The sequence below is a fragment of the Amycolatopsis sp. NPDC043885 genome, from assembly GCF_056435685.1.
Genome location: NZ_JBWKEA010000004.1, coordinates 137,186 through 194,856, shown reverse-complemented (window position 1 = coordinate 194,856; position 57,671 = coordinate 137,186). Strand labels below are relative to the sequence as shown.

Sequence of the window (57,671 nt, the reverse complement as noted above, 5' to 3'; positions counted from 1 at the left end):
TGGGCGACACCGGGCCGGGCGCCGATGCCTTCGTTGACGGCGATCGTCGCCCAGGTCGGCGGCCTGACCGGGCTCGTCGTCGCGTTCTGGCGATCGACGCGCATCCCGTGCTGACCTTCGCGGCCGACCAGGTCGACGGTGACCCGGACGAGTGGTCGGTCCACGGCTCCCTCGGAGCGCGAGGTGCGACTTGCCCCCTGACGGTGACCGCGACCGGACCGGCGGACAACGGCGACGGCACCTGGCGAGTGGTCGCCGTCGCCGTCTTCGACCGGCGGGCGATCGGTCTCCGCGCGCCGAGGTTCCTGATCGGCAGGGAGATCACGATCGCGCTCGACGTCGTGCTCGCCCCGCCGGGATGATCAGGCCCAGGCGGAAAGTTCCTTGGCGAGCGCGGACGGCCCGCCGGCGGTGCGCAACGTCGGCGCGCCGGGCCAGCAGTCCTGGTGGTCGCCGGTGCGGAGGGTTTCGGCGAACCTGGCGACCAGCCGCGGCTGCGACGCCACCGTCCGGCCACCGAGGTAGGCGACGACGACGTGGTGATCGTCGTCCGAATGCGTCGCCACGGCGGCCGACCAGCCGTGTTCCTCGTGCCACATCAGGTCGACGTCGCGCTCGGGAAAGCCGGGAAGACGCCAATTCAGCCTCATCCTGGCGGTGACCGGACCGGCGAGGTCGACCGTGCACGCGTCCCTCCGTATCCCCAGTGCCGCGGCCACGTCCTCCAGGTAGGCGTTCAGCCTGGTCTTGAGCTCCAGACCTGCTTCCGTGGGCGCGGGGGTCGAGGTGGTCACGGTCCCTCATCTTCCTGTCACTTTGAGTTGGCGTGACGGGAATTACCCACCGCGGAGCGGCTTCACACCCTCATTTCGTCACACCACAGTTTCGGTTCGCTCAAGCCGTGGCTTCGATGACGCGGGTCAGTGCCTTGTGCAGCGCCTCCAGCTCGGAGACCTCCATACCGAGCTTCTCCACCACGCGATACGGGATCTTTTCCGCCTCCGCGCGCAACGCGCGACCGGATTCCGTCAGCTCGACCGTCAGCAGCCGCTCGTCCTCGGAGCTGCGCCTGCGCGTGACGTACCCGATCGTCTCCAGGCGCTTGAGCAGCGGTGACAGCGTCGCGGGCTCGGCACGCAGAGCGACACTCAGGTCCTTGACGGCCTGCGGGCCTCGCTCCCACAGCGCCAGCATGACCAGGTACTGCGGATGGGTGAGCCCATGGGGTTCCAGCAGCGGACGGTAGATGGCGATGACGCTGCGCGAAGCGACCGACAGCGCGAAACACACCTGACGCTCCAGCGCGAGCGGATCCTCGCCCAGATCGATCGACTTCATCTCCGGCCCCTCCGAGTTCATGCCGCCGATCCTAGCCGCGACGCTAACGTTTAGCGTGCTAATCATTAGTGTACTGTGGCAGCATCGACGGAAGGAGTCGCCCGATGCCCCGCAAGCGCCCGGACGTGTTCCGCTGGCTGTGGTACTCACTCGGCGGCAGGCTGCCCGAGCGCTACCAAGCCTGGATCCTCCACGACGCGACCACGGGAAGCTGGCGCTGGCGGCACGTCGCCCGCAGCACGGTGATGATCGCCCCGCTCTGCGCCGTATGGCTGCTCCTGCCCGGCCCGCTCACGCTGCGGCTGGCGATCGTGCTGATGGCCGCGCTCGTCGCGTACTTCTACTCGATGGCCTACATGGAGGAGAGCATCGAACACCGGCTGGCCAAGAACGGCTTCCCGCCCGGTATCGGGCGCCGGACGCGCGCGGAGGCCGTCGCGGTCGCGGAAGCCGAGGTGACCGAGCGATACCTCGCGCGGTACCGGAACCAGGCCTGATCTCCTGATACCTTCGGCGGGCACCGCCCCGGCACCGGCCCAGTGTTGCGAAAGATGCTTTCGCGACACACGCGCACAGCCGGCACCCCAGGAAGCCGCCCGCGACCAGGACGGACGAGCCGCCGCGGCTAGAGTGCGCGGTGATGAGACGCAAGCTCCGCCCGCCGCTCCCGCCCCGTCACGGGCTCGATCCCGCGAGGCTCAAGATGCCCGCCAAGGGCCCCTGGACGACGTTGCGGGAGCACCTCGTCGAGCGGCTCCCCCGGGTCGCGCCCGAGCGGATCGAGGAGATGCTCCGGGAGGAGCGCATCGTCGGGCTCGACGGGCCGCTGGGCGTCGATTCCCCGTTCGTGCCGGACTCGTTCATCTGGTTCCATCGCGACCTGCCCGACGAGGTCGAGGTGCCGTTCGAGGTCTCCGTCGTGCACCGCGACGAGCATTTCCTGATCGCCGACAAGCCGCATTTCCTCGCGACGATCCCGCGCGGGCGGCACATCCTGCAGACCGCGCTGGTCCGCCTGCGCCGTGAATTCGGCCTTCCCCAGCTCAGCCCCGCCCACCGGCTCGACCGGGTCACCGCGGGGCTCATCCTGTTCGTGATCACTCCCGAAGTCCGCGGCAAGTACCAGACGATGTTCCGGGATCGCCTGGTGCACAAGGAATACGAGGCGATCGCCCCCTACGACCCTGATGTCGTGCTGCCGCGCGAGATCAGCAGCCGCATCGTCAAGGAACGCGGAGTCATCGCCGCGCAGGAGGTCGACGGGCCGCCCAACGCGGAAACGCGCGTCGAGCTCATCGAGCACCGCGACGGCCTCGGCCGGTATCGCCTGATCCCCGCGACCGGCCGTACCCACCAGCTCAGGCTGCACATGAGCGGTCTCGGGTTGCCGATCCTCGGCGACGACTTCTACCCGGAGCTGACCGAAACCCCGCTCGACGACTTCACCGAACCCTTGCAACTGCTGGCAAAGGTCCTCGAGTTCACCGATCCGGTCTCCGGGGAACGCCGCCGGTTCGAGAGCAGGCAGACGCTCCAGGCGTGGACGGACCTCGACGCGTGGCGCCGCGGGCCCTTGCCGTGAAGGCCTCCTTACCTACCCTGAAGGTAGTGAAGGAGGCCTTCACGGACTTCGGCTCACGGAAGGCTTACTTCCGCCAGAACTTGATCCCGCTCCAGGTCACCTTGACCGGTCCGGCGCCACTCGCCGTCCGATAGGCGCCGAACTTGTCGTAGTAGCTCCCGCCGCTACTGCTCACGGTCTGCTTCAGCGAACCGTTGATGTACACCTTGTGCGTGCTCCCGACCTGATGCACGGTGTTGACCCGCACGGACGTCCCGACGGTCGCCCCGCTCCCCAGCGTGTCCCCGCCATGGACGGCGTAGAGCCGCCCGCCGCGTTCGACCGCGAGCATGAAGTACGGCCCGGCGGTCGGCGCGTCGCGGAAGGTCTGCTTCAGGCTGATCCGGGTGCCCGCCATGCTGGTGATCCGGAACGATCCCTCGAACTGCCGGGTCCCGCCGGTGTAGGTCGCGTAGCGCCGTTCCGCCCGCTGATCCCCGCTTCCGGTGGAGCAGGTCAGTTCGAAGTTCAGCCCGTCGACGGTGCCGCAGCCGCGTTCCTGGACGTTGAACGACGGGTTCTCCGACGTCCACGGCCCGGTGCCGACCTGGGCGTTCGCCGGCATCGCCGACGCGATCAGGCCGAGCACGGCCGCCGCGGCCACCCCGGCGGTCCGAAGTCGTCTCCGCATCCTGCCTCCTGCACACTCAGGGCGGCGGTGATGGTCCAGACCAGGACCAGGCTGCGACTGTACGAGTGCGAGCCGTCATCGGACAAGACGTTGACGCCCCGGCGTCCCGCTGATTGGGTAACGACGGTGATCCTCTCCTTGACGGTCCTCGAAGGACTGGCGGCCGGGACGATCGACCTGGCCTTCCGGCGCTGGTCGAAACAGAACGTCCACCCTGGCGACGTGATGCGCCTGGAGGCCGGGGTGATCGAGGTCGTCTCGGTCGAGATCGCCGACCCCGCCGCCATCACCGACGCCGACGCCCGCCGGTCCGGCGCGGAGTCGGCGAACGCGGTGCGGGGCACGCTGCGCGGCCCCGCGGACGCCCCGGTGTACCGCATCGGCCTGCGCCACCTCGGCCCCGATCCCCGGCGCGCGCTCAGCGAGGACGCCGGACTGTCCGAAAAGGACTTCGAGGAGATCCGCCAACGACTGTCCAAGATGGACAGGCGACGCCCGTGGACGCACGAGACCTTGCGCCTCATTCACGACAATCCCGGACGCCGCGCCCAGGAGCTCGCCGATCTCCTCGGCCGCGAGAAGGATCCGTTGAAGGTCGACATCCGCAAGCTCAAGAACCTCGGCCTCACGCTCAGCCTCGAAGTCGGCTACCGGATCTCCCCGCGCGGCGCGGCGTACCTGCGTTTTACCGAGGATCCCGGTAAAACGCGCTGAGTTCCGGCGCGAGCCGTTCCGGCGGGACACTGTGGAACTCGCCGTCCAGCCCGACCTGCCGCGCCCCCGGCACCACCTTCGCGGCGACGAGAGCGGCGGCCTTCAGCCAGTCCGTACTGCCGTTGCTGTTCACCACCAGGACGGGTGTCGCGATCGACGCCAGCTCATCAGGCACATTCGAGTCCTTCATCACGAAGGCGTCGTAAACGAGCGTGGGCGCGAACGACCGCAGTTCGGGCCACATCGGCGTCTCCTTGGCCTCGGCGACAGCCTCCTCCGGGGAGCCGACCGCGGACATCATGAACAGGGCGACGGCGTCGTCCCACCGGTCCGCCGCGACCAGCTCGCGCATCTCGTCGGCATATCCCTCGGGGACTTCTTCCGTTTCGCCCCGATAGGGCGGCTCGAAAACCGACAACCGCGCAATCGGCACACCGGCCGCGGCGGCGAGGAGGGCAAGCGCGCCACCGGAGGAGATGCCGTGGACGATCACCGGCTCGCCGAGCGCGGCGACGACCGCGGCCAGGTCTTCGATCTCGCGCTCGACCGCGTACGGCGCGGTGTCCCCACTGCCGCCCCGGCCCCGGCGGTCGTAGGTCACCACGGAGAACTCGGAGGCCAGCTCCGCGACCAGCGGTTCGTCGCCGTGCCGGTCGTTGCCCGCGCCCGCGACGACGACCACGACGGGCCCCGCACCACGGCGTTCGAACACGATCGGCGTCCCATCGGCGGACTTCGCTGTGTGGATCATGTGAGCCATCGTGCCACTCGAACATCCGTTCGACAAATGGCCGGAACCGGGGTAGGTTCGGTTGCCATGACCCCCGCGCTTCAAGCCTCGCTGTTCGACGAGTGCGCCGCGCTCGGGCTGGGCTCGCTCGGCGGGCTCCGGCGCACCGAGCTGACCCGTGGCGCCTGGATCGACGTGCTCCCGGGCTGGCTCTCCGGCGCGGACGAGCTGTTCACCCGGCTCGCCGAAGACGTGCCATGGCACGCCGAAAGGCGGCAGATGTACGACCGCGTCGTCGCCGTCCCCCGGCTGTTGAGCTATTACCGCGAGGGCATGCCGCTCCCCCACCCGATCCTCACGGAGGCGAGGGAGACACTCTCCGCGCACTACGCGGAAGAGCTCGGCGAGCCGTTCGTGACGTCGGGCCTGTGCTTCTACCGGGACGGGCGCGACAGCGTCGCCTGGCACGGCGACGACACCGGCCGGTCCCGCACCGAGGACACCATGGTGGCGATCGTCTCGGTCGGCGCCGCCCGCCAGCTGGCCCTGCGGCCGCGTGGCGGGGGCGAGACCGTGCGGCACGCCCTCGGCCACGGCGACCTGATCGTCATGGGCGGCAGCTGCCAGCGGACCTGGGAACACGCCGTCCCCAAGACCGCCAAACCGGTCGGGCCGAGGATCAGCATCCAGTTCCGCCCGAGAGGAGTCGCCTGAGGTCAGTCCAGCAGCACGGGCAACGCGTCGACGCCGTAGACGATCGAGACCTTCCGGAAGCCCACCTGGTCCGGTTCGATCGCCAGCCGCATCTCCGGGAACCGGCGCACCAGCGCGGGGTACGCGGTGCGCAGTTCCATCCTGGCCAGTTCGGCACCGATGCACCGGTGAATGCCCCAGCCGAAGGCGAGGTGCGACGTCGGCTCGCGGGTCGCGTCGAACTTCTCCATTTCCTGGCCGAGTTCGCCGTCTCGGTTCGCGACGCTGAGCGAGACCAGCACGATGTCGCCCTTCGCGATCCGGACGCCGGCGACCTCCATGTCCTCCTTGGCGAACCGCGGGAAGGCCATCTGCACGACGGTCAGGTACCGCAGCAGCTCCTCGACGAACCTGTGGACGGCCTCATCGTCGCCGCGGACGGTTTCGAACAGCGAGCGGTCCTTGAGCAGCACGAGCGCGCCGAGCGCGATCATGCTCGCCGTGGTCTCCAGCCCGCCGGTGAGCACACCGTCGGCGAGGCCCGCGAGTTCGCGGTCGTCGATCTCGTCGCCGTGCTCCTTGATGAGCATGCCGAGCAGGCCGTCGCCCGGGTTCTCGCGCTGTTTTTTGACGATCTCGTCCAGATAGGACAGTGACTCGGTCATCGCTCCGAGTGACGCGCCCGCGCCACCGAAGAGGTCGAACCGGGCGGTGCTCAGCCGCTGGAAATCGTCGCGGTCCTCGTACGGGACGCCCAGCAGTTCGCAGATCGTCAGCGACGGGATCGGCAGCGCGAAGGCCTCCCACAGGTCGACGGGACCGTCGGCCTTCGCCATCGCGTCGAGCTGATCGGCGACGATCTCGTCGATCCGCGGCGCCAGGCGCGATAGCCGCCGCATGGTGAACTCCGGCGTGAGCAGGCGCCGAAGCCGGGTGTGCACCGGCGGATCGGCGAACCCGAGCCCGCCGGGGTTCTGGTCCTCGGTCACGCCCGCGTTCCCGACCAGGTTCGTGAAGTCGTTGCTGAACTCGCCCACCTTGCCGAGTACGGCCTTGGCCTCGTCGTAGCCGGTGACCAGCCAGCCGTTCATCCCGAACGGCAGGTCGAGCTTGCTGATCGGCTCCGTCGCGCGGATCCGGCCCAGCTCGGCCACCGGGTCGAGACCGTCGCGCTTGAGCGGCAGCAGCGCGTTGTCCGGGATGATCGACATCTTGGACAGGTCGAAACCGTTCTTCTGCTGACGCGCGAGATAGCGACGGCCGAGCCAAGCCAGCACGCGCGAGCGAATGCTCCCCATACCCTGCACCCTACTCCAGCCGCTGACCACCTGACCTGGCACAACAGGCCGCCTTCGCCCGGCAGGACGCCCGACGTCCTCACCCCGCCGTCCCACTCGATTAGTCACGTCCAGAAAGTCGGTTTTCCCGCCCGTGAGGTTCCCGGCGACCGGGAGACGTCCGTCACCGTCGGTCACGACGGACCGCGGGTAACGCCTGACATCGGGCGCGCGTCGTGAGATTGTCGGACCTTACTGGGAGGATTCGGACATGTCAGCCGCGCTCATCGGACGCGACCATCCCGCGGGGGTGCTCCGCGCGGAGATTTCCCGTGCCGCCGAAAGCCACGGCGGGCTGGTGCTGGTCACCGGCGAGGCCGGGATCGGCAAGACCACGCTCGTCACCGGCGCCGCCGAAGAGGCGAAGCGCCTCGGCGCCCTGGTGCTCAACGGGTCCTGCTGGGACTCGGCGAGCGCACCGGGCTATTGGCCGTGGACGCAGGTGGTCCGCGGGTTGCGGCGCGCGGTCGGGCAGGGCCGCTGGGCCGCGATGGCCGACAGCGAATTGGACGTCCTGCTCGGTGAGGCGCGCGGCGACGGCGCGGCCGACGGGTTCCGGCTGTACGACGCGGTGACGAGCGTGCTGGTGGCCGCCTCCCAGGACCAGCCGATCGTGGTGGTGCTCGACGATCTGCACTGGGCCGACGCCGCGTCGCTGCGGTTGCTCGAGTTCGCCGCGCAGCACACCTGGTTCGAGCGGCTGCTGCTGATCGGCACGTACCGGGACGTCGAGGTCGAGGCGACCGATCACCCGCTTCGCTCGCTCATGATGCCGCTCCTCACGAAGGCCACTTCGGTCACTCTCACCGGCCTCGAACCGGACGAGGTCGGCACGCTCATGACCAGGACGGCGGGCGCGGCACCCGACGACGCGCTGGTCGCCGAGGTCCATCGCCGCACCGGCGGCAACCCGTTCTTCGTCGAGCAGACGGCGCGCCTCTGGCACAGCGGAGGTTCCGCCGAGACCATCGCGCCCGGCGTGGCCGACGCCCTGCAGCGACGGCTTTCCCTGCTCCCCCAGCCGGTCCTCGATCTGCTGACCACCGCGTCGGTACTCGGCAGGGAGTTCCACCGCCGGCTGCTCGCGGGCGTGGCGTCGGCACCCGTGCCCCAGGTGGACCGGCTGCTCGACCAGGCCGTCGCGGCACGGCTGGTGGTGGTGCAAGGGCAAGGACGGTTCGCCTTCGCCCACGACCTGGTCCGCGAAACGTTGTACGCGAGCCTGTCCGAGTCGGACCGCCGGAAACAGCACGCAGCGGTCGTCGCGGCGGTCCGGGAAACGCCGGCGTCACGGGACAGCCTCTTCGCCGCGGACCTGGCCCGCCACGCGCTGCTCGCCGGCCGGGAAGTCGATCCGGAGGAGGCGATCGACCTGTTGCTGGCCGCCGCGGTCGACGCCACCGGCCGTATGGCGATCGAAGAGACGACCACCCACTACCGGCGGGCGATGGAGATCGCCGAGGACCGGCGACGGAAGGCGGTCATCGCCCTCGAACTGGGCGCGCATCTGACCCGTCACCACGAGACGGACGAGGGCAGGCAGGTCCTCGACGAGGTCTCGGTGCTCATCCGTGAACTCGACGACGACGATCTCCTCGCCCGGCTGGCGCTGACCCTGGTCCGTGCCGACCACAAGAGCCTCCGGATCGACGAGACGGTCGAGGTGCTCACCGAAGCGCACGCGCGGCTTTGCGGCCGCGAGCCCGGCCAGGAGCTCACGGCCGAGGAGATGACGCAGGAACTCTCCGCGCGCATCATGATGACCGCCCGCGACGACCACGACGATTCCGCGCTGTTGTTCGGTTTGTGGGCCCGGCACGACTCGATCTGGGGGCCGGGCAGCGCCGCGGAACGGGAACGGCTCACCGACGAACTGGTCGCCGTCGGCCGCCGCACGGCGAATCCGGAATTGGAGCACTACGCGGCGTCCTTCAAGTGGGTGGCGCAGCTCGAACAGGGCGATCCCCGGTATTTCGGGCAGTATCAGGAGTTTCTCGCCCTGGCGGCCACCGGCAGGGCCCCGAGCTCGCAGCTGGCTTCCCGGATCGACCAGAGCATCATCGCCACGCTTCAGGGCCGGTTCGCCGAAGCCGAGGCGTATATCGAGCAGGTGATCTCGTGCCACGAGGGGGACGAGCATCCCCATTTCGCCGATCTGAACCAGCTGCAGCTGTGGGTCCGGTGGTGCTTGGAGGGACGGTTCGACGAGCTCACCGGGCTCCACCGCGAGATCTCGCGCAGCGGGTACTCCTACGGCCGGATGCTGGAGGCGATCTCCGCGGCCCAGCGCGAGGACGCCAGGGAGGCCGTGCGGCTCACCGATCTCGCGGCCGACGCGAAGCCGTATCCCCGCGACCTGGAAGCCTTGTGGTTGCGCTGCCAGGCGCAGACGGCGGCGGTCTCGCGCGATCCCGAACGCTGTGAAGCGGCCCGCGCACTGCTCGTGCCCTACAGCGGGGAGTGGCTGGTTTCCCTGTACGGCTGCGAGATCTCCGGCCCCGTCGACCTCTGGCTCGGCAGGCTCGACCTGGCGCAGGAACGCTGGAACGACGCGGTGAACCGGCTGCGCGGTGCCGTGCTCTCCGCGGATCGGCTCCGGGCCGCGGTCTGGGCGACCGAAGCCAAGTCCTGGCTGGCGAAGGCACTGCTCGGCCGCAACCTCGAAGGCGACGCGGCGGCCGCGGCGGCCCTCCTGTCCGAGGTGACCGAAGAAGCCAGCGCGTTCGGCATGCGGCCGGTCGTGGCCAGGATGACGAGAGCACGTGAGGAGACGCGGGCTCCGGCCACGCCGAGGGCGGAGTTCCGTCGCGACGACGTCGTGTGGACCTTGCACTTCGACGGTGTCACCGCCCACCTCCCGGACTCGAAAGGCTTGCGGGACCTGCATTTCCTGCTCGGCAGGCCGGGTTCGGAGGTCGCCGCCGTCCGGCTGCTCGATCCCGAGGGTGGCGAGGTGGTCGTCGCCGCGAAGAGCTTCGGCGGAGACGCCGTCCTCGACGACGAGGCGAAGGCCCGGTACCGCGCGAGGCTCGACGAGCTGGACGAACTGATCGACACCGCGACCGGGATGGGCCAGGACGCACGCGCCGCGGCGCTGGACCGTGAACGGGACGCGCTGCTCGCCGAACTGCGGTCCGCGGCCGGGCTCGGCGGCCGCACCCGGCGGCTCGGGGACGAGGCGGAACGCGCCCGCAAGACGGTGACCGCGCGGATCCGGGACACCCTGCGCAAACTCGACGAGCAGCATCCGGCACTGGCGGCGCACCTGCGCGCGGCCGTCACCACCGGTTCCTCGTGCCGCTACGCGCCCGAAGACAAGGTTCCCTGGCGGCTGTGAGCGGCCAGGGACTCGTGAGTGGCCAGGACGGTTAGAGCCAAAGGTGTCTTAGGCACCTACGTGGATTCCGGCGGTGGTTGATCCCTGGCCCGGTCCGTGAGGGGCCTCCTTGAGGGACTCTGGGTTCCTCAAGGAGGCCTTCAAGGACTTACCTGCTACCAGCCTCCCCAGAGTCGCGGCTCCATCCGGCGCCGAGACAACGCAGGCCTCAGCCGGTGCGCCCAATGTGGCATCGGAGACGCTCAGTGTCCCCAGTGCCACATTGGGCGCACTCGTCCACCGGCCACACTGGGGGTGAACAAAGACGGTTCCTCAAGGAGGCCTTCACGGACTCGAAAATCGCCACGTCCGCCCTACGAGGACATGAAGGCCCCTTCACGTACTTGAGCGCGCAAGAACACCGGTACCGAGCCGGTCAAGCCTCGTGAGTGGCTAGGACGGTTAGAACCGTCCTAGCCACTCACGAGGCTGGGGCTCACTTGCGGTTGTAGAGCCGCATCGTCAAGGTGCCGAAGATCGCGAGGATGACCGCTCCGGCGATCAGCACCCAGGTGATCTCGCCGCCGTCCCAGTTGCCGTCCATCATCGAGCGGACCGCCGCGACCACGTGGGTCACCGGGTTGACGTCGACGAAGGCCTGCAGCCAGCCCGGCATCGTCTCCGGGTTGACGTAGATGTTGCTGAGGAAGGTCAGCGGGAACAGCACCATCATGCTGACCCCCATCACCGACTTCTCGCTGCGCAGCAGCAGGCCGAACATCGTCCAGATCCACGAGAACGCGAACGAGAACGCCAGCAGCAGGAGGATCGCGGCGGCCACGCCACCGAATCCGCCGGCGGGGCGGAAGCCCATGATCAGCCCGACGCCGAGGATCACCAGCGACGCGATGAGGTACCGCAGCATGTCGCCGAGCAGATAGCCGACCATCGCCGACGGCCGCCAGATGGGCAGCGTGCGGAACCGGTCGAAGACGCCCTTCTCGATGTCGGTGTTGACCGAAATTCCGGTGTACATGGTGATCATCAGGATGCTGCTCGCCATGATGCCCGGCAGCACGAACTGCAGGTACTGCGTCGGCGAGCCGGACAGCGCGCCGCCGAACAGGTAGGTGAACATCAGCGTCATCATGATCGGGAACGCCGTGACGTCGAACAGCTGCTCGGGCACGTGCTTGATCTTCAGCATCGCGCGCCACCCGAAGGTGACCGAAGTCGACAGCGCGCTGGGGCGCTGAGGACGGTTCTTCGCGATCAGGACGGCGGCGAGATCCTCCGCCTTCGGTGCCGCGAGAACGGGTTCGTTGTCTTTGACTGCCGTGGTGCTCAAGCTGCACTCTCCTCAGGCGTGGCGGTGCGGTCGGTCAGGGCCAGGAAGACCTCGTCGAGGCTCGGCTGGCCGAGGGAGAAGGTGTCGACGACGATGCCGGCGCGCGCGAGCTCGGACAGTGCGCGCGCGGCGTGCTCGGCGGCACCCTGTTCGGTGCTTTCGCCCGTGAGCCGCGCGGTGAGCGCGACCGGGTCCGGCTCCAACAGCACCTGTGCCTCCAGGTTGCGGACGAGCAGCGCTTCGGCCTCGGCACGCTGGTCGGCCTCCCGAAGCCGGACGTGGATCGCGCCCGCGCCGACCGACGCCTTCAGCTGCCCCTTGGTGCCTTCGGCGATCACCTTGCCGTGGTCGATGACCGCGATCCGCGAGGCCAGCTGGTCGGCCTCGTCGAGGTACTGCGTGGTCAGCAGGACAGTGGTGCCGTGCCGCACGATCGCGCGCACGATGTCCCAGACCTGGTTGCGGCTGCGGGGATCGAGCCCGGTCGTCGGCTCGTCGAGGAAGAGCACGTCCGGGGTGTTGAGGATGCTCGCGGCGATGTCGATCCGCCGCCGCATCCCGCCGGAGTAGTTCTTCACCTGCCTGCCCGCGGCCTCGGTCAGGCCGAACGCCGCCAGCAGCTCCTCCGCCCGTGCGCGGGCGGCCGGTTTGCGGTGCCCGGTCAGCCTGCCGATCAGCACCAGGTTCTCGGTGCCGGTCAGGTCTTCGTCGACCGAGGCGTACTGCCCGGTCAGGCTCACCATGGACCGGACCGCGTCGGCCTCGCGGACGACGTCCTTGCCGAAGACGCGCGCTTCTCCACCGTTGGGGCGGAGCAGGGTCGCGAGCATCTTCACGGCGGTGGTCTTGCCGGCGCCGTTCGGCCCGAGGACGCCGTACACGGTGCCGGCGGGGACCTTCAGGTCGATCCCGTCGACCGCCCGGTTCTCCCCGAACACCTTGACCAGCCCCGAGGCTTCGATGGCCAGTTCACTCATTTTCGTTTCCTTTCAGAAGCATTCAGCAGACGTAGGGGCGAGCGGCGCGCGCTTCGCGCAGGGCGAGACCCCACCAGGCGAGCTCGTCGAGCAGGGTGGTCACGGCCTGTCCCTGCCCGTCGCTGTCGAAGGGGGTGCCGTCGCGGGCGAAGGTGCCGTCGAGGAGGTTGAAGGCCACGGTGTCGCGCATGGTCACCGTGTGCAGTTCGGTGAAGATCGTGCGCAACTGCTCCACGGCGTAGAGCCCTTGCGAGCGGTAGCCGTAGGAGACGAAACCGACCGGCTTCGCGCGCCACTCGTCGTAGGCGCAGTCGATCGCCTGCTTCAGCGACGCCGGGAAACTGCGGTTGTACTCGGGGGTGACGACGACGAACGCCTCGGCCTCGTCGACCAGCCTCGCGAACCGCTTCATGTCCGACGTCGGATGCTCCGGCAGCCCCGTGGGCAGGTCGAAGTCGACCAGGTCGAGCACTTCGGTGACGAGGTCTTCCCGGTTTTCCGCCCGGCCGGTGAACCACTTGCCGACGGCGTCCCCCACCCGCCCCTCGCGGGTGCTTCCGATGATCACCGCGACCCGCAGTGGACTGGTGTCCATGACCGACCTCCTCTCGCTTCACCTCTTGGGCGCGAGAAAGCCGCCGGACTTTCGCTAGATCGGATCTAGCGGGCGCCCGGCGGCTTCGGTCGGTGATCTCGCTAGGCGTCCAGCGCGATCGCGATCGCGCCCAGCAGGGACGCGTCCTGGTCGAATTTCGCCGAGACCAGTTCCGGCGAGAACGGCACGGCTTGCGCGAGCCGCTCGCGCAGCGCGGGCAGCAGGATGTCGGCCGAGCGCACCAGTCCCCCACCGACGGCGACGCGCTGTGGGTCGAGCGCGATGGCGAGGTTCGCGACGTGCATCGACAGTTCGTCGAGCGCAGCGCAGACCAGTTCCTTGGCCTGTGCGTTCTCCCTGGCGAGGCCGAACAGTTCACCCGCGGTCACCGGGCGGCCGAGCAGCACACTCGCCCGGCCGCCCAGCCCACGCCCACCGACGGCTTCCTCCAGTGGCGCCGCTCCACTGGCGAACCCGTCGGTGTCCTGCGGCGAGAGGAGGTTGTACCCGATCTCTCCCGCAGCGCCGTTGGCGCCGGCCAGCAGCCGGCCACCGACCAGGACCGCCGCGGCGATCCCGGTCCCCAGCGAGAGGAACACCGCCGGATCGGTGTCCGCCAGCGCCCCCCATCGCCATTCCGCGAGCGCCGCCGCCTTGGCGTCGGTGCCCACTTGGATCGGCACGTCCTCGAACTCGGCGGCGACGAGGTCGCGCAGCCGCAGTTCCTCCCAGCCCGGCACGTTGGGCGCGAGCAGGATGCGGTCCTCCAGCACGATGCCAGGGCTGACCACACCGATCGCGACGAGCCGGTCCGCGGCGCCTTCGTCGGCGAGCAGTTTCCGCGCGGCGGCGAGCGCGCGGCTCACCACCTGTTCGGCGCCCGCCTGCGCGTCGGTGTCCAGCCTCCGGGTGACCAGGAGGCTCCCGGACCGGTCGGCCAGCCCGATCGCGACCTTCGTGCCGCCGAAGTCGATCCCCAGGATCAGGTCTTCCCCCGTCACTTTCCGTTCCCCTCTGCCGCCCCCGCGAACGCTTCCTGAATTCCCTTGGGCCCGAACGGCCACACGCGCTCCGCCTTGGCATAGGCCAGGAACGCCGCCACGCCGAGCGCGATCCACCCCACCGAAAGCCCGATCGAAAGCCAGGTGGCGGAGAAGTAGATGTAGATCCAGCCGAGCAGCGCGATGACCGTCGGGATCGGGTAGAGCCCTTGCCGGTACGGCCGCTCCAGCTCCGGCCGCCGTCGCCGCAGCACGACGATCGCCGCGACCTGCGCGAGCGACTGGATGAGCACCAGCACCGTCACCGCCGCGTTGATCACCGCGGTCAGCGTGAAGAGCGAGCCGATCGCGGCGATGACGCCCATCGTCAGCACGCCGGCGGTCGGCAGGTTCAGCTTCGGGTGCAGCCTGGCGAACACCGGCAGGAACACCTTGTCGCGCGCCGCTTCGAACGGGACCCGCGAACCCCCGAGCAGGCCGGCGAACACCGAACCGATCGCGGCGATCACGATGAACACGGTGATGACCTTGGCCGCGCCCGTGCCCCACGCCTGTTCCAGCACGGTGGAGGCGACCGAAGTGGCGTTCTTCAGTTCCTCCAGCGGGATCGAGCCGAGCACCCCGAGCTGCAGCAGGAAGTAGAGGCTCATGATGCCGAGGATCGAGAGGATGATCGACCGTGGCAGCGTCCGGCCTGGGTCACGAACCTCGCCGCCGAGGTAGGCGCTGGTGTTGTAGCCGAGGTAGTCGTAGATGGCGATGATCAGGCCGGCGCCGAGCCCGGCCCAGAACGCGCCGCCGTCGAACGAGAACGCGCCAGGTGTGAAGGCGAACGCTTGCGCGCCGTCGAAATGGGTGAAGGCCGCGACGATCACCGAAAGGGAGGCGAACAGCATGATCCCGAACAGGACGGTGGTCAGCTTCCCGATCTCGCCGATCTTGCGGAACAACGCCAGCACGATCAGGACGATGACGCCGAGGCCGATGACCTTGCCGAGCGCCGTCGTCCCGCCGTCGTCGGCGACCCCGGGGACCAGGTACCCGAGGTACTGGACGAGCCCGATGATGCCGGTGGACATGATCAGCGGGATGAACAGCACCGCGCTCCAGGCGAACAGGAACGGCATGAGCCTGCCGGTACGGGAGCCGAACGCCTCGCGCAGATAGACGTAGGTGCCGCCGGCGCCGGGGAGGGCGGCGCCGAGTTCGGCCCAGATCAGGCCGTCGGCCAACGCGATGACCGCGCCGATGAGCCAGCCGAACATGGCCTGCGGGCCGCCGAGCGTCACCACCATCGCGGGGATGGTGACGAACGGGCCGATGCCGCACATCTGGGTCATGTTGATGGCGGTCGCCTGGAGCGGCCCGATCTTCCGCTCGAGCCCCGGCCGCGGGGATGAACTCAAAACGCGCCTCCCTGTTAGTTAGTAAAGTTTCTTAACATAATTTCGGGCGTGTCGGAAGGCCGGTCCGCAAAGTTGTCGTGCTCCGGTCCACCAAGCCGGGACGTATCAGGGAGCCGTCGGTCCGCGTCCTTGTCCGGAAGGACGTCTTCCCCAGGAACGGTGAGGTCCATGAAACGGCTGTTCAGGGCGGCGATGGCGATCGCCGCACTCGGGTTCGCGGCGGCCTGCGGCGGGACCGACGGGCGGGCCGGACACCGGCCGCACTGAAGACGCCCGTCCGCCTGGCGCCGTCGCCGGGAGCCCGATCAGGTAAAACAGCGACCTGCTCGGCACCGCCAAGAGCGCGATCGAGCAGAACCTCGAGCGTCTCCGCAAGAGTTCCGGCGGTGCGGCGTTTCGGTCGTGATCGTGGACGAAGGGAACCGCATCCGCCCGAATCCGGTAAACCCGGGCGCGACGATCACGGTCCAGGCCAGTACGTCTTCGGCGTCGCGTTCGTGATCCCCAGACCGACGAGCTGCGCCTGGAATTCGGGCGTCCCGATGGGCCCCGCCGCCAGGCTGCTGACGCGGGTCAGCGCAGGTGGCGCTCCAGCCACTCGGTGACCGCTTCGTCGGCGAGCTTCGCGATCGGCAGCTGCGGCGCGGGATCGATGCCCGGGTCTTCGGCGAGCGGGTGGGCGAGACCGGGGAGGCGACGTAACCGGACGTCTTCCGACACCGTGTATTGGGCACGCACCGCGTCGACGAGTTCGTCGGCGTCCGCGCGGAACGCGGGGAAATCCTCTTCGCCGCTGACGACCAGCAGCGGAACCTGCGGTTCCCTGGCCGAAATTTCACCCGATCGTGCGACGAAGTCGAGCTGATCCGCCGCCTGGTTCGCTTCGTCCGTCCACGTATAGGGCTGTTCCAGCATGGTTTCCACCACGCCGACCAGCGACCGCGCCCGGACGGCGGGGTTGACCAGCGCGGCGGCCCGCACCGGGATCTCCCTGGTGGCCAGGATCGTGAGCGCCACGGCACCACCGAGGGAACCGCCGACGACGGCCATCCGCGAGGTGTCGAAACCGAAGCGTTCCCGCAGTTCAGCCAGTGCGGCGGGGAATTCCAGCGCCGCCTGCCGGACGAACGGGTCCGCGTAGGCGAGCACCGCGTCACGGACGGCTCGTTCGACCACCGCGTCCATGCTGCCGTCGACCATTCTCGCGCCGCACAACGGCATTCCGAGATACACCCGCCACGCGGGCACCCCGGCCAGCGGCAGCGCGGCCGCGAACGCGGCGTCGGTGCGGGGCGCGTCGATCATGTGCCAGGCGACGACCACCGGCGCGGGGCCGCTGACCTCGGCCGATGGCGGCAAGACGGTGAACGGTACCCCCGCCGCCGTGCCCGTGACCGGTTGTCCCACCGCTGTCCCCCCTCGCGTGCTGTCGATCTCCACGATATCCAGGACGCAGCGGAGGCGGACCTCGTTCCGCCACAAGCGAAACAGTATGCCCGCGAGGTCACCCCGACGCGCCGCGGAGGTGGTTGCGGATGACCGGCGGCGGCCGAATAGTGTTGCGGCCCGGCCCTTTGGAGGTGAACCGCCCGTGCCCGATGTCGACTACTACGAGGTGCTCGGCGTGGGCAAGGCCGCCTCGGTCAACGAGATCAAGACCGCGTACCGGCGGCTGGCGAAATCGCACCACCCGGACACCGGCGGATCCGCGCTCACCTTCCAGCTGGTCCGCGAGGCCTACGACACGCTCAGCGATCCGATGCGGCGCGCCGGCTACGACGCGGGCGGCCGCTCGGTGCGCGCCCCGATCCGGCCGCGCCCGCGGCGTCGCTTCGGCGAAGAACCGGGCTACGAGCCCGAACCGGTCGTGATCGATCCGGACGACCTCGAATGGTGGGAATTCGCCGCGCAGGACGCGCGCGTGCGGCACGGGCGGCGGCGCGGGCCCGGGCACACCCCGGTGGTGGCGGCGGTCGGCGGGATGGTGCTGGTGCTGCTGCCGGTGCTGACCGGCGTCGGATTCTCGGCCCCCACGCTGATCGTCTGGCTGATCCTGACCGCCGGGACCGCGCTGCTCGTACAACGGCTCGCACGCGGCTACCTGGCGGCTTCCCGCGCCAAGACCCGGTTCGCCGCCGAATTCGGCGGGAAACGCGTGTTCGGCACCCCCGGCGTCGAAACCGACGAACTCGCCGAACGGCTCACCGCCGACCTGCTCGAGCGCTACCTGACCCGGCTGCCCGGCGCCCGGATCTTCCACGGCCTCTCGTGGCCGGATTCGGTGTTCGCCGACGTCGACCACGCCGTGTTGTGCGGAAAGCGGCTGGTGCTCATCGAATCGAAGCTGTGGCTGCCGGGGCACTACGAAACCGATGACGACGACCGTCTGCTGCGCAACGGCCGTGCCTTCCGCGGCGGTGGGAGCAGGCTGACCGAAAGCCTCGCCGAATACCGGCGGATCCTGCCGGGGGTCGCGTTGCGCGGGGCGATGATCGTGTACCCGAGCCGGACCGGTGAGATCACCACGGACCTCGAGGATCCCTCCCCCGCGCCACCCATGACGCCGGAACAGTTCCTGCACGAGATCGGCGGGTGGCTGGCGGCGGAGCCGTCCACTGTGGACTCGGCGACGATGCGGGTGGTGCGGGACCGGGTGGTCGGCACCGTCTGAGACAGCGGCAGCCCGCATTTCGTCCTCTGAATGCGGTAGTTGGCAACGTGAACTACCGCATTCAGAGGACGAAACGCATTCGGGGGCCAGCGCGTGAAGGCCCCCTTCCCTCAGCTGACCCAAGGGGAAGGGGGCCTTCACGCGCAAAAGAAGAACTACCGGACCGAGCGCTCCTTCTTGGCGCGCGCGGAACGGGTGCAGACCTCACCGACGTCGACCGTCTGGCCTCGGTCGATGTAGACGTCCGCCAGCCCGACGAGCTTGCCCTTCGGCGACGTACAGGTCAGCTGGTACGCCTCCTTGGGGCCGTAGGTCGGCGGGATCGGCGACTGGAACGACACTCCGCCGGTCCAGTCGTCCACAGCGGACGGATTCGCCTGCGAGTAGTTGACCAGCACGGCCGTGTAGTCCCCGGCGGGCGGGTCGTACAGGATCGCGTGCTCTTCCGTGGTCGAACCGTTCGCCGACGACGACACCATGTTGCCCGCGGAGTCGAAGACGTACAGGTCCCAGTCCGTGTCCTGGCTGGCCCACTTGACGTCGACGCTGAACTTCCCGTTGTCGACCTTGGGGAGCCCGTCGACGTGGAACGTGAAGCTCTCCGAAGCCGGGTCGGCCGGGTAGTTCGTGTTGATCGCCGGGACCCCGGCCGGGTTGACGGCCTGGATCGCGGGCTGCGCCGGACCCTGTGGCTCGCGGCCGTAGCGGCCCGCGACGTAGGGCCGGGTCGACGGGTTGATCGACCACGCGAACCGGCCGCCGGTGGAGGACAGCGACGAGTTCAGGTCGTCGGTGACGTAGATCGGCGGCTTCGTCGAGCCGTCCGGCTGCACCACCGGCGAGGTCGGCGTCTGGAACGTCTTGTGCAGCTTCAACTGGTAACCCTTCGGCGCCGTACCGATCAGCGTCGAATGGGCCGCCGGGTCGGCGGTGTTGGCCAGCATGTCGATGAACGCGGCCCGGTTGCCGCCCTTGCCCGCGCCCGCCGCGGGGGCGACACCGGTGTACTCGGCCACGACACCGTCGGCGAACGGCGGGTGGAACTCGTTCGGGCCGACCTCGAAGGTGAAGCCCCAGCCACCGGTGGCCCAGTACGACCAGTCCTCGGTCGAGCCGGTCGTGTCGTAGAGCGCCCACGACGGCTGGCTGGTGTACCCGTTGCGCGAGGCCATCTTGTCGCCGAGCGCCTTGTACGCCGGCTCGTCGAGCGGCGGGCGGACGGCGGCGACACCCGGGACACGCAGCACCAGGTTGGAGTAGGTGTGCAGCGTGATCAGGTTGGTCACCTGGCGGTTGGACACGATCGAGCGGATGTTCTGCGTCTCGGGCTCGGAGAACGGGCCGGAACCACGGAACGTGTCACTGCGCCACAGGGTCGACGCGCCGGCGCCGCCCCAGAAACCCGCGTAGTTGCGGTTCGGGTCGGTTCCGCGTTCGCGGCCCGCGGGGTTGGCCTTGCAGACACCGGTCGCGAATTCCTTGGGCGAGTCGTTGACGTTGCAGTTCTTGCGCTTCATTTCATAGTCGAACCGCGAGAAGTCACCCTTGGGCTCGGCCTCACGGGAGATTTCGAAGCCGTCGGGGTTGACGATCGGCACGATGATGTTGCGCGTCCGGCCGACCAGGCCGCGGATCTCGGCGTTGCCGCCGGTGTAGCCCTTGACCAGCTCGTGGGCCCATTCCATGGCGTGCTCGCCCGCCGGCCACTCCCGGGCGTGGTGCACGCCCATGGTGAAGTTGACGGGTTTGCCGTCCGCGATGTTCTTGACGTCGCTCGCGACCTCGAGGCCGATGACGTCACGGCCTTCCCAGGTCGGCTGCGGCAGCGTGAACGCCGTGACGAGCTTGGGGTTCTTGCGGGCCAGTTCCTTGACCTCGAACTGGTAGTCGTAGAGGTGCCGGTAGCTCGTACGCCCGGACGGCAGGGTGGAGCCCGGCGTCTTCGCGGCGTACTCACGGTCGGTCTTGGCGTTCTGGATCGACTTGGCCGAAAGGTCGGCCTCGACCACCTTCGACTTGAAGCCGTTGTCCGCCAGCGTCTTGCGGTCGGCGTCGTTGGCGAGGACGACCTCCACGCCGCTGGCGTCGGCCTTCTCGGTGACGTCGAGGCCGAGCCGGAGCAACTTGTCCTTGTCCTGCTTGGCCGGGGTTTCGACGCGGACCAGCTCGGCGCGCTGCGGCGCGTGCGCGGCACTGGTCGGTGTCCCCTGCGGCGTGAGGGCCAGGAAGTCGACCCCGAGCAGCGCGTCGCGCGTCTTGCCGTCGTACCGGCAGGTCTGCACGACCAGCTTCTGGTCCTTCTTCACGAAGCCTTCGGCGAGTTCGTGGCTGCGCAACGCGGCGGACGCGGCGACCACGGCGCCGGTGTCCTTGTCGAAGACCGCGAGGTCCCAGTCGCCCTCGGCGCCGCCACGAGGCGCGATCCGCGCCTGCAGCAGACCGTCCACTGTGGACGTGAACTCGCGCCGGTCGGTACCTGCCGTGCCCGGCTTCTGGAGCGCGGCGAAACAGGAACGCGCCACGGCCTGGTTGGCCCGGACCACGTTGTCCGCGGCCACCGCCGTCGTGGCCGACGGAAGTGCCACGAAGGTGCCGGCGAGCACCAGGGTCGCCGCCGTCCATCCCGCTCTTCGCCGGTTTGGTGAATACCCCACAGACTGACCTCCTTGGACAGTCCGGTGACCGGGTGAGGTCACCGGTAGCGAGACCCTAGACCCGGGACACCGCCGGAGGGACCCGCCACAAGTCGCCTGCACCCCTTTCGGCCCAACGATCTCACCGACCGTGCCGGAACGATCACCGGCGTATGCGCCGCGGGTGGGGGTCATCCTGTCGATTCCGACAGGAAAGCCTAAGAAAACCTTCAGGTTGGGTGGTTACCTTTCAACCATGACGACGCCCCAGGTCACCACCAGGTCCCCGCTGGCCCTGCTGGCCGCCGTGGCCTCGGTCGCCGGCGGAGCGCTGCTGATCCTGCTCCTGCAGATCCTCCCCGCCACCAGCGACATCAGCCCGGTCCGCCGCACCATCAGCGAATACGCGCTCAGCGAGAACAAGTGGATCTTCGACGTCGCGGTCCTGCTGGTCGCGCTGGGCTCGGCGATCGGCTTCGGCGCGCTGATCCGCCGCAAGCACCTTCCCGTGCTGTCCGCGGCCTCGGTCTTCTGCGCTCTCTGGACGGTGAGCCTGGTGGTGATCGTGGCGTTCCCCAAGAACAACTGGGCGATCGGGCCGAGCATCGGCGGGACGGTGCACCGGATCGCGAGCGTCGTGGCCTTCGTCTGCCTGCCGCTGGCCGTGTGGTTCGCGGCGAAGGCCGTCTTCCCCTCCTCCCGCGCGCGGCGCGCCGTGACACGGGTGCTCGCGGTGGCGGCCTTGGCCTGGTTCGGTGTGATCCTCGGAGCGATCGTGATCTCGATGAACGGTGGCGAGCCCTGGTGGCGGGCGATCCCGCTCGGGCTGGTGGAGCGCGCGATGGCGCTGACCGGGCTGCTCGCGCTGGCGTCGCTGCTCATCCCCGCGCGCGTGGTCACCGCACCGGTGACCGAGCAGGCCGAAGCACTGGAGACAGCGTCCTGAACGCCGAACGCCTCGCCCGCGCCTGGGACGAAGCCGCCGACGGATACGAGGCGTACTACGTCCCCCGGTTCGCGCCTTGGGTCTCCGCGGCGGTGCGCGCCCTGCCCACCGAACTGCCCGACGGCCCCGTCTTCGTCCCGTGCTGCGGGACCTTCCCGGAACTCGACGTGCTCAGCGGGCACCTGCCCGGCCGCGAGATCGCCGGCATCGATCTGTCCGCCGGCATGGTCGCGAGGGCAAGGCGACGGGCCGCGGGCGATCCACTCGTACGCGTCGTCGAGGGTGACGCCTCGGAACTCGAACCGGCCTCGGCCGCCGCGGTCGTTTCGGTCTTCGGCCTCCAGCAACTCCCCGAGCCCGACGCCGCACTCCGGTCCTGGGCAGCCGCGCTGCGCCCGGGCGGCGTGCTTTCGGTCGTCTACTGGCCGCACAGCACCGAACCGGGCGGGCCGTTCACGGTGCTGTCCGACGTGCTCCGGGAACGTGTCCCCGCCGTCGACCGGTCCTGGGAGGAACGGCTCGCACCCGCGCTGGAGGGCGCCGTGCTCGAACGGGACGAGCCTTTGTCGTTCCCGATGGTCCACCCCGACGCGGACACGTTCTTCACCGCGCACACCCGGTCAGGGCCGATGCGGCCGCTGGCGGACGCGCGCGGCGAAGAGTTCATCGCCGAGCTGCGCGCGGAATTCCTGCGAAGGTCCCCGGCAGGGGAATGGCGGCACCGTCCGACTGCCCGGCATATCGTCGCGCGGGCGGCAGACCGGGCTTGACCTCGTCCTCTTCCGCGTCCTTGCGCAAGCGTGCGGTACAGACCGAAAGGTGCACGACGTTGGCGCGCTTGTGATGGCGGTACACGTGGACGTCGGAGGCGAAGCACGCCGCGGCCAGCAAGGCCCGCTGCTGCTCGATGCGCTCGTAGCCGACGCCTGCCGGGCAGAACACGGTGACCTCGACCTCGTCGCCGCGCGGTTTGGTCCACAGGATCACCGGCAGCTTGCCGTCGAGCGTGCACACCCGGGCACGGGCGAACCCGGTCCGCAGCCGGTGCTGCACGACGATCGAGCGGAGCCGGTCGCGGAGGAATCGCCGCGCCGAGCGCCAGTAGAACAGCCAGTTCGCGGCACCGAACAGCACGACCGCGCCCCAGATCGGGCCGACCGCCTGGAAAAGCGAGATCAGCGCGTACGGGAGGACGAGTAGCGCGCCGATCTCGTATCGCCAGTGATAAAGGGCGGTGACCGGGTTCGGCCTCCTGACCACCGTGATCTCCCTGGCCAGCTCGGCGATCGCCTGGGGTTCCTGCCAACGGCTCATGGCCTTCCTCCTGTCCGTCCGGCGGTTTGCTCGGCGGCCACGGCCGCCGCGGGAATGGAGCGGACGACACCGGCACCGGCGCAGTCCGGGCAAACGGCGTCCTCATAGGGCCACCACCCCGTGCCTCCGCACGGCGCGCAGGCGTGGACGGTGTCCCAGCGGGGATCTCGGTAGACGCGGCGCCTGCTGTCCGGCACCCGCGTCACCTGCCAGCCGCGAGCGGCCGCGCGCGTGTCCTCGCCGGTCGCGAAGAGCCATTCGTGGAAGCGTTCGAGAAGTCGATCGAACCAAGATCGGGGCGCTGCCATGTGGTTCTCGTGGTGGGACATGAGGTTCACCCCCGATACTGCGAAGCGCGGACTCGGGTCGGCACACACGACGCCTACTCGGGCATTCGTGTGGCCCGCAGGCGACGCGAACAGGTCAGATGCGCAGCGTCACATTCAGATGGCTGACAGCATCCGTTCTCCGGTCGTGCCCGGGTCGGACCGGTCCTCGTGGCCGGGTGGGTCACGCACACCAGGACCAGGTAGAACTGGGTCTGCCGCGACACTCGACACCTTGTGACACGACGTTGACCCACGCGCCAGCACGGTCCGATTCCCTTGCTGTACTCTCGCCGTTGTGTGCACGTTCAGTCACCGCCCTACATTGCCTACCAAAGGTAGGTAAGCCTGTGTCTAGTGCCTACATGAAGCCTACATCGGCCGGGCAGGGGCCGGTAAGCCCTGATGCGGAAACCGTTACCGCGTCGGGTGTCGGACGTGAGCTGCGGCGGCTGCGCAAGGCCGCGGGCGAAACGCAGGCGGAGACCGCCCGGATCATCGGCGTCACCAGGGCGAACCTGACCCAGTGGGAGACCGGGAAATACCTGCCGTCGGCGCACAACGCGCGTCAGCTCGACGATCACTTCCGCGCCTCGAACGCGCTGTTCACCCTGGTGGAGACGGCCCGTTCACCCCAGCACCACACTCCGCCCGCCCTCGGTGACGCCGCCGTCGTCGACACCTCGCGGTCACTGCTGGAGGTCTTCCACACCGTCGGCGCCAAACTCGCCGAGCGCCTGATCCGGGACGAGCACGGGAAACCGCTGGGCTGGCGGCACAACCTGCAGAAGAGCACCGGGCCGAAGGCGCTCAGCACCGCGTACGGGATCAACACCATGCTGGTGGTAGGCGATCCCTACATCGACCTACATACGCTTGCCGAAGACCTGTACCGGCTGCAATCCGCCCAGGGCTGGCGGGGCCGCGCGGGCGGCAAGCGGCCGGAGACGACCGCTTCCGTGGTGGATGCGCTCTTCCGCACCAGCACCATGTCCGCCGACGAAGGGCTGGAACAGCTCGAAGGGTCACTCGACCCGTACAGCAGGACCCGCCCCTACCTGTTGTCCGCCGTGTTGCACACGGCGGTCCGGCTCCGGCCGGACGCCCCGCTGACCGACCGGCTGATCGACGCCCTCCTGGCGGCCCGGCTCGACTTCGACGGCTCACAGCTGTGGCCGGAGAAGAACGAGGCCGGGCTCGTCGCCCCGGAGGCTTCGGTGGTGCACACCGCACGATCGGTCGTCGCCTTGCGGGAAGTCCTGCGCAGCCGCGAAGATCGCAATGACGTCCGAGAGGCGGCCGACGAAGCCACACAATGGCTCATCGACCGGTCGCATTCGGACGATGGCGTGGCCGAGGATCTCGAAAGGCCTCGTCCCGACGGAGAAGGAACGACCCGGATCATCATCCGGCACTTCACCGCAGCCTGGATCGTCCAAGCGCTCGCCACCGCACCCTTCCTGCCACTCCCCCGGCTGAACCGGGCGCTCGGAACCCTTTGGGAGCGCTACGACGCCGATCAGGGACTGTGGGCCTGGGGAAGCGGCGACCTACCCATCTGGCAGACGTTGGACGCCGTCACCGCGCTCCGCGCGGCCGCCTTGGCCGCCGCCGGGCCCCCGCTCAGCCCTCCAGGAACTCCAGGAACTCCATGATCGACACCCCGCCCTCGACCCTCACGGCCGCGCCCGCGTTCCTCCGTAAGATCACCGGCAGCCGCCCTGGCCACGGCGACGCGGACCTTCCCTGGCTGCGCACGGTCGCGCACCGGGTACAGGATTCCCCCGGCACCTTCCTTTCGTGGCTCGAAGAAATCCTCGGCGACGAGGAAGCCGTCCGAGTCGCGGCGAAGCGTTCCTACTGGCATCCGAACGGATTCGCCAAAATGGTGCTCCACGCCTCTGCCGATTTCCGCATCCGGCTCCATGTCTGGCCGGAATCCGCGGAGCCGTCCCGCGGCGAGTCCAATCCGCACAGCCATCGGTGGGAATTCGCTTCGACCATCGTCGCGGGCGAAGGCCTGCACATGGTCGAGTTCCACGAAACGACCGAAGGCGGGAAGCCGTACGCCCGGTACCGCTACGGCGCCGATCCGGCGAATCCGGCCGCGTTGCTCGCGGACGGCGATGCCCGGCTCACCGCGGAGAAGACCCCGCACGTCCGGCTCGGCGACGTCTACTCGTGCGACACCGCCGTCGTGCACACCGTCCGGCCCATCGAAGCGGGATTGACCGCGACCGTGGTGGTCCAGGGACCGCACCGCACCAGCACCACGGTCGTGTACTGCGAGCCCGGCGAGTCCGACGACCAGCCCAACGGCGAACTGACCGAGACCGATTTCCGCGTCCTGGTCGGCGCCGTCGCGAAAGCGGTGGCGTCATGCCGTTGACCTGGCCCGCCCCGCGCCGCGGGATCCTGACCGACCGGGCCATCAAACGCGCGCACCGCACCGGGGAACTCGCGATCACCCCGTTCGAGCCCGGCCTCGTCCGTCCCGCCGCGATCAGCCTGCGGCTCGGACGTCAGGCGTTCGCGCTGGAATCGACCGGGACCGTCGACATCGCCGACCGGAGCACGTATCCGGAGCTCCGGCCGAAGGAACTCGACGCCGAAGGCAGGCTGCGCGTCGAACCCGGCGAAGTCGTTCTCGCCCCGACGCTGGAGAAGATCGGGCTTTCCGAGAAGCTCGCCGGGCTCGTCGACGGCACGAGCGACTACGCGCGGCTCGGCATCAGCGTCGTCCTGTGCGGTCAGGTCAGCCCTGGCTTCGGCAACGAGACCGGCGCCGTGCTGACCCTGGAAATCGTGAACCACCTGCGGCATCCCGTACTCCTGCACCCCGGAACGCGGATCTGCAACCTGATGCTGTTCGCTTCCACCGGAAGCGAACAGCCCTACGGCACGATGCCGAACAACTACTCCAGCGACCACAACGTCGCGCCGTCCCGATTGGCGGATCATGTCGGGCGTAACTGAACTCTCGCCGATCGGTGACGGCGTCCGGCTCGGCGACCTCGGCGAGCACGCGATCCTGGAGCACATCCTGCGGCCGCGCTACGGCGGTGTCCGCGGATTCGGGGACGACTGCGCGGTCCTCGACGCCACGGAAGGGCTTCGCGGCGAGCTGGTCGCCACCACCGACAGCTGCCCGACGCCGCTGGTCACCATCCTGGGCGAAACGGACCCCTACCACGCCGGATGGCTACTGGCGACGATCAACCTCTCCGATCTGGCCGCGGCCGGGGCCACCCCGCTCGGCCTGGTCGTCAACTACACCCTGCCGAAGACGACCACCGCGGGCGAGTTCCGGCGGCTTCTCGACGGCGTGGACGACTGCACGAAGGTGCACGGCACCAAGGTCGTCGGCGGCGATCTCCGGGACGGCCCGGTCCGGCAGCTCACCGCGACCGCGATCGGCCGGTGCGTCCCCGGCGGGCGGCTCGGGCGCGCGGGCGCCGAAGCCGGCGACCGTCTGCTGCTGGTCGGTTCGCCCGGCTATCTCTGGGCGTACGCGCTGCTGGTCGAAAAGCAGGCACAGCTTCCCGGACCTCTCTTCGCGGACATCCGTGAGCGCGCCTGCCGTCCGATGGCCCAGGTGGCCGCTGGCAGGATCCTCGCCACGGCCGGGCTGGCACGCGCCGCCATGGACGTCTCCGACGGTCTCTTCCCGACCGTGCGAACCCTGTGTGGCGCCAACGGTCTCGGCGCGCGGATCACCACGGACTTCCGGCTGGACGACGCGCCCGCCGACGTCTGCGCGCAGTCGGGACTCGACCGGTTCGAGCTCGCGCAGGCCTGGGGCGACTGGACGCTCGTGGTCGCGGTGCGGGCGCAGGATGTCGCACTCGCCAAGAAGATCCTCGCCGGTGAAGGCGTCGCGGCACAGGAAATCGGCTCCCTCGTGCCCCGCGAGGAAGGCATTTCGCTGGACGACGGCGAACGCTGGGAAGGGATCGCGCAGGAGCGGTTCTCGCCCAGTTCCTGGCACGGCGGCGAGGTGCCGAAGCTGATCACCGAGGTTCTCGGCAGGCGCGCGGGCTGAGCCCCTGCGGGCGCGGAAACGATTGTTCCGCGCCCGCATTCACCAAAGGGCGCCTCAAAAGACATTGACAGTACCGGCGTCGATGCCGTTCCGTGAATACGGAAGATCACCGGGGTTCCACGGTCGCCCGAAAACACGGGCGGCGCGGGCGTCACGCAAGGCTACGGTCGCCGCCATGAAGGAACGAATGGACCAGCCATCGGTAAATCCCACCACGCTTATGTCGCCGTGTGTCAGCGGGATGCCGCTTCTCCACCCTTGGGAACACCCGTTCAGCCCAGAGCGTTCCTGCTAGGATAAAACGTAGGATGTTTGGCCGGTTTTCGCCATGCGAGCATCATATCCATTGCGCATACGGGGGTACCATGAAGTTGCGTATACTTGGCCGTCTCTCAGTGACCGTGAATGGCGTTGACTACACGCCGACGGCACCCAAGTTACGACACCTTCTCGCATTGTTCATGATTAACTCCAACGAAGTCGTTTCGGTGGACTGCTGCATCGACGAATTGTGGCCGACGGACCCGCCCAAGAGTGCGTTGTCGACGCTGCAGACCTATACGCTGCAGTTGCGCAAGATCCTCCGGTCCATTCCGGTGAGCACCACCTCGCCGGACGCGACACTGGAACTGCGCACCCGGCACCAGGGGTATCAACTGGTGGCACCCCGGGAGAGCCTCGACAAGGAACTCTTCGACAGACTGGTCGAAACGGCGAGGGAAGAACTAGGACGGGACAACGTGCGCCGGGCCGCCACGCTCTTCCACTCCGCGCTGCGATTGTGCGAGGAGCCCGTTCTCGCCGACGTACGCCAGGGCCCCTCGATCGCCGCCTACCGGCTGGAAATCAAGGAGACCAGGTTCAGCGTCCTCGGCGAGCGCATCGACGCCGATCTCAGGCTGGGAAGGCACCGCGCGGTGATCGCCGAACTGCGGCAGCTCATGTGCGCCCATCCGATGGACGAGAACATCCACGCCCAGCTGATGGTGGCACATTATCGTTCCGGCCAGCGCGCGGAATCGGTGATGGTCTTCCATCGGCTCCGCCGGACTCTCGCCGAAGACCTGGGACTGGAACCCAGCCCACAGACGAAAAGGCTGTTCGAGGCCATTCTCAAAACCGACAAACTGCCCACCGGCGAAGTGCCGGACAGCCTGTCCGGCCTGCGGCTCGCCTGATAATCGTCGACCCGATGAGGAGGTAGCGGACTCGCCAACGAGACCGACACCTTCCAGCTGTCCATAAGGGACCTTTCCCGAGGGGACGGCGCCCGATTAGCCCGATTTGCATGATTTCGCGACGGGGTAGTGAGTGACAAAGAGGGTTAGAACCCAATGCCACGTAGCTTAAGGGGCGCCTTCGGCCCTGGTCGTGGGTCGGGTTGGTCGTGAGTGGCGTTTCGGGTTAGAACCCGAAACGCCACTCACGACCCCTCGCGAAATCGCCCACCCGGGCATCACTCAGACATTGAGTCAGCGAAAATGTCCTTTGTGGACACTCGGAGCACGGCAGGAACCCGCCGGCCGGTCAAAACCACGCCACAAGGCCTCCTTCCCACCTTGCAGGGGCCTTCGGCTCACCTGACCGCGGATCCCGGTAGTGGTAATCGTCAACCTAGTACTGGCATTACCAGCTTACCGAGGTTGTCGGCCGCGACGGTTCCGCCATAATGGGTAGGTGCAGGCAAGGAAGGAACTCAGCGATTTCCTGCGGTCCCGGCGCGATCGGCTGCGGCCGGAGGACGTGGGACTGACGTCCGTCGGCCGTCGGCGCACCCCGGGCCTGCGCCGTACCGAAATCGCCCACCTCGCCGGGATCAGCGTCGATTACTACGTGCGGATGGAGCAAGGCCGTGACGGGCGCCCGTCGCCCACGGTCTTGGAGGCGCTGTCGCGGGTGCTGGGTCTCGACGAAGACGAACGCGGTCACCTGTACACCCTCGCCCGCTCGGAACCGGCGCCCCGGCGCGAGAACTCCGACGAGGAGGTCCGGCCGAGCGTGCGCAGGCTGCTCGAGCTGCTCAACCCGAGCACACCCGCGTTCGTCGTGGGGCGGCGTATGGAAGTCCTCGCCTGGAACGATCTCGCGGTCGCACTGCTCACCGATTTCGAGGCCTGCCGTCCCCCGTTGCGCAATATGGTGTGGCACGGTTTCTGCGATCCCGCGGCCCGGCAGTTGTACGTGGACTGGGAACAGATGGCCCGGCAGGAGCTGGCGCACCTGCGGGTGGCGGTCGGCCGCTACCCGGACGATCCCGGCATCGTCGCGCTGGTCGGGGAACTGTTCCTGAAGAGCGAGGATTTCCGGCAGTGGTGGGAGAACCACGACGTCCAGGACCGGAGCCACGGCCTGCGGGAGTTCGATCACCCGTTGGTGGGCAGGCTCGAATTGCACTATGAATCCCTCGCCGTCCCCGGCGTACTCGACCAGAAACTCGTGACCTACACCGCGGACAAGGGCAGCCCCTCCCAGGCCGCTCTCGACACGCTCGCGGCGGCGGCTGCCGAGACGAAGCGTGCGCACGGGGAGCGCGATCCCGCACCGAGCGGCTGACTTCCGTCGATTTTCGCCCGATTCTTCAGCGTGCGCTGCCAGCCTGGCTGCAGGGAGACTCCCGCACCGCTCGAATGCCGGATGCGGAGCCCGGAGCCAAAGGCAGGTACTTCGGACACGACACGCTAGGCGGGCAGATGTCAGTCACTCTTCTCACCGGGAAATCACTACGCATGGCGCGCCTTTCCCGGCGCGCCGACAACAGATACCTCTTCGTGCCGCTCGACCACTCGATATCCGATGGGCCCATCGGCACCGCGGCGGCTTTCAATCGCTTGATAGAAGACATCTCGGACGGCGGCGGCGACGCGATCGTCGTGCACAAGGGCCGCGCGCGAATGGTCGATCCGGCCTCGCTGGGCGATTGTTCCCTCGTGGTACACCTTTCCGCCAGCACCACGCACGCCAGCGACCGCGACGCCAAAGTGCTCGTCGGTGGCGTCGACGAAGCGGTGCGGCTGGGCGCGGACGCGGTCAGCGTGCACGTCAACATCGGATCCGAGACCGAAGCAGCGCAACTGGCGGATCTGGGCGCCGTCGCTTCGGCCTGCACGAACTGGGGCATGCCGTTGCTGGCCATGATCTACCCCCGTGGCCCGCGGATCAGCGATCCGGGCGATCCGGAACTGCTCGCGCACGTGGTCGGCATCGCGGCCGACCTCGGCGCGGACATCGTCAAAACGGTGCTCGCCTCCCCCGTCGAGCGGATGGCCCAGGTAGTGCTGAGCTCACCGATCCCGGTCGTGGTCGCGGGCGGTGCCGCCGCCGAAGGAGGCCTCGCCGAGTTCGCCACCTCGGCGCTGGCGGCGGGTTGCCGGGGCGTGGCCGTGGGCAGGCGGGTCTTCGAAAGCCCCGACCCGCGCCACGCCGTGCGTGAACTGGCCGCGGCGATCCACGGCCCTCAGACGACCGACTCCCTGCGCAAGGAACTGGTTGGTGCCCCGTGAAATTCGCCTGGATCGATCTCCGTACCGTGCCCGACGCCCAGCGAGAAGCGGTCGTCGACGCGGCCGTGCACGCGAGGGTGGACGCCTTGGTGCACGACGACGTGCGGCTCCTCGACACCCTTCCCGCGACAGTCAAACGCGTTCTGGTCCGGCCGGACCAGAACGGCGCAGGCGAGGGTTTGGTGCACCTCCGCGCCGTGGGCGGGGAAGCCGACCTGAACGCCCTCAAAAGCGCCTGGTACGACGAAAAGACCGACATCGCCGGACTGGTGCACGTGCGTGACGACGCGACGCTGACCCTTGCCTGCGAATCCGCGCGCTCACTGCCCTACACGGTGGTGGAATTCCGCGACCCGACGAAGATCCCGCTCGAAATCGTCATCGCGGCCGCGGACGGCTCGCCAGGGCAGCTGATCTGCCAGGCCGCCGATCTCGAAGAGGCGCAGATCATCGTGGACGTCCTCGAAAAGGGCTCCGAAGGTGTGTTGCTGGCGCCTCGCGACGCCAACGACGTCTTCGGCCTGATGGAGATCTTGCGGGACAAGACACCACAGCTGAGCCTGACCAAGCTGACCGTCGAGTCGATCGAGCACTGCGGGCTCGGCGACCGGGTCTGCATCGACACCTGCACCCATTTCGGCGAGGACGAGGGCATGCTGGTCGGCTCGTACTCTCAGGGTTTCATCCTGTGCTGCAGCGAAACCCATCCGTTGCCCTACATGCCGACGCGGCCGTTCCGGATCAACGCCGGGGCGTTGCACTCCTACGTGTTCGGGCAGGACAACCGGACGAACTACCTGAGCGAGCTCAAGGCCGGAAGCACGGTGCTCGGTGTCGGCGCCGACGGCCGGACCCGCCGCATCGTGGTCGGGCGGATCAAACTCGAGTCCCGGCCGCTGTTGAGCATCAAGGCCGTTTCCGAAGAGGGCGTCGTCGTCAACCTGATCGTCCAGGACGACTGGCACGTGCGGGTCCTCGGTCCCGGTGGCACGGTGCTCAACGTCACCGAGCTCACGCCGGGCACGCAGGTACTGGGCCACCTGGCCACCGACCAGCGCCATGTCGGCTGGCCCGTCGGCGAATTCTGTCTGGAAAAGTGACCTCCGCCGGTCCCGCTCGGACGGCGAACCGGGCGGGACCGGCCTTCGGACGGTGGTGGGCATGAGAACGCGATCCTGGTGGGGAGAGGACCTTCTCGGCCGCGGTGCCGACGACGAACTCTGGGCGTACGGGGAACATGCCGTCACCCGCGGCCGCCTCCGCGCGGAGGTGGCCTGGCTCGTGGGCGTGTACCGCCATCACGGCATCGGGGCGGGTACCACGGTCGCCCTGCACGGGACCCCCAGTTTCACCCAGTTGTGGTCCGTGTTCGCGTTGTGGGAGCTGGGTGCGCAAGTCGCCCTGATCGAGCAGAAGACCTGCCTCGCCGAGATGACCTGCCTGCTCGGCCGGTGGCGTCCGCGGTATTTCGTCACCTTCGGCGGCAGCGGGCGCAGGAGCCGCCCGTTCACCGATGAATGCGAAGTGCTGGTGAGGCGGTTGCCCGACGGCGAACCCGCCTCGACCGGCCACTGTCTGCTCCAGCTCTCCTCGGGTACCACCGGAACGGGGAAGCTCATCGGCCGGACGCCGGAGTCGATCCTCGCCGAGCTCGGGCGGATCGCGGCGGTGGAAGGCGTTCCCGGACCGGGGGAACGGGTGCTGCTGCTGAACTCCCTCGCGCATTCCTTCGGCATGGTCGGTGGTGTCCTGCACGGGCTCGACACCGGGGCTTCCCTGCTGTTCCCCGCCCGCTCGTCGGCGGTGCGGACAGCGGACGTCGTCCTCGGTGAACCGCGGGACTTCGCGCGGCTCAGCGAAGAAACCGTCGCCCCTTTCACCTCGCTGCGCGCGGCGGTCTCCAGCGGAGACGTCCTGCATCACGATGTCTTCGACCGCTTCCTGGACCGGCACGGTGTGCGCATCGGCCAGGCCTACGGCACCACCGAGACCGGCGTGATCGCGATGGACGTCGCGGGCCGGTTCGCGATCTCCGGTGTCGGGAAACCGGTCCCCGGGATCCGGGCCCGCGTCGCGGACGGCGTGCTGGACGTGCACCTGGCCCGTTCGCCGTACGTCATCGAGGCCGACCCCTGGTTCGGTGGCTGGCTCTCCACCGGTGACCGGGTCCGGCGGGACCCGGTCACCGGCTCGCTGCAGCTCCTCGGCCGGACCGAACGCGCCGGCGGGGACCACCGGGATCTGGACCTGCTCGAGATCGAACGGGTACTGGCGGCGCACCGCGAGGTCACCGACGTGATCGTTCTCGGTTCCGACGTCATAGAGGCCCACGTGGCCGGAACGACGGCGCTGGACCCGGATCACCTCGGGTCGTGGTGTCGCCGGCTTCTGGGAGCGGAGAAGACACCATCGCGTTACCACGTCCTTCCCGCGCTCCCCCGCACCACCAACGGAAAGTATCTGCGGGACCGGAACGCGCTCCGGACCGCCGGACGGTCTCGGTGACTATCCGGCGGAGATGAGGTCCGCGGCGAGACCGGCCGGTGTCGCCGCGGGCCCTTCCAGCACCGGATCGGCGAGCAGGATGGCCGTCTGGAGTTCGCTCAGCGCGCGGGAGCCTCTCTCGGCGGTGGCCAGGAATCGTTGATACACCGCCAAGGCGTCGGCCTGCCTGCCGCTGCGGTAGAGCGCCGTCATCAGATACGCGGTGAGCTGTTCCTCCGCCGGATGCCGGTGTACCAGTGCGGCGAGCTTGCCGAGCACCTGGCGATGACGGCCCAGCCGGAGCGCCAGGTCGGCGCAGATCACGACGGCCTCCATGCGCTTCGATCGCAACCCGACCAGCGTCCGCTGGGTCCCTGGCCCGGTCTTGACGTCGACGAGTGCCTCGGTGCGCCACAGATCCAGTGCCTCGGTGATCACCCTGGCCGCTTCGCCGAGTTTCCCGTCCGCGCGCCGGATCCGCGCGAGCGCCACGAGCTTGTCGAACCGGTCGAGATCGAGTTCCATCGGCTCGGTGGTGAACAGATAGCCCGCGTCGGGACCGGCTCCGGTGGTACGCAGACGTCCCGCCGCGGGGCCGAGAGCCTTGCGCAGCTGCAGGATGTGCGTGTGCACGGTCGACACCGAACAGGTCTTCGATGCCCCGTCCCCGAGCTCTCTGGCGCACTGGGTGACGCTCACCTCGTGGTTGGCGTTCAGCAACAGCAGCGCCAGCAGCGTCCGCTGCTTCGGCGCCGAAGGCACGATCGGCCTTCCGTCGTGAACCACCTCGAGCGGGCCCAGCAAAGCGATCCTCACGGTGACTCGACTCCCTTCGATCTCTGTACTGGCAGTGATCCGGCGGTCCACGCCGCTCATCCGGTGACCGGGGTGCTCACCTCCGGCGCCCGATCGTCGGTGCGGCGGCCGAACAAGGCGGCGGTGAAGAGCGCGCCCACGACCACGGTGCAACTGATGACCAGGTAGACCGCGTGATATGTGGACAGGCGTTCGGACTGCTCCCCCGCCCCGGAGAGCGCCGAGGCGAACGCCACCAGTGCGGCGATGCCGACGCTCGAGCCGATCTGCTGCGCGGTGATGTTGAACGCGCCGGCGACGCCGTGCCGCGCACCGGGGACGCCGGTGAGCGACGCCGCGGTGAGAGCGGTGTAGGCCAGTCCCTGCCCGATGGCCATCACCGCGACTCCCGGCAGGATATGTGTCAGGTAGTCGCCGTCCAGCGGAGTGCGGAGCCAGAGCGCGACGCCCGCGGCGAGCAGGAGAAGCCCGACGACGAGGACTCGCCGCTGACCGAACCGCGACAGCAGGCGGCCCGCGACGTTCGACGATACGGCCACGAGCAGGCTCATCGGGAGCACCGCCAGCCCCGACTGCAGGGGGGTGTAGCCGAGCATGCCCTGCATGTAGAGCGGCGCGAAGAACAGGACCCCGTTGAGTGCGAAGAAGAACAGGCCACCGGCGAGGGTCGCCGCCCGGACCGGCCGGGAACGCAGGATGCCGACCGAGAACAGCGGCTCCGGCGCCCGGCGCTCCCAGAGCACGAAACCGACGATGAGAAGGATCGCCAGCAGTGCCGACACGACCGTGCCAGTGTCCGCGACGCCGACTTCGCCCGCCCTGGTCACCGCGAAGATGCCCGCCAGCAAGCCGGCGGTGACCATCGCCGCGCCAGGCAGGTCGACCGGACGCCGGTCTCCGGTCGAACTGGGCAGCAACGGCCGGATGCCGAGCAGGACCAGCGCGCTCATCACCGCGCTGAACGCGAACACCGCGTGCCAGCCGAACGCGCTGGTGAGCACTCCGCCGAGCACCAGGCCCACGCCGAAGCTCGCCGCGCCCACGGCGGTGTAGACGCCCAGTGCGCGGTTGCGCAGGCGGCCCGGCGGAAAGACCTGGAACAGCAACGCCATCGCCGCGGGTACGGACAAGGCCGCGCCCATCCCCTGCGCCGCCCTGGCCGCGATCAGCACCTCCGCCGTGGGCACGACGACCGGAGCGAGCGCGCCCACCGCGAAGACACCGATACCCGCCGCCAGCACCAGTCGTCTGCTGAAGACGTCGGCCAGCCTGCCGCCGAACAGCAGACAGCCCGCGAACGTGATCCCGTAGCCGGTCATCGTCCACTGGAGCAGGGCGTCGTCCATCCGCAGATCCCGCCCGATGTCGGGCAGCGCCGGGTTGACCACCGCCACGCTGCCGACGTCGAGCGCCACCGCCGCCGCGAGCAGGATCAGGGTCCACCACAGGCGTGGCGTGAAACCGGCGCCCAGTTCCTCGACGCGCGGCACTTGCTTGGTCACTAGAACGCTCCTCGAATGGTGACTGACGCGACAGCCCGGACCGATGCCGATCGATTCGGGGATTCGGCCAGCCTCGCAGGCCACGCGCCCCGCAGATAGTGCTCTGTCTTTCCTAGTAATCGGCGGGCTAGTCAACGAAATACCAGGAATCGCCGACGGGGCTATAGCGGACCTTGCTCGATTTTTCATCGGGCGTCGTGAGCATGGGTCACGTACCAGTCCGGCCAAGGAGGGAGATACCGGTGTCCGGCCAAGAACCTCACCCGCCTTTTCCCCGGCGAACCGGAAGTGGGCGGTGAACCGGGCGATCCACGGGCTCAGGGACTGTTTGGGCCAGTTCGCCACCGGCGTCACCGTGGTGACCGTTCGCCACGAAGGCGCCGTCCACGGTGCGACGGTCAACGCTTTCGCCTCGATTTCCCTCGAACCACCGCTCGTGATGGTCTCGCTGGACCGCCGCAGCAGATTGTGCGGGCGACTGGCGGGAGCTTCATTCGAAATCAACATTCTTTCGTCGTGGCAACAAGGAATCGCCCGGCATTTCGCGGGTAACGACACGGATCCGGCAGCCGAGATCCGCTGGGACACGCTTCCGCATTCCCTCCGCCTCGCCGGCTGCGCCGCGTATCTGACCTGCGCGCCGTGGGCCTCCTACGACGGTGGCGATCACGTGCTCTACCTCGGCGAAGTACGGAACTTCGACATCCGCGGCGGACCCCCGCTCATCTTCCACCGCGGTGACTTCCACGAACTGCGCCAGACCGCCACGCTCGCCCCCACCACCGACGGGACAGGAATTCTTCGATGACACTGCAGCAGGAAACCGCCGGTACGGCGAACGGCAGCCGCCCGGTCCCCCGGCCGATGAACGGGAAGGAATACCTGGAAAGCCTGCGCGACGACCGGGAAATCTACCTCTACGGCGATCGCGTCGCCGACGTCACGAAGCATCCGGCGTTCCGCAATTCCGCCCTGATGACCGCGCGGCTCTACGACGCGTTGCACGATCCGGCCAAACAGGACGTGCTGACCACGGCGACCGACACGGGAAGCGGCGGGTACACGCACAGCTTCTTCCGCACCCCGCGGAGCCAGCAGGATCTCCTCGACGATCGCGAAGCCATCGCCGAATGGGCGAGGCTCACCTACGGCTGGATGGGGCGGAGTCCCGACTACAAGGCGAGTTTCCTCGGCACCCTCGGCGCCAACGCCGACTTCTATTCTCCGTTCCAGGACAACGCCCGCCGCTGGTACCGGGAGTCCCAGGAGAAGGTGCTGTTCTGGGACCACGCGATCGTGCATCCGCCGGTGGACCGGCATCTGCCGTCCGAAGCGGTGAAGGACGTCTTCGTCCACGTGGAGAAGGAGACCGACAGCGGCCTGATCGTCAGCGGCGCGAAGGTCGTCGCGACGGGATCCGCGATCACCAACCTGAACTTCATCTCGCATTACGGCATGCCCATCAAGGAACGCGAATTCGCGCTGATCGCGACCCTGCCGATGACGGCGCCGGGGCTCAAACTCATCTGCCGCCCGTCCTACGCGGCCACCGCCGCGGTGATGGGCAGTCCCTACGACCATCCCTTGTCCAGCCGGTTCGACGAAAACGACACGATCTTCGTGATGGACAAGGTGCTCATCCCGTGGGAGAACGTGTTCATCTACGGCGACGCCGGCAAGGTGAACGAATTCGTCGCCGAATCCGGTTCACTGGAGCGGCTGACCTTCCAGAGTTGCATCCGGCTGGCGGTGAAGATCGATTTCATCGCCGGTCTCCTGCTCAAGGCGATCGAGATGACCGGGACCAAGGATTTCCGCGGCGTGCAGGCCCGGGCGGGCGAGGTCCTCGCCTGGCGGAACCTGTTCTGGGCCCTCAGCGAGGCGATGGCCCGGAATCCTCGGGAGTGGCGGGACGGGTCACTGCTGCCACGGAAGGACTACGGGCTCGCGTACCGCTGGTTCATGACCCTCGGCTACCCGCGGATCAAGGAGATCATCGAGCAGGACGTCGCCAGCGGCCTCATCTATGTGAACTCGAGCGCGGACGACTTCAAGAACCCCGCGATCCGCCCCTATCTCGACAAGTACGTCCGCGGTTCGAACGGGCACGACGCGGTCAGCCGGGTGAAGCTGATGAAACTGCTGTGGGACGCGATCGGCACGGAGTTCGGCAGCAGGCACGAACTGTACGAGCGCAACTCCTCGGGGAACCACGAGTCGATCCGGACCGAGATACTCGCGGCGCAGACCGAAAGCGGACAGGTCGACGGCTACAAGGGCTTCGCCGAGCAGTGCCTGCGTGAATACGACCTCGACGGCTGGACGGTGCCGGACCTCGACTCCTTCGACGAGCTGAAACACGTCATGCGCGGCCTGGGCCGTAGGTCTTGAGCCGGGAGGGACATCGTGTATCTGCTGGGAACGCACCGGTCCGTCACCGACCGGCTGAAACTTTCGACCCGTCGTGATCTGGGTGCGGGGAACTTCTTCTGGCACGTCTGCGAAATCGCCCGCGACCTCGACCGGCCGCTGCTCTTCCGGCACGATGGCGGCGGGAAGACATCGGGCCATTCCCTCGGCGGACTGCGTGACCGGGTTCTGCGGTGCGCGCGGTGGTACGCCGAAGAAGGGGTGAAACCCGGAACACGGGTCGGCGTCCACCTGACTGACGGGCTCGCCGGTTTCGTGCACCACATCGCGATCACCGCGCTCGGCGGGGTCACCACGCTCACCAACCCGCGGATGCCGCCGGAGACCGCGGCCCACTATTTCGCCCGCACGGGCACCACGCTCGTGGTCACCGACCTCGAACGACCGGCCACGGACGGCACGCGGTTCGTCGGCGAGGAAGCGGTCGGCGTTCCCGGGGACGGCCCGGCTCCGCCGCTGCCGGATCGGCACCGGCACCGGGACGACGACCTGGTGCTGATCTCCCATTCCTCCGGCACCACCGGTGTACCCAAGCCGACGGCCTTCGCGCACCGCACGTTCTCCGTCGGCAAACGGGAACGGCTCTGGAAGTTCCCTTCCCTGCGAACGGATCGAATGCTCACCGCGCTGCCGCACAGCCACTCGTCCGGGATCAGCTATCTGAGCCTCGCCCTGATGCTCGGACTGCCGACCATGCTGGCCGACGGGACGTCGGGCGCGGCGGTCGCGGCGGCGATGAACGCGTTCGAGCCCACACTCGTGCTCGGCTTCCCCGGTACCCTCGCGGAGTTGCCGATCGGCGCGCTGACAACGGAAGCCGCCGACGCCGTCCACACCTGGATGGGCATGGGGGACGCGTCGCACGAACGCCACATCCGCCCGTTGGTGGCACTCGGTCACACCCGGACGAACGGCGCCGTGACCGCCGGTTCGACCTATGTGGACGGTCTCGGTTCGTCCGAAATGGGCATGGTGCTGTTCAAACACGCCTACACCGCCGACTCCACCACTTACGCGCGGGCGATCGGCAAGCCGGTACGGGTGGTCCGCGAGGCCGTAGCCCTCGACGACGCGGGCCGGGTCCTGCCGCCGGGCCGGGCCGGCCTGCTGGGGGTGCGCACGCCGAGCGTCACCCCGGGATATGTGAACGACGAGACGCTGAACCACCTGGCCCGCCGCGGCGGCTTCTTCCTCACCGGCGACGTCGTGCGCCACGACGAGAACGGGACCTGGTACCACCTCGACCGGACGCCGGATGTCATCGAGACCGTCGATGGCCCGGTGTACAGCCTGCCGGTGGAAGAGGTCGTGCTCAACGAGACGAAGGCCTTGGACGCCGCCGTGATCGCGGTGGCCGATCCCGCCGTCCCGGACCGGTCGCTGCCCGCCGCCGTGGTGCTCTTCGGACACGGCGATCCGCCGGGCGCCGAGGAGATCCGAGCCTCGTGCAACCGCGCGCTCGCGCGAGCGGGACTCGCGGAACTCGCCGCCGTGGTCGTGGCCGGCTCACGGAGCGATTTGCCGGTGGGGGTCACCGGGAAGGTGCTCAAACGCGAGCTTCGGGAAAGGCATCGGGAACTCCTCACCCGCACGTCGAGCAGTGCCGAACAGAAGGGACGGAACGGATGACCGTGGTCGACGCCGACGTGGCCGCCGGGAACGGGACGGACGAGACGGCCGCGCGCGCCGTGGTCGACATCGTCACCGGGACCTGGCGTTCACAGGCACTCTACGCGGCGGTCGCGCTCGGTCTGCCCGATCACCTCGCCGAGGGGCACGTCACGAGCGCTTCCCTGGCCGCACGCGCGCAAGCCGACCCCGACGGCGTGCTCAGGCTGATGCGGTTGCTCGTCGCGATCGGCGTGTTCGACGGCGACGACCGCACCGGCTACCGGCTTACCCCGATTTCCCGGCTACTGCGCACCGGCACCTCGACGTCGATGCGCGAGATGTGCCGTCTCTACGGTGAGGAGTTCCATCAGGCCTGGGGTTCGGTCGTCACCGCGGTGCGAACGGGGCGTTCCGGCTTCGAGCACGCCTTCGACCGCACGCTCCACGAGTACCTCGCCGAGGTACCGGGGGCGGGGCAACGCTTCCTCGACGCCATGAACGCCGGGAGCGCCTTCTTCGCGGACGTCCCCAAGGCGTTCGACTTCTCGCGCGGGAAGACGGTCGCGGATCTCGGCGGCGGCAGCGGCAACCTGCTGTCCACCGTGCTGGAGGCCCATCCCCATCTCCGCGGGCTGCTGGTGGACAAGGAGCACATGCTGCCGGTGGCCAGGAACCAGCTCGTCGCGCGCGGCTGCGCGGACCGCTGCGAAGTGGTGGCGGGAGACATCTTCCGTGCCGTTCCCAAGGGCGTCGATTTCTATCTGCTGTCCCGGATCCTGCAGGACTGGGACGACGGCGAGTGCATCACGCTGCTCACGCACTGCCGCCGCGCCATGGCGGACGAGTCCGCGCGGGTGCTGATCCTGGAGCGGGTCATCCCCGATTCCGGGACCGAGGTCCTGCCGCTGCTGTGGGATCTGCACCTGCTGATGATGGCGGGCGGGCGGGAGCGGACCCTGGCGAGCTACGAGTCCATTCTGGACGGTGCGGGTCTCCGGCTCGAGGCCGTCCATCCACTGGCACTGGAGACCAGGTTGCTGGTCGCGGCGCCGGTGGCGCCGGGCCGGTCCCGGTGACGACGTCATGCGGATCTGCATCATCGGCCTCGGCCCCCGTGGACTCTCCGTGCTGGAACGGTTGTGCGCCAACGCGTCCGTCCTGGCGCCCGCCGACCGAGAACTCGTGGTGACCGTCCTCGACTCGCATGTGCACGACGGCGGGCAGGTGTGGCACCGGCGCCAGGATCCGAAACTACTGATGAACACCGTGGCAGCCCAGATCACCATGTTCCTCGACGACACCGTCGAGGCGGCGGGCCCGGTACTGCACGGCCCGAGCCTTCACGACTGGGCGAGGTCGATCGCGGCCGCGCCGTCGTCCGCCGACATCCCGGACGGCGTCCACCGGGAGGCCGCGCTGCTCGGGCCGGACAGCTATCCGTCGAGGGCCTTCTACGGCTCGTATCTGTACTGGACCCTGCGGCGGATCGTCAGGACCGCTCCGGCCTCGGTGCGGATCGTGCTGTGCGCGGAGAAGGCCGTCGACCTGCGGGACGCCGAAGACGGTTCTCAGCGCGTCTGGCTGTCCGGCGGAACCGTGCTCGACGGTCAGGACGCCGTGGTGCTCACCCAGGGCCATCTCGACACGCTCCCGGACCGTGAAGAGTCGGCGATGGCGCGGTTCGCCAAGCGGCACGGTCTGCGCTACCTCCCGCCGGGCAACCCGGCGGGCGCCGCGCTCGAAGACATCGGGCCGGGTGAAACCACCGTCCTCAGAGGAATGGGACTGGCCTTCTTCGACTATCTCGCTCTGTTCACCGAAGGAAGGGGCGGACGTTTCCTCCGCACCGCCGACGGGCTGGTCTACCGCCCGTCCGGCCGGGAGCCACGGCTGGTCACGGGATCCCGGCGCGGCGTTCCGTATCACGCACGCGGCGAGAACCAGAAGGGCGCGTACGGCAGGCACGAGCCGTTGTTCCTTACCCCGGCGGTGCTCGAACGGTTTCGCGGGCGCGCAGAGCCCGCCGACTTCCGCGTGGACATCTGGCCGCTCATCGACCGCGAGGTCCGCACCGTCTTCTACGGCGCGCTGGTGCGCGACCGCGGATCACCGGAGAGGGCGCGGGAGTTCACTCGCGCTTTCGTCACGGCGGCGGGCGATCGGCCATCGCCGCCCGTGCTCACGGATCCGCTGGCGCCGGCACCATCGGCTCGGGAAGAACGAGTGCTCGCCGAATTCGGGCTCGAGGAACGGTGGGACTGGCGCCGCGTGGCGTATCCGATCCCGGAGGCCGGGCTCACCGGCACCTGCCGGTTCCGGCGATGGCTACGGTCCTATCTGGACGAAGACATCGCGGAAGCGAAGCGCGGCAATGTGTCCAGCCCGCTCAAGGCCGCACTCGACGTGCTCCGGGACCTGCGCAACGAGATCCGGCTCGTGGTCGATCACGGCGGCCTCTCCGGCGACTCCTACCGTGACGACCTCCAGCGCTGGTACACGCCGCTGAACGCGTTCCTCTCGATCGGTCCGCCGGTGCGACGCGTCGAGGAGATGGCGGCGTTGATCGACAGCGGCGTGCTGAGCGTCCTCGGTCCGCAACTGCGCGTGCGGGCCTCGCCGGACGCCCGCCGGTTCATCGCGAATTCGGCGCGGGTACCCGATGTCACCGAGATCGCCACCACCTTGATCGAGGCCCGCCTGCCCGAGGCCGACCTGCGGCGGACCCAGGATCTGCTGCTGCGGAACCTGCTGGCACGAGGCGAATGCCGCCTTCACCGGATCCCGATCACCCACGGCGGTTCCTATCCGACCGGCGGCCTCGCCGTCACCCGCCGCCCGTATCGCCTGGTGGACCTCAGCGGGAGGCCGCACGCCCGCCGGTTCGCCTTCGGGGTACCCACCGAGACCGTCCACTGGGTGACGGCGGCGGGAATCCGGCCCGGCGTCAACTCGGTCATCCTGACCGACGCCGACGCAGTGGCCAGAGCCGCTCTGCAGATCGCGCTGCCGAACTCACCGTCATCCCGACCGAAGGAATCAGGAGAATCATGGATCTACAGCTGACCGGCCGTGTCGCGGTGGTCACCGGTGCTTCCAAGGGAATCGGACTCGCGATCGCCCGGACACTGCGCGAGGAAGGCGCCCGTGTCGTCGCGGTGTCACGGAAGAGCAGCCCCGAACTCGACCTGCTCGCCGGGGCCGGGCTGACCCACGTCGCGGCCGACCTGATGGATCCCGACGCGCCCGCGGACGTCGTGGCGCGGGCGGCGGACCTCTACGGCGGCCTCGACATCCTGGTGAACAACGCGGGCGGGCCACCACCGGGGGTGATCCTTCCGCGCTCCTCGTTCCTGGACGCGACGGACGAGGAATGGCGGAAGATGTTCGAGTTCAACCTGTTCTCCGCGGTCCGCGCCATCCGGGCCGCGCTGCCGCTGATGATCGAGCGTGGTGGCGGATCGATCGTCAACATCTCCTCGTGCAACGCGCGGCAGCCCTCCCCCATCAACGTCGACTACGGCGCCGCCAAGGCGGGCATGAACAACGTGAGCAAGGTGCTCTCCGAGGAGTTCGGTCCGCAGGGCATCCGGGTGAACGTGGTCTCCCCCGGTCCGGTCCGCACGGCGTGGTGGACCGAGGAGGGCGGCGTCGCGGACCTCTTCGCGGCCAAGACCGGGACGGACCCCGAAACCGTGATGACCGAGGTCGTCCCGGAGATGATGCGGCTGGCGACCGGCCGGATCGCCGACCCGGGCGAGGTCGCCGCCCTGGTCGCGCTGCTGGCCTCGCCCCTTTCCGCCAACACCACCGGGGCGGAGTTCGCGGTGGATTCCGGATTCGTCAAGACCATCTGAGGCGGAACGCCCATGAACTCTCCGGTGAGGACCCCGGTCGCCATCGTGGGCGGCGGACCGGTGGGCCTGTTGCTCGCCTTGTTCCTCGACCGGCACGGCGTCCGGTCGGTGGTGTTCGAACTCGCCGAGTCCACTTCGGACCAGCCCCGCGGCAGCACGCACAGCGCCCGCAGCATGGAGCACTACCGGCGGCTCGGCCTGGCGGGTGAGGTCCGCGAACTCGGCCTGCCTTGGGACCACTCGACGGACATCGCGTTCTACACCCGCTACAACGGGTTCCGGCTCGCCCGCAATCGCCGCCCGGCCGTGCGGGACCTGCTGCGCCAGGTCGCCTCGGGGCCCCGCACGGCGCAGGTGCCCGAGCCCATGCACCGCGCCAACCAGATGTACGTCGAACGGCTGCTCTTCCGCCGGGCTCGCGCCGCGGCGAACATCGAGCTGCGGTTCGGCTGGCGGGTGACCGGGATCGCCGCCGACCCCGGCGGTGCCGACATCCTCGCCGAGGACGCCGGCGGCCGGGTCCAGGCCTGGCGGGCGGGCTATGTCGCGGGGTGTGACGGTGCCCGCGGCGTCGTACGGGGCCACCTCGGCGCTCGGTACGCCGGAGCGGACCGCGTCGAGCAGGAAGTCCTCGGCGGCCGCACGGTCGCTGCGCATCTGCGGATCCCCACGCTGTACCGGGACTTCCTCGTCGACGGCGGGGCGTGGAGTCACTGGGCGGTGAACACCGATCTGGTGCTGAACCTCATCGCGCTCAACGGCAAGGACGAGTTCTTTCTGCTCACCAGCTCGGTCGACCCGGACTCGGCACCCGACGACGCGCTGGTCTCGGCGGTACGGCGGGCGGCGGGCGCGCCGATCCCGGTCACCGTGCTCGCCAGACGGCCGTGGACGTCGGGGATGGCGCTCGTCGCCGACAACTTCGGCACCGACCGGGTGTTCCTCGCCGGAGACGCGGCACACCTGTTCACGCCGAACGGCGGGTTCGGGATGAACACCGGACTGGACGACGCGGCGAACCTGGCCTGGAAGCTGGCCGCCGCGGTACAGGGCTGGGGCGGACCAGGGCTGCTCGCGTCCTACCACCACGAACGACGGCCGGTCGCGATCCGCAACACCGGCGCCGCGCGTGAACTCAATCTGGGTCTGGCGAACGTCGCACGGCCCCACTGCGTGGAGCAGGACACCGCCGAAGGCAGGGCGGAACGCCGTCGGCTCGGCCGGATGCTGGCGGACTACGGCGACCGGACGCTCGACACCCTCGGTGTCCAGCTCGGCGCGCGGTATGACGGTTCCCCGATCGTCGACGGCCAGGACCCCCCACCCGCGGACCCTCTCGACACCTACACCCCGAGCAGTGTGCCGGGCGGGCGGGCACCACATCTGTGGCTGGACGACACACGCGTCAGCGGCAGCTCGCTCTTCGACCACTTCGGCGTCGGCTTCACCCTGCTCCGGCTGGGGCCGAAGGCGCCGCCCGCCAACGGTCTGCGCGCCGAGGCGGCACGGCGGAACATCCCCCTCAAGGTGCTCGACCTGCCCGATCCGCTGGCCCGCGACCTCTACGAAAGGGATCTGGTGCTGATCCGTCCCGACCAGCATGTGGCGTGGCGAGGCAACGGTCTCGACCGCCCCGACCGGCTCCTCACCACCGTGACGGGCGGGCGATGAACGCCCTGGACTCCGGGTTGCTCGCCCCGGTGCGGGCCGGGACACCGGTGGAAGCGGCGACGTCCGACGAAGCCTGGCTCCAGGCGCTCTTGGACGCGGAGGTCTGTCTGGCCCGTGTCCAGGCCGGACTCGGCGTCGTCCCCGAGGAAGCCGCCGAACGGATCGGCGAGATCGCCCGGGCGGAGGCCGTCGACCTGGTGAGTCTGGCGAGGCGGAGCCGTGAATCCGCGAACCCCGTGGTGGCGCTGGTCGCCGACCTGAGCGCGCTGGTCGCCGAGAGCGATCCGGAGGCCGCCGAGTACGTCCACCGTGGGTCGACCAGCCAGGACATCGCCGACAGTGCCGCGATGCTGTTCGCACACCGGGCCACCGGCCTGCTGCTGGCCGAACTGGAGCGAGTGACCGAGGGACTGGCCAGGCTCGCGGAGGAACACCGGAACCTCGTCATGCCGGGGCGCACACTGGCGTTGCAGGCGGTACCGGTGACCTTCGGCCTGAAAGCGGCAGGCTGGCTTCAGTCGGTAGCGGCCGCCGCGGACGGACTCCGCCGGGTGAGGGACACGCTTCCCGCTCAGCTCGGCGGCGCCGCGGGCACACTCGCCGGCTACGTCGAGTTCGCCCGTCTGCGGTTCGGCGAGGACACCGGCGCCGCGCGCGTCGAACGCTATCCCGAAGACCTCCTCACCGGGTTCGCCGACGCGCTGGGCCTCGCCACACCGGTGCTGCCATGGCATACCGCCCGCGCCCCGCTGGCGGAACTGGGTTCGTCGCTGGCGGTGGTCTCCGGGGCGCTCGGCAAACTGGCCATCGACGTCCAGACGCTGTCCCGCACGGAAATCGGCGAGGTATCGGAACCCGCGGGCGCCGCGCGGGGCGTGTCTTCGGCGATGCCGCACAAACGAAATCCGGTACTGTCCACCCTGATCCGAGCGGCCGCGCTCCAGGTGCCGCCGCTCGCCCTGATCCTGGCCCAGTCCATGCTCGCCGAAGACGAGCGGCCAGGCGGCGCGTGGCACGCCGAGTGGCTGCCGTTGCGAGACTGCCTCCGGCTGGCCGGAGGTGCGGCCACCACCGCCGCCGAACTCGTGGAAGGCCTGGTGGTGCATCCGGACCGGATGCGGGAGAACCTGGACCGCACCGGCGGCCTGCTGGTGACCGAGCGGCTGGCCGCGGTGCTGACACCGTCGTTGGGACGGGTCGCGGCGAAAGCCTTGATGACCGAAGTGGCGGCCGAAGCCACGCGCACGGGCCGTTCGCTCCGCGAGACACTGCTGGCCGGCCCGCCCCTCGCCGCCCGCTTCGACGGCGAGGATCTGGCCGGGCTCTTGGCTCCGGAGCGGTACACCGGCGCGGCCGCCCGGCTGGTGGACCGGGCGCTGGCCGACTACCGGCAGCGCCGATCGAGTCTTCGTGAGTGACGTTATCGAGGGATGCGGCAAAGGTGCCGGGGCCGGCACCTCAGCGGTGCGCGTTCTTCCGCCTGGGCCCTGGTTCTCATGTCGCGAACGACTCGCGACAGAACCCGGCCGCGGTCGTGTCGTCCATCCAGTCACGCGTGTCGTCCGCCGGATCACGCGTGTCGTCCGGTCAGTCACGCGAAACCGCCGCCGCCGAACGACGCTTCGGCGGTGACCTGCCGGACGCTCCGAGCAGACCGGTCAGGGCATGGCCTCTTCGGCGCGTGTGGCACCTCCGTTTGCGCTCATATCGGCGCGCCGAGGCTTTCGGAAGTGCAGGTCGAAGCGCTGGACGTCGGGACGATCAGGTTGTCCGGAGTATCCGTTCGGACACCGGCGGCATCCACAGTGATGACGATCACAGCGAGACTCCATGCCCGGCATCCCTACAAACCGACCGCTCAGTACGGCAGACTCGACGTCACTTCAACTCGACGACGAGGAGTCACCCGTGACCGAACACCCCTCCCGTGTAGCGATCGTCACCGGCGCCGGCCGCGGCATCGGCGCGGCCGTGGCCGAACGCCTCGCTTCCGACGGGTTCGCCGTCGGACTGCTGGATCTCGACGAGGCAGGCGTCAAGCAGGGGGCCGAAGCGATCGTCGCCGAGGGCGGCAAGGCCGTCGGTGTCGCGCTGGACGTCAATGACGCCGCACAGGTCGAAGCCGCGGTGACGCGGGTGGCCGAGGAGCTCGGCGCGCCGACCGTGCTGATCAACAACGCCGGCATCACCCGCGACAACCTGCTGTTCAAGATGACCGAACAGGACTGGGACTCGGTGCTGGGCGTGCACCTGAAGGGGTCGTTCCTGATGACCCGCGAGGTGCAGAAGTACCAGACGCAGGAGAAGTGGGGCCGCATCGTCAACCTCTCCAGCACCTCGGCGCTGGGCAACCGCGGCCAGGCCAACTACTCCGCGGCCAAGGCGGGCATGCAGGGCTTCACCAAGACCCTCGCGATCGAACTGGGCAAGTTCAACGTCACCGCGAACGCCATCGCCCCCGGGTTCATCGCCACCGACATGACCGCGGCGACCGCCGAGCGGATCGGCATGTCGTTCGAGGACTTCAAGGCGGCGGCCGCGTCGCAGATCCCGGTGCAGCGCGTCGGCACGCCCGAGGACATCGCCAACCTCGCGTCGTTCCTGGTGAGCGACGGCGCCGGCTTCATCTCCGGCCAGGTCATCTACGTCGCCGGCGGACCGAAGGACTGAGCCATGCGCGAATTCGCCTCCCTGCAGGAGTTCGAGGACGCCGTCGGCGAGCACTTCGGCCACAGCGACTGGCTGACGCTCACCCAGGACCGGGTGAACCTGTTCGCCGACGCCACCGACGACCACCAGTGGATCCACGTCGACGTCGAGAAGGCGGCCGAAGGGCCGTTCGGCGCCCCGATCGCCCACGGTTTCCTGACGCTGTCGCTCATTTCGGGCTTCGTCGGGAAGCTCTACCGCGTCAACGGGCTCAAAATGGGCATCAACTACGGGCTGAACAAGGTCCGGTTCCCCCAGCCGGTCAAGGTCGGCGCGAAGATCCGGGCGGGCGCCGAGCTGGTCGAGGTCACCGACGTGGCAGGCGGCAAGCAGGCCGTCGTCCGGTGGACGATCGAGATCGACGGCGAGCCCAAACCGGCGTGCGTCGCGGAGATGGTCGTCCGGCTGATCGCCTGAGAAGGGTGACGTCCGGCACCTCGCCGGACCACCCCTACCCGACATACCGACTGGTCGGTACTGTAACCGGAAAGCGAGCCGCTGGAGGCACCATGAACCAGTCCGACCTGCCGGGCCTCGACCTGGCCAGGCTCAAGGCCCATCTGGACGAGCACCGGCCGGGTCTCGTCCAGGGCGACCTGAGCGGCCAGGTCGTGGAAGGGGGCCGGTCCAACCTGACCTACATCGTGGGCGACGGCCGGTCCCGCTGGGTGGTCCGCCGCCCGCCGCTGGGCCACGTCCTGCCGACCGCGCACGACATGAGCCGCGAATTCCGGGTGATCTCCGGACTGCACGGCACGGCGGTCCCGGTGCCGGAAACCGTGCTGCTGTGTGAAGACACCGACGTCATCGGCTCGCGGTTCTACGTGATGGAGTTCGTGGAGGGCACCCCCTTCCGCTCGGACACCGAACTCGCCGCGCTCGGCCCGGCCCGGACCAGGGCGATCGCGGAGGAACTGGTCGACACCCTGGTCGAATTGCACGCCGTCGATCCGGAATCGGTGGGGCTGGGCGACTTCGGCCGCCCGGAGGGCTTCCTCGAACGCCAGCTGCGGCGCTGGAAGAAGCAACTCGACGGCAACCGCAGCCGCGACCTCCCCGGCGTCGACGAACTCCACGACCGGCTCGCCTCGTCGGTCCCCGAATCGGGCAGGCCGTCGATCGTGCACGGCGACTACCGCCTGGACAACGTGCTGGTGAACGCGGACGACCGGATCACCGCGGTGCTGGACTGGGAGATGTCCACCCTCGGCGACCCGCTGACCGACCTCGCGCTGCTGGTGGCCTACGCCGAACGCGACAAGGTCTCGCTGCAGTTCGTGTCCAACGCCAGCTCGGCGCCGGGCTATCCGCGCAACGACGAGGTCATCGCGCGGTACGCCGAACGTTCCGGCCGCGACGTCTCCCGGCTCAACTGGTATGTGAGCTTCGCGTTCTTCAAACTCGCGGTGATCCTGGAAGGCATCCACCTCCGCTACAGCAAGGGACAGACCGTCGGCGCCGGCTTCGACGGCATCGGCTCGGGCGTCGTCCCGTTGATCGCGCACGGCAACGAGACTCTCAAGGCCGAATGACGGGACGTGCGATGACTTGCTCGAAAGGTGGCCAAGCGGCGCGCCGCTCTCGTCGCGAACGAGAGAAGTCATCGGAAGCCGCAGCCCGGCTACGCATTCGTCGACGCGCCCCTGAAAACAAGGAAGAGGGATAGAGATGGACTTCGCCTTCGACGCGAAAACCGAGGAACTGCGGAGAAAGCTCCTCGAGTTCATGGACTCGCACATCTACCCGGCCGAGGCCGTCTTCGAGCGGCAGCTGGCCGAGCGCGACAGCGAATGGTCGCAGCCGCCGATCGTCGAAGAGCTGAAGGCCGAGGCCCGCGAGCGCGGGCTGTGGAACTTCTTCCTCCCCGGTGACCACGGCGCGGGGCTGACGAACCTGCAGTACGCGCCGCTGGCCGAGATCACCGGCCGCAGCCTCCGGCTCGCGCCGACCGCGCTGAACTGCGCGGCGCCGGACACCGGGAACATGGAAGTCCTCACCATGTTCGGCACCGACCAGCAGCAGAAGCAGTGGCTCCAGCCGCTGCTGGACGGCGAGATCAGGTCCGCGTTCGCGATGACCGAGCCCGACGTCGCCTCCTCCGACGCGCGCAACATCGCCACCAGCATCCGCCGCGACGGCGACGAGTACGTCATCAACGGCCGGAAGTGGTACATCTCCGGCGCGATGAACCCGAACTGCAGGATCTTCATCGTGATGGGCAAGACCGATCCGGACGGCCCGCCGCACAAGCAGCAGAGCATGATCCTGGTCCCCCGCGACACTCCAGGCATGACCGTGAAACGCGGTATGCACGTGTTCGGCTACACCGACGGCGATCACGGCGGCCACGCCGAAGTGGTCTTCGAGGACGTCCGCGTGCCCGCGGAGAACCTCATCGCCGGCGAGGGTGACGGGTTCGCCATCGCGCAGGCCCGCCTCGGTCCCGGCCGGATCCACCACTGCATGCGTGCCATCGGCATGGCCGAACGCGCGCTGGAACTGATGTGCCGCCGGGCGCTTTCGCGCGAGACCTTCGGCAAGCCGATCGCCGAACAGGGCGTGGTGCAGGACTGGATCGCCGAGGCCAGGGTCAAGATCGAGCAGCAGCGCTTGCTGGTGCTCAAGACCGCGTGGCTGATGGACACCGTCGGCAACCAGGGCGCGCACACCGAGATCCAGGCGATCAAGATCTCCACGCCGATCACCGTCGAGTGGATCCTCGACAAGGCCGTGCAGCTGTTCGGCGCGGGTGGCGTCAGCCAGGACTTCCCGATCGCCGAGATGTGGGCGCAGGTGCGGACGCTGCGGCTCGCCGACGGCCCGGACGAGGTGCACAAGCGCTCGCTGGCGCACCGTGAACTGAAGAAATATCGCGGGGAGGCCTCACGGTGACATTCAAGAACATGACCACTGTGGACGATCTCAAGCGGCGCGTGGCCGATCTGCTGGCCGCGTATCCGCCGGAAAGCACGCCGCGTCAAGACTTCCTCGACGCGCGGTTCGACGCCGGACTGGCGTGGATCCACTTCCCCGAAGGTCTCGGCGGCCTGAACGCACCGCGTTCGCTCCAGTCCGTCGTGGACAAGGAGCTCGCCGCGGCGGGCGCACCGGACAACGACAAGCGGCGGATCGGAATCGGTCTCGGCATGGCCGCGCCGACCATTCTCGCCTTCGGCACACCCGAACAGCACCAGCGCTTCCTACGTCCACTGTGGACCGAGCGCGAGGTGTGGTGCCAGCTGTTCAGCGAGCCCGGCGCCGGATCCGACCTGGCCGCGCTGGGCACCCGCGCGGTACGCGACGGCGACGACTGGGTGGTCACCGGGCAGAAGGTCTGGACGTCGGGCGCGCACAAGTCCCAGTGGGCCATCCTGGTCACCCGCACCGATCCCGACGTGCCGAAACACCGTGGCATGACGTACTTCCTGTGCGACATGACCGCTCCGGGCGTCGAAGTCCGGCCGCTGCGCCAGATCACCGGGGAGGCCGAGTTCAACGAGGTCTTCCTCAGCGAGGTCCGCATCCCCGACGCGCACCGCCTCGGCGCGGTCGGCGAGGGCTGGAAGGTCGCGCAGACCACGCTGATGAACGAACGGGTCGCGATCGGCGGCACCGAGTTCCCGCGCGACGGCGGCATGGTCGGCGTCGTCGCGGAAACCTGGCGGGAGCGCCCGGAGCTGCGCACGTCCGAACTGCACGACAGGCTGCTGAAACTGTGGGTGGAGGGGGAAAGCCTGCGCCTGGTGAGTTCGCGGCTGCGGCAGCAGCTCGCCGCGGGCGCGCCGGGACCGGAAGGTTCCGCGGTCAAGGTCGCGTTCTCCGAACTGAACCAGGCCGCGTCCGGGCTGGAGATCGAGTTGCTCGGCGACGAGGGCCTGCGTTACGACGACTGGACGATGCGTCGTCCCGACGGCGTGAACTTCCTCGGCCGCGAGTCCGGTTACCGCTACCTGCGCGCGAAGGGCAACTCCATCGAGGGTGGCACCTCGGAGATCCTGCGCAACATCATCGCCGAGCGCGTGCTGGGGCTGCCGTCCGAGCCGCGGATCGACAAGGACGTCGCCTGGAAGGACCTGCCCCGATGACCGACCTGCTGTATTCCGAGGTCGAAGAGGACCTTCGCGCCAGCGTCCGGGCTCTGTTCTCCGACCGCGCGGAACCGGCGGCCCTGATCGCCAGGACCGAGACGGCGGAACCGTACGACCTGAAGTTGTGGCGCACGCTCGCCGCCGACCTCGGCGCGGCGGGCCTCGCCGTCCCGGAGGCGCTGGGCGGGCACGGCGCTTCGGCGCGGGAAGTCGCCGTCGTGATGGAGGAACTCGGGCGCAGCGTCGCCCCGGTCCCGTACCTCGGCAGCGCCGTCCTGGCGACGTCGGCCCTGCTGGCGGCCGACACGTCACAGGCGGAAGTGGCCGAAACGCTCGGGAAACTGGCCGCGGGCACGCTCATCGGCGCCCTGGCCGTCCCGCTGTCGGCCGCGCCCGGCGCCGAGTTCCCCTCGACGGTCACCGCGGCCGCCGACGGCACGGTCAGCGGCCGGGTCCGCAGCGTCGCCGACGCTTCGGTGGCCGAACTGATCGTCGTTCCGGCGGTGGGACCCGACGGCCCCGGCCTGTACACGGTCGACGCTTCGGCGGCGGGAGTGACGGTCGCCGAGGCGATTTCCCTCGACCTCACCCGGCGCATCGCCGACGTCACCTTGGAGAAGGTTGCCGCGAAGCGTGTCGCCGGCCCCTCGGTGGCGGCGTCCGCGCTGGACACGGCACTCGTGACCGCGGCGGGGCTGCTCGCCTCGGAACAACTCGGGATCGCCGAATGGGCGCTGACCGAAACGGTGCGCTATCTCAAGGAGCGCTACCAGTTCGGCCGTCAGGTCGGTTCGTTCCAGTCGCTGAAGCACCGGCTGGCGAACCTGTACACGGATCTGGTCAACGCCAGGGCGACCGCGCGCTACGCCGCCGACTGCCTGGCCTCCGGCGACGACATCGCGATCGCCGTCGCGGTCGCGCAGGCCCGCAACTCCCCCATCGCCGTCCACGCCGCCGAAGAAGCGATCCAGCTGCACGGCGGGATCGGCATGACCTGGGAGCACCCCGCGCACCTGTACCTGAAGCGCGCGAAGAGCGACGAGATCGCGTTCGGCACTCCTGGGCGGCATCGCGCCGCCCTCGCGCCGCTGATCGACCTGCCGGCCTGATCTCCCCGGCGGGGTCCGTCCCGGAAAGTGTCGGACCCTGCCGGTAGACCTGTTCGAACATCAGATCGAACAGGGAGTCATCATGAAACTGCTCGTGGCCACCTCGAAGACCCAGGGCACCCGGAAAAACGACTTCGACCACTGCGTCGAGGGCGAGCTGCTCTGGATCGCCCCGTGCTGTGACGACGGCGAGAGCTCGCCCGATTCCGATTGCGGCTGTGGAAGGGCGTTCGGCGGCCTGAGTTCGCACCGCGGGACGACGACGGCGCTCGTCGCGGAACTGCCCGGCTTCACCTATTCCGACTACGCCGAAGCGTTGCGGTCGAGTCTGGCCGCCCAAGGCTGGCCACCCGAAGCCGCCGAAGAGCTGGCGGCGGGCTTGCTCGCCTTCGCCTCCGGATGGGAGGTGGGAACGGTGCTCGAACGCCGCAACGACTGTTTCGCCGAGCGGCTCGTGCCCGCGGGCTGAGCACTACTCGGGTCGCAGCGCGGCCAGCAGGAGATCGGCGAAGTGGTCGCCGATCTGGCGGGCCGAGAGCGCGCCGCCGCGCCGGTACCACGATCCGAGGTGGTGCACCGACCCGAAGAAGAAGTCGACGATCACGTCGGCCGGTTTGTCCGCGCGGAACTCGCCGGACTCCTGGCCTTCCTCGATCAGGGTGCGGAACCGCTCGTGGTACTTGCGGCGTTCCGCGCGGACGGCCTTCTGCTTCTCCACGCTGAGCTGGTGCATGGACTGCATGAAGATCGTGTTGTCGTCGAGGTTGTCGATCGTGCTGACGACGACGTCGGAGGCGGCGGAACGCAGCCGTTCCCGCAGCGGAGCCTCGCTCGAGACCACTTTTTCCAGTTGCTCGGTCTGCGCGCGCAGCACCCGGGCGTAGATCTCGTAAAGGAGGTCGTCCTTGGAGCCGAAGTAGTGGTACATCGCGCCCTTGGTGACCCCGGCCGCCTCGACGATCTCCTGCACGGAGGTGCGGTCGAAACCCTTCTTGGCGAAGAGCTTCGTGGCGTGCGACAGCAGACGGCGCGGGACGGCGGCCTGGTCCTCACCGCCGGCCTCGGCCTTCCTGGTGGTCGCTCGTGTCATGGCCGGCCCCTTCTCGTGCGGACACTCAGCATACCGGCCGGTTTGTCGACGGCCGGAGAAGCGCCGGTTCCCGGGAAGGATTACCGGCCACTGGGCGCCTGGGAGGGCCTCGACCGCCCGGTTCATACGGTTGGGTGACGGCCAGCCGGGCCCCGTCCTGGTGAACTGGGCATATGAGCACCAGGCACCCGGGCACCGGGACGGGATCGCGGGCGGACGTCCGCGTCGAGGAGGTCGGAGCCCTGCGAGACGGAGTCGCTCTGGGCACGACCCCGCTGACGGTGCTCGCCGGGGAGCCGGGTTGCGGCCGCGGCACGGTACTGGACAGGCTCGCCGAGGAGCTCACCCCGTCGGCCAAAGTGCTGGTGCTGCGGCTGGCCAAGCTCGACCGGACACTCCCGTACGGGGCGATGTTCCGGCTTCTCGTCCTTCTCGGCGGGGACCGGGCCGAGGAGGAACCCGCGCGGCGCTCGGTGCTGGCCATGCTCGCCAGGGCGGGCGAGACCACGCCGACCCCGGAGACCGTCGCGAAGATCGCGACCGCCGTGTTCGCGCTTCTCCGCGTCCAGACCCCGTTGGTGGTCCTGGTCGACGACGCGCAGTGGCTCGACGAGCACACCGCCCGGCTGGTGAGCGCGCTGCTGCACCGTTGCACGGCGGAGACACCGATCAGCGTGGTCGCGACAGTGCGGACAGGCGCGGGAGACGACCTGTCCGAGAGCCCCGCGCTGAGAGGAGCCTTCGCGCGGCTCCGGGCGAGCGGGCGCGCGAAGTCGCGGTTCCTCCGGCCGCTTTCGCGTGCGCAATCGCGGTCACTGCTGACGGGACTGGTCTCGGCCCTGCCGAACGATGGCCTGGTGAGCGAGCTGCACACCGCCGCCCGGGGCAATCCCGCCGCCCTGACCGCGCTCGTGCACGGCTACCGGAAGGCCGGAGCGCTGCGGATCATCGACCGCACCGCGTACCGCGTCGAGCGGGTCGACCGGCCGGTGGCCACCGAGGACCATCCGCTCCTGCTGGCGGTGACCGAGGCCGGTGGCGGCGTCAGGGAGGTGGCCGAGACGATGGCGATGCTCTGCCCGCTCGGCACCGCCGCACCCGGCCTGGCCGCGACCGCGCTCGGATGGCGTGAAGACGATCTGCGGGCGGTGCTCGACAGGCTTGTCGCCGAACGTGTCCTGGTGCGGCGGCACGACGGCGGGCATCGGTTCCGGGTCCCCGCCGTACGTGACGCCTTGCTGACCAAGATCGGGCCGTACGCCTCGCGCAGCCTGGCCGCTCAAGCGGTCCAGGCGGTGTGGTCCGGCTCCGCGTCCGTCTCGGATCCGGATCTGGTGCTCGACTGGATCACCCAGGCCGGGTCGCTCGTCGACACGCGCCGCGCGGCGGACGAACTCCTCGAAAACGGCAAGCGGGTCCTGTTCACCGACGGCGCGAAGGCGGAACGCTGGCTCCACGCGACGCTGTCCTGGGTGACCGAACCGCCGGCGCGGACGGTCGTGCTGATGCTGTTGAGCGCGGCGAAGGCGTTGCACTACCGGGCGGCCGAGGCCGGGGACTGCGCGCGGCAGGTGCTCTGCAAGCATCTCGGCCACCTCGAACCCGCGGAGGCACAGGAACTTTCGGTCCTGTTCATCTCCGGGCTCGCCGCCCGCGGTGACCTCGGTGAACTCGCCGAAATCGCCGCGGGCGCGTCGCCGGTGCTGCCGGACGACCCGGCACTGATGGTGATCAACCGCGCGTATGCCCTGGTACTGAGCCATCGCTGGATCGAGGCGCGCGACCTCCTGGAGCGGGCGCGCGCGGTGTGGACCGGCAGCAACCACATCACCGCCGACTTCGGCACGATGTTCCTCGCGGCCTGCGGCGTCGTGCTCGGCGACACGTCCCAGCTGCACACGCTCATCGCGCATCCGGAACTGTGGCGTTCCGGGCATCTTCCGCAGTACAACATCGAACAGCGCCGGTTCGAAGTGGAGATGCTGCTGCAGTTGGGAGAACTCCGGCAGGCGCGGCGGCTGATCACCGACGCCGGGATGCCCTTGGACCAGTTGCCGGGACCCAACCTGTTCGCGCTGAACTACCTCGGCGGTGACTGGGCCGAGGCGATGGAACTGGCCCGGCGGACGATGCTGGGCGGCACCGATCCGGCTCGGCCGCTGCATTGCCTGCTGACGCACTGCGCGATCCGGCTCCTCGGCGCGCAGGGCCGGCTCGCCAGGGCCAGGGCGCTGGCCGCCGACAGCCGCCCGGCCGGGATACAGCACACGATCGACCACGCCGAATCCACCGTGCTCGGCGAACTCGGTGACACCGAGGGCGCCGACGCGTTGCTGTACTCCGCCGCACGCAGCGCCGACGCGGGCGGCTACCTCCTGGGCACCGAAGACCTCTGGGCCGACCTGGCGCGCTCCGCGCTGGCGCGGAACAAGCAACGCGAAGGTGAACATTGGGTACGGCGCTCCGCGCGCACGGCGACCCAGCTCGACACCGCCCGCGCGCACCAGAACCACTACCTCGCCCGCGCGGCGGTCCATCGCGAACCCGCCTCGGCCCGGCGCGCCGCGGCCATCGCGCGCGAACGCCGGGAGGTTCCCTACGAGTCGGCGATGACCCTCCTGCGGGCAGGGCTCGCCGGGCACCGGCCGGAGCGGTCATGGACTGAGGCGTACGAACTTTTCGGCGAGGTCGGTGCCTGGTACTGGCGCGGCCGCGTTCGGAAGTTGTTGCGCGACAACGGCTTCGCCGGACCCGGCCGGACGGAGACGACCGCCGAGAACGAACGCCTGCTGGCGATCCTCGTCGCCGAGGGCCTCACCAACCGGCAACTGGCGGTCGTCCTCGAAACCAGTGAGAAAAGCGTGGAAGGCAGGCTCAGCAGGCTTTTCTCACGGACCGGGTACACGTCCCGGGTGGAACTCGCGGCGGCGATCCTGACCGGCGACTACCTGACCTGACCCGACGCATTCAGAGGACTGATTGCGAGAGTGGTGCGCGCGTCTAGCAGGTGCGAACGTCCACAGTCAACACATCGGGCGGTAACTGGCATCGTTCTCGGGTGCCACTGGCACCGAGCCAGTATCCGCGCCGCGGCGTTGTCCAGGGGCTGGGTGCGGGGCCACGGTGGAGATCGTCTTCGCAAGTCCCGAACAAGGTGGTGACCCTGTG

The 57,671-nt window shown here is 69.1% G+C and carries 53 protein-coding genes (2 of these 53 running past the window's edge); 36 read left to right on the top strand and 17 right to left on the bottom strand.

The features are described 5' to 3' along the window. Positions 1–114: the 3' portion of a hypothetical protein gene (locus tag AC069I_RS15950; protein WP_478265715.1), read on the top strand. Its footprint begins 246 nt before the window's first position; 114 of the gene's 360 nt are visible here — the last part of the coding sequence; its start codon lies beyond the left edge, outside the window; the stop codon is at positions 112–114. After that, a complete protein-coding gene (locus AC069I_RS15945) occupies positions 108–362 on the top strand; it encodes a hypothetical protein (RefSeq protein ID WP_478265714.1) in 255 nt (84 codons plus the stop codon). The genes AC069I_RS15950 and AC069I_RS15945 overlap by 7 nt, the downstream gene beginning before the upstream one ends. Here AC069I_RS15945 and AC069I_RS15940 read toward each other — a convergent pair whose 3' ends face one another. Together AC069I_RS15940 and AC069I_RS15935 are read right to left on the bottom strand one after the other, a co-directional pair. Then, entirely contained in the window at positions 363–794 is a 432-nt protein-coding gene (locus AC069I_RS15940; RefSeq protein ID WP_478229065.1) for a DUF6292 family protein, read from the bottom strand. A 100-nt stretch (positions 795–894) separates the two neighbouring features. Next, on the bottom strand, positions 895–1,338 hold the full coding sequence (locus AC069I_RS15935) for a MarR family winged helix-turn-helix transcriptional regulator (protein WP_073847073.1): 444 nt from the start codon (positions 1,336–1,338) through the stop codon (positions 895–897). A 104-nt stretch (positions 1,339–1,442) separates the two neighbouring features. Here AC069I_RS15935 and AC069I_RS15930 point away from each other — a divergent pair, with 104 nt between their 5' ends. Both AC069I_RS15930 and AC069I_RS15925 read left to right on the top strand, forming a co-directional pair. Beyond that, the gene (locus AC069I_RS15930; RefSeq protein WP_478229064.1) at positions 1,443–1,835 is read left to right on the top strand and encodes a DUF5313 domain-containing protein; all 393 of its coding nucleotides are present in this window, start codon (positions 1,443–1,445) and stop codon (positions 1,833–1,835) included. A gap of 143 nt (positions 1,836–1,978) precedes the next feature. Then, a complete protein-coding gene (locus tag AC069I_RS15925) occupies positions 1,979–2,920 on the top strand; it encodes an RluA family pseudouridine synthase (RefSeq protein WP_478229063.1) in 942 nt (313 codons plus the stop codon). A 64-nt stretch (positions 2,921–2,984) separates the two neighbouring features. Here the strand turns inward: AC069I_RS15925 and AC069I_RS15920 are convergent, their stop codons facing one another. Next, complete coding sequence (locus AC069I_RS15920; protein ID WP_478265713.1) at positions 2,985–3,590, bottom strand: hypothetical protein; 606 nt, start codon at positions 3,588–3,590, stop codon at positions 2,985–2,987. A 126-nt stretch (positions 3,591–3,716) separates the two neighbouring features. Between AC069I_RS15920 and AC069I_RS15915 the strand changes: the two genes are divergently transcribed. Then, positions 3,717–4,304, top strand: a complete 588-nt coding sequence (locus AC069I_RS15915) for an ASCH domain-containing protein (protein ID WP_478232377.1) — start codon at positions 3,717–3,719, stop codon at positions 4,302–4,304. Here AC069I_RS15915 and AC069I_RS15910 read toward each other — a convergent pair. Next, positions 4,276–5,055 carry an alpha/beta fold hydrolase gene (locus AC069I_RS15910; RefSeq protein ID WP_478232376.1) on the bottom strand — a complete coding sequence of 260 codons (780 nt, stop codon included), beginning with the start codon at positions 5,053–5,055 and terminating at the stop codon, positions 4,276–4,278. The genes AC069I_RS15915 and AC069I_RS15910 overlap by 29 nt on opposite strands. Before the next feature lie 66 nt (positions 5,056–5,121). Between AC069I_RS15910 and AC069I_RS15905 the strand changes: the two genes are divergently transcribed. Further along, entirely contained in the window at positions 5,122–5,748 is a 627-nt protein-coding gene (locus AC069I_RS15905; protein WP_478232375.1) for an alpha-ketoglutarate-dependent dioxygenase AlkB, read from the top strand. Positions 5,749–5,750: 2 nt separating this feature from the next. On the opposite strand, the gene AC069I_RS15900 is transcribed toward AC069I_RS15905, so the two are convergent. Further along, positions 5,751–7,025 (bottom strand): cytochrome P450, encoded by a 1,275-nt coding sequence (locus tag AC069I_RS15900; RefSeq protein WP_478265712.1) that lies wholly within the window; start codon positions 7,023–7,025, stop codon positions 5,751–5,753. 250 nt (positions 7,026–7,275) lie between these two features. Here AC069I_RS15900 and AC069I_RS15895 point away from each other — a divergent pair, with 250 nt between their 5' ends. Beyond that, a complete protein-coding gene (locus tag AC069I_RS15895; RefSeq protein ID WP_478265711.1) occupies positions 7,276–10,401 on the top strand; it encodes an ATP-binding protein in 3,126 nt (1,041 codons plus the stop codon). Between the two features lie 475 nt (positions 10,402–10,876). On the opposite strand, the gene AC069I_RS15890 is transcribed toward AC069I_RS15895, so the two are convergent. The 6 genes from AC069I_RS15890 to AC069I_RS15865 form a co-directional block, all read right to left on the bottom strand. Next, positions 10,877–11,728, bottom strand: a complete 852-nt coding sequence (locus AC069I_RS15890) for an ABC transporter permease (RefSeq protein ID WP_340682979.1) — start codon at positions 11,726–11,728, stop codon at positions 10,877–10,879. Next, positions 11,725–12,705 carry an ATP-binding cassette domain-containing protein gene (locus AC069I_RS15885; RefSeq protein ID WP_340682980.1) on the bottom strand — a complete coding sequence of 327 codons (981 nt, stop codon included), beginning with the start codon at positions 12,703–12,705 and terminating at the stop codon, positions 11,725–11,727. Before AC069I_RS15885 ends, AC069I_RS15890 begins: the two co-directional genes overlap by 4 nt. Positions 12,706–12,727: 22 nt before the next feature. Next, positions 12,728–13,300 carry an NADPH-dependent FMN reductase gene (locus AC069I_RS15880; protein WP_478229056.1) on the bottom strand — a complete coding sequence of 191 codons (573 nt, stop codon included), beginning with the start codon at positions 13,298–13,300 and terminating at the stop codon, positions 12,728–12,730. Positions 13,301–13,401: 101 nt separating this feature from the next. Then, a complete protein-coding gene (locus AC069I_RS15875; protein WP_478265710.1) occupies positions 13,402–14,301 on the bottom strand; it encodes an ROK family protein in 900 nt (299 codons plus the stop codon). After that, positions 14,298–15,707: an APC family permease gene (locus AC069I_RS15870; RefSeq protein WP_478265709.1), complete on the bottom strand. Its 1,410-nt coding sequence runs from the start codon at positions 15,705–15,707 to the stop codon at positions 14,298–14,300. The genes AC069I_RS15875 and AC069I_RS15870 overlap by 4 nt, the downstream gene beginning before the upstream one ends. 573 nt (positions 15,708–16,280) lie before the next feature. Beyond that, positions 16,281–17,114, bottom strand: a complete 834-nt coding sequence (locus AC069I_RS15865) for an alpha/beta hydrolase family protein (RefSeq protein WP_478265708.1) — start codon at positions 17,112–17,114, stop codon at positions 16,281–16,283. 184 nt (positions 17,115–17,298) lie between these two features. On the opposite strand from AC069I_RS15865, the gene AC069I_RS15860 reads away from it, so the two are divergent. Then, positions 17,299–18,378, top strand: coding sequence for a J domain-containing protein (locus AC069I_RS15860; RefSeq protein WP_478232369.1), 1,080 nt, complete (start codon positions 17,299–17,301; stop codon positions 18,376–18,378). A gap of 155 nt (positions 18,379–18,533) precedes the next feature. On the opposite strand, the gene AC069I_RS15855 is transcribed toward AC069I_RS15860, so the two are convergent. After that, a complete protein-coding gene (locus tag AC069I_RS15855; protein WP_478229051.1) occupies positions 18,534–21,032 on the bottom strand; it encodes a M14 family zinc carboxypeptidase in 2,499 nt (832 codons plus the stop codon). A gap of 235 nt (positions 21,033–21,267) precedes the next feature. Between AC069I_RS15855 and AC069I_RS15850 the strand changes: the two genes are divergently transcribed. Both AC069I_RS15850 and AC069I_RS15845 read left to right on the top strand, forming a co-directional pair. Beyond that, the gene (locus AC069I_RS15850) at positions 21,268–21,957 is read left to right on the top strand and encodes a DUF998 domain-containing protein (protein ID WP_478229050.1); all 690 of its coding nucleotides are present in this window, start codon (positions 21,268–21,270) and stop codon (positions 21,955–21,957) included. 92 nt (positions 21,958–22,049) lie between these two features. After that, positions 22,050–22,727, top strand: a complete 678-nt coding sequence (locus tag AC069I_RS15845; protein ID WP_478265707.1) for a class I SAM-dependent methyltransferase — start codon at positions 22,050–22,052, stop codon at positions 22,725–22,727. Here the strand turns inward: AC069I_RS15845 and AC069I_RS15840 are convergent. Continuing rightward, complete coding sequence (locus AC069I_RS15840; protein ID WP_478265706.1) at positions 22,621–23,271, bottom strand: hypothetical protein; 651 nt, start codon at positions 23,269–23,271, stop codon at positions 22,621–22,623. The genes AC069I_RS15845 and AC069I_RS15840 overlap by 107 nt on opposite strands. Further along, positions 23,268–23,600, bottom strand: a complete 333-nt coding sequence (locus tag AC069I_RS15835) for a hypothetical protein (RefSeq protein ID WP_478229047.1) — start codon at positions 23,598–23,600, stop codon at positions 23,268–23,270. The genes AC069I_RS15840 and AC069I_RS15835 overlap by 4 nt, the downstream gene beginning before the upstream one ends. Before the next feature lie 362 nt (positions 23,601–23,962). Here AC069I_RS15835 and AC069I_RS15830 point away from each other — a divergent pair, with 362 nt between their 5' ends. From AC069I_RS15830 to AC069I_RS15790, 9 genes are all read left to right on the top strand, one after another. Then, positions 23,963–25,252 (top strand): helix-turn-helix transcriptional regulator, encoded by a 1,290-nt coding sequence (locus AC069I_RS15830; protein ID WP_478229046.1) that lies wholly within the window; start codon positions 23,963–23,965, stop codon positions 25,250–25,252. Next, a complete protein-coding gene (locus tag AC069I_RS15825) occupies positions 25,249–25,986 on the top strand; it encodes a hypothetical protein (RefSeq protein ID WP_478229045.1) in 738 nt (245 codons plus the stop codon). Before AC069I_RS15830 ends, AC069I_RS15825 begins: the two co-directional genes overlap by 4 nt. Next, a complete protein-coding gene (dcd, locus tag AC069I_RS15820; protein ID WP_340682993.1) occupies positions 25,977–26,573 on the top strand; it encodes a dCTP deaminase in 597 nt (198 codons plus the stop codon). Before AC069I_RS15825 ends, dcd begins: the two co-directional genes overlap by 10 nt. Then, positions 26,557–27,639, top strand: a complete 1,083-nt coding sequence (locus AC069I_RS15815) for a thiamine-phosphate kinase (protein ID WP_478229044.1) — start codon at positions 26,557–26,559, stop codon at positions 27,637–27,639. The genes dcd and AC069I_RS15815 overlap by 17 nt, the downstream gene beginning before the upstream one ends. Positions 27,640–28,100: 461 nt before the next feature. Further along, on the top strand, positions 28,101–28,817 hold the full coding sequence (locus AC069I_RS15810) for an AfsR/SARP family transcriptional regulator (RefSeq protein ID WP_478265705.1): 717 nt from the start codon (positions 28,101–28,103) through the stop codon (positions 28,815–28,817). Between the two features lie 499 nt (positions 28,818–29,316). After that, entirely contained in the window at positions 29,317–30,192 is an 876-nt protein-coding gene (locus AC069I_RS15805) for a helix-turn-helix transcriptional regulator (protein WP_340682996.1), read from the top strand. A gap of 137 nt (positions 30,193–30,329) precedes the next feature. Beyond that, complete coding sequence (locus AC069I_RS15800) at positions 30,330–31,139, top strand: 2-amino-3,7-dideoxy-D-threo-hept-6-ulosonate synthase (protein WP_478229042.1); 810 nt, start codon at positions 30,330–30,332, stop codon at positions 31,137–31,139. Continuing rightward, the gene (locus AC069I_RS15795) at positions 31,136–32,239 is read left to right on the top strand and encodes a 3-dehydroquinate synthase II family protein (protein ID WP_478229041.1); all 1,104 of its coding nucleotides are present in this window, start codon (positions 31,136–31,138) and stop codon (positions 32,237–32,239) included. The genes AC069I_RS15800 and AC069I_RS15795 overlap by 4 nt, the downstream gene beginning before the upstream one ends. Positions 32,240–32,300: 61 nt before the next feature. After that, positions 32,301–33,644 (top strand): class I adenylate-forming enzyme family protein, encoded by a 1,344-nt coding sequence (locus tag AC069I_RS15790; RefSeq protein WP_478265704.1) that lies wholly within the window; start codon positions 32,301–32,303, stop codon positions 33,642–33,644. Here AC069I_RS15790 and AC069I_RS15785 read toward each other — a convergent pair whose 3' ends face one another. After that, entirely contained in the window at positions 33,645–34,439 is a 795-nt protein-coding gene (locus AC069I_RS15785) for an AfsR/SARP family transcriptional regulator (protein WP_478229039.1), read from the bottom strand. A 56-nt stretch (positions 34,440–34,495) separates the two neighbouring features. Next, complete coding sequence (locus tag AC069I_RS15780) at positions 34,496–35,941, bottom strand: MFS transporter (protein ID WP_478229038.1); 1,446 nt, start codon at positions 35,939–35,941, stop codon at positions 34,496–34,498. Between the two features lie 295 nt (positions 35,942–36,236). Here AC069I_RS15780 and AC069I_RS15775 point away from each other — a divergent pair, with 295 nt between their 5' ends. The 15 genes from AC069I_RS15775 to AC069I_RS15705 all read left to right on the top strand — a co-directional run bounded on the left by AC069I_RS15775 (position 36,237) and on the right by AC069I_RS15705 (position 53,882). Next, complete coding sequence (locus AC069I_RS15775) at positions 36,237–36,749, top strand: flavin reductase family protein (protein WP_478229037.1); 513 nt, start codon at positions 36,237–36,239, stop codon at positions 36,747–36,749. After that, positions 36,746–38,332, top strand: coding sequence for a 4-hydroxyphenylacetate 3-hydroxylase family protein (locus AC069I_RS15770; RefSeq protein WP_478229036.1), 1,587 nt, complete (start codon positions 36,746–36,748; stop codon positions 38,330–38,332). Before AC069I_RS15775 ends, AC069I_RS15770 begins: the two co-directional genes overlap by 4 nt. A 15-nt stretch (positions 38,333–38,347) precedes the next feature. Continuing rightward, positions 38,348–40,000: a class I adenylate-forming enzyme family protein gene (locus AC069I_RS15765; RefSeq protein ID WP_478265703.1), complete on the top strand. Its 1,653-nt coding sequence runs from the start codon at positions 38,348–38,350 to the stop codon at positions 39,998–40,000. Beyond that, positions 39,997–41,058: a methyltransferase gene (locus AC069I_RS15760; protein ID WP_478265702.1), complete on the top strand. Its 1,062-nt coding sequence runs from the start codon at positions 39,997–39,999 to the stop codon at positions 41,056–41,058. The genes AC069I_RS15765 and AC069I_RS15760 overlap by 4 nt, the downstream gene beginning before the upstream one ends. A gap of 7 nt (positions 41,059–41,065) precedes the next feature. Beyond that, positions 41,066–43,045 (top strand): FAD/NAD(P)-binding protein, encoded by a 1,980-nt coding sequence (locus tag AC069I_RS15755; RefSeq protein WP_478265701.1) that lies wholly within the window; start codon positions 41,066–41,068, stop codon positions 43,043–43,045. Then, positions 43,030–43,836 carry an SDR family NAD(P)-dependent oxidoreductase gene (locus AC069I_RS15750; RefSeq protein ID WP_478229032.1) on the top strand — a complete coding sequence of 269 codons (807 nt, stop codon included), beginning with the start codon at positions 43,030–43,032 and terminating at the stop codon, positions 43,834–43,836. The genes AC069I_RS15755 and AC069I_RS15750 overlap by 16 nt, the downstream gene beginning before the upstream one ends. Before the next feature lie 12 nt (positions 43,837–43,848). Continuing rightward, positions 43,849–45,507, top strand: coding sequence for an FAD-dependent monooxygenase (locus tag AC069I_RS15745; RefSeq protein WP_478265700.1), 1,659 nt, complete (start codon positions 43,849–43,851; stop codon positions 45,505–45,507). After that, a complete protein-coding gene (locus tag AC069I_RS15740; protein WP_478265699.1) occupies positions 45,504–46,925 on the top strand; it encodes a nitrosuccinate lyase in 1,422 nt (473 codons plus the stop codon). The genes AC069I_RS15745 and AC069I_RS15740 overlap by 4 nt, the downstream gene beginning before the upstream one ends. Positions 46,926–47,415: 490 nt before the next feature. After that, a complete protein-coding gene (fabG, locus tag AC069I_RS15735; RefSeq protein WP_340683010.1) occupies positions 47,416–48,177 on the top strand; it encodes a 3-oxoacyl-ACP reductase FabG in 762 nt (253 codons plus the stop codon). Between the two features lie 3 nt (positions 48,178–48,180). Next, complete coding sequence (locus AC069I_RS15730; RefSeq protein ID WP_478229029.1) at positions 48,181–48,633, top strand: MaoC family dehydratase; 453 nt, start codon at positions 48,181–48,183, stop codon at positions 48,631–48,633. A gap of 92 nt (positions 48,634–48,725) precedes the next feature. Next, complete coding sequence (locus AC069I_RS15725; RefSeq protein WP_478229028.1) at positions 48,726–49,748, top strand: phosphotransferase family protein; 1,023 nt, start codon at positions 48,726–48,728, stop codon at positions 49,746–49,748. A 136-nt stretch (positions 49,749–49,884) separates the two neighbouring features. Then, the gene (locus AC069I_RS15720; RefSeq protein ID WP_478229027.1) at positions 49,885–51,108 is read left to right on the top strand and encodes an acyl-CoA dehydrogenase family protein; all 1,224 of its coding nucleotides are present in this window, start codon (positions 49,885–49,887) and stop codon (positions 51,106–51,108) included. 11 nt (positions 51,109–51,119) lie between these two features. Continuing rightward, complete coding sequence (locus AC069I_RS15715) at positions 51,120–52,301, top strand: acyl-CoA dehydrogenase family protein (protein ID WP_478265698.1); 1,182 nt, start codon at positions 51,120–51,122, stop codon at positions 52,299–52,301. Then, a complete protein-coding gene (locus tag AC069I_RS15710) occupies positions 52,298–53,413 on the top strand; it encodes an acyl-CoA dehydrogenase family protein (RefSeq protein ID WP_478229025.1) in 1,116 nt (371 codons plus the stop codon). The genes AC069I_RS15715 and AC069I_RS15710 overlap by 4 nt, the downstream gene beginning before the upstream one ends. An 82-nt stretch (positions 53,414–53,495) precedes the next feature. Continuing rightward, positions 53,496–53,882, top strand: a complete 387-nt coding sequence (locus tag AC069I_RS15705) for a DUF7715 family protein (RefSeq protein ID WP_478229024.1) — start codon at positions 53,496–53,498, stop codon at positions 53,880–53,882. Between the two features lie 3 nt (positions 53,883–53,885). Here the strand turns inward: AC069I_RS15705 and AC069I_RS15700 are convergent, their stop codons facing one another. Then, a complete protein-coding gene (locus AC069I_RS15700) occupies positions 53,886–54,503 on the bottom strand; it encodes a TetR/AcrR family transcriptional regulator (RefSeq protein ID WP_192745156.1) in 618 nt (205 codons plus the stop codon). A 173-nt stretch (positions 54,504–54,676) separates the two neighbouring features. On the opposite strand from AC069I_RS15700, the gene AC069I_RS15695 reads away from it, so the two are divergent. Both AC069I_RS15695 and AC069I_RS15690 read left to right on the top strand, forming a co-directional pair. Next, positions 54,677–57,460, top strand: coding sequence for an AAA family ATPase (locus AC069I_RS15695; RefSeq protein WP_478265697.1), 2,784 nt, complete (start codon positions 54,677–54,679; stop codon positions 57,458–57,460). Between the two features lie 208 nt (positions 57,461–57,668). Continuing rightward, positions 57,669–57,671 carry the 5' end (the start) of a BTAD domain-containing putative transcriptional regulator gene (locus AC069I_RS15690; protein WP_478265696.1) on the top strand. 2,370 nt of this gene lie beyond the right edge of the window, so only the first 3 of its 2,373 coding nucleotides appear in the window; the start codon lies at positions 57,669–57,671; its stop codon lies off the right edge, out of view.

Coding starts and splice junctions, on each gene's coding strand:
- AC069I_RS15935 (WP_073847073.1), bottom strand. CDS start 1,338: ATGAAGTCGATCGATCTGGGCGAGGATCCGCTCGCGCTGGAGCGTCAG.
- AC069I_RS15930 (WP_478229064.1), top strand. CDS start 1,443: ATGCCCCGCAAGCGCCCGGACGTGTTCCGCTGGCTGTGGTACTCACTC.
- AC069I_RS15925 (WP_478229063.1), top strand. CDS start 1,979: ATGAGACGCAAGCTCCGCCCGCCGCTCCCGCCCCGTCACGGGCTCGAT.
- AC069I_RS15920 (WP_478265713.1), bottom strand. CDS start 3,590: ATGCGGAGACGACTTCGGACCGCCGGGGTGGCCGCGGCGGCCGTGCTC.
- AC069I_RS15910 (WP_478232376.1), bottom strand. CDS start 5,055: ATGATCCACACAGCGAAGTCCGCCGATGGGACGCCGATCGTGTTCGAA.
- AC069I_RS15905 (WP_478232375.1), top strand. CDS start 5,122: ATGACCCCCGCGCTTCAAGCCTCGCTGTTCGACGAGTGCGCCGCGCTC.
- AC069I_RS15900 (WP_478265712.1), bottom strand. CDS start 7,025: ATGGGGAGCATTCGCTCGCGCGTGCTGGCTTGGCTCGGCCGTCGCTAT.
- AC069I_RS15895 (WP_478265711.1), top strand. CDS start 7,276: ATGTCAGCCGCGCTCATCGGACGCGACCATCCCGCGGGGGTGCTCCGC.
- AC069I_RS15885 (WP_340682980.1), bottom strand. CDS start 12,705: ATGAGTGAACTGGCCATCGAAGCCTCGGGGCTGGTCAAGGTGTTCGGG.
- AC069I_RS15880 (WP_478229056.1), bottom strand. CDS start 13,300: ATGGACACCAGTCCACTGCGGGTCGCGGTGATCATCGGAAGCACCCGC.
- AC069I_RS15850 (WP_478229050.1), top strand. CDS start 21,268: ATGACGACGCCCCAGGTCACCACCAGGTCCCCGCTGGCCCTGCTGGCC.
- AC069I_RS15840 (WP_478265706.1), bottom strand. CDS start 23,271: ATGAGCCGTTGGCAGGAACCCCAGGCGATCGCCGAGCTGGCCAGGGAG.
- AC069I_RS15835 (WP_478229047.1), bottom strand. CDS start 23,600: ATGTCCCACCACGAGAACCACATGGCAGCGCCCCGATCTTGGTTCGAT.
- AC069I_RS15830 (WP_478229046.1), top strand. CDS start 23,963: ATGAAGCCTACATCGGCCGGGCAGGGGCCGGTAAGCCCTGATGCGGAA.
- AC069I_RS15825 (WP_478229045.1), top strand. CDS start 25,249: ATGATCGACACCCCGCCCTCGACCCTCACGGCCGCGCCCGCGTTCCTC.
- dcd (WP_340682993.1), top strand. CDS start 25,977: ATGCCGTTGACCTGGCCCGCCCCGCGCCGCGGGATCCTGACCGACCGG.
- AC069I_RS15815 (WP_478229044.1), top strand. CDS start 26,557: ATGTCGGGCGTAACTGAACTCTCGCCGATCGGTGACGGCGTCCGGCTC.
- AC069I_RS15810 (WP_478265705.1), top strand. CDS start 28,101: ATGATTAACTCCAACGAAGTCGTTTCGGTGGACTGCTGCATCGACGAA.
- AC069I_RS15800 (WP_478229042.1), top strand. CDS start 30,330: ATGTCAGTCACTCTTCTCACCGGGAAATCACTACGCATGGCGCGCCTT.
- AC069I_RS15790 (WP_478265704.1), top strand. CDS start 32,301: ATGAGAACGCGATCCTGGTGGGGAGAGGACCTTCTCGGCCGCGGTGCC.
- AC069I_RS15770 (WP_478229036.1), top strand. CDS start 36,746: ATGACACTGCAGCAGGAAACCGCCGGTACGGCGAACGGCAGCCGCCCG.
- AC069I_RS15760 (WP_478265702.1), top strand. CDS start 39,997: ATGACCGTGGTCGACGCCGACGTGGCCGCCGGGAACGGGACGGACGAG.
- AC069I_RS15755 (WP_478265701.1), top strand. CDS start 41,066: ATGCGGATCTGCATCATCGGCCTCGGCCCCCGTGGACTCTCCGTGCTG.
- AC069I_RS15750 (WP_478229032.1), top strand. CDS start 43,030: ATGGATCTACAGCTGACCGGCCGTGTCGCGGTGGTCACCGGTGCTTCC.
- AC069I_RS15745 (WP_478265700.1), top strand. CDS start 43,849: ATGAACTCTCCGGTGAGGACCCCGGTCGCCATCGTGGGCGGCGGACCG.
- AC069I_RS15740 (WP_478265699.1), top strand. CDS start 45,504: ATGAACGCCCTGGACTCCGGGTTGCTCGCCCCGGTGCGGGCCGGGACA.
- AC069I_RS15730 (WP_478229029.1), top strand. CDS start 48,181: ATGCGCGAATTCGCCTCCCTGCAGGAGTTCGAGGACGCCGTCGGCGAG.
- AC069I_RS15725 (WP_478229028.1), top strand. CDS start 48,726: ATGAACCAGTCCGACCTGCCGGGCCTCGACCTGGCCAGGCTCAAGGCC.
- AC069I_RS15720 (WP_478229027.1), top strand. CDS start 49,885: ATGGACTTCGCCTTCGACGCGAAAACCGAGGAACTGCGGAGAAAGCTC.
- AC069I_RS15715 (WP_478265698.1), top strand. CDS start 51,120: ATGACCACTGTGGACGATCTCAAGCGGCGCGTGGCCGATCTGCTGGCC.
- AC069I_RS15710 (WP_478229025.1), top strand. CDS start 52,298: ATGACCGACCTGCTGTATTCCGAGGTCGAAGAGGACCTTCGCGCCAGC.
- AC069I_RS15705 (WP_478229024.1), top strand. CDS start 53,496: ATGAAACTGCTCGTGGCCACCTCGAAGACCCAGGGCACCCGGAAAAAC.
- AC069I_RS15700 (WP_192745156.1), bottom strand. CDS start 54,503: ATGACACGAGCGACCACCAGGAAGGCCGAGGCCGGCGGTGAGGACCAG.
- AC069I_RS15695 (WP_478265697.1), top strand. CDS start 54,677: ATGAGCACCAGGCACCCGGGCACCGGGACGGGATCGCGGGCGGACGTC.